The sequence below is a fragment of the Pseudomonas sp. GW821-FHT02A08 genome (genome assembly GCF_059422045.1).
Genome location: NZ_JBWKWD010000005.1, coordinates 1 through 57,671 on the forward strand (window position 1 = coordinate 1; position 57,671 = coordinate 57,671).

The 57,671-nt window shown below is 59.6% G+C and carries 52 protein-coding genes (1 of these 52 running past the window's edge); 27 read left to right on the forward strand and 25 right to left on the reverse strand.

Annotated elements, in window-relative coordinates:
• Positions 1-380: 380 nt before the first annotated feature.
• Positions 381-1,580, reverse strand: coding sequence for a tyrosine--tRNA ligase (gene tyrS, locus AC07W4_RS05245; protein WP_110662979.1), 1,200 nt, complete (start codon positions 1,578-1,580; stop codon positions 381-383).
• A 211-nt stretch (positions 1,581-1,791) separates the two neighbouring features.
• On the opposite strand from tyrS, the gene AC07W4_RS05250 reads away from it, so the two are divergent.
• Together AC07W4_RS05250 and AC07W4_RS05255 are read left to right on the forward strand one after the other, a co-directional pair.
• Positions 1,792-3,216: a peptidoglycan DD-metalloendopeptidase family protein gene (locus AC07W4_RS05250; RefSeq protein ID WP_495031743.1), complete on the forward strand. Its 1,425-nt coding sequence runs from the start codon at positions 1,792-1,794 to the stop codon at positions 3,214-3,216.
• A 3-nt stretch (positions 3,217-3,219) separates the two neighbouring features.
• On the forward strand, positions 3,220-4,311 hold the full coding sequence (locus AC07W4_RS05255; RefSeq protein ID WP_495031744.1) for an anhydro-N-acetylmuramic acid kinase: 1,092 nt from the start codon (positions 3,220-3,222) through the stop codon (positions 4,309-4,311).
• 68 nt (positions 4,312-4,379) lie between these two features.
• On the opposite strand, the gene erpA is transcribed toward AC07W4_RS05255, so the two are convergent.
• Both erpA and argC read right to left on the reverse strand, forming a co-directional pair.
• A complete protein-coding gene (erpA, locus tag AC07W4_RS05260) occupies positions 4,380-4,730 on the reverse strand; it encodes an iron-sulfur cluster insertion protein ErpA (RefSeq protein ID WP_007906865.1) in 351 nt (116 codons plus the stop codon).
• 154 nt (positions 4,731-4,884) lie between these two features.
• Positions 4,885-5,919, reverse strand: coding sequence for an N-acetyl-gamma-glutamyl-phosphate reductase (gene argC, locus AC07W4_RS05265; protein ID WP_008051660.1), 1,035 nt, complete (start codon positions 5,917-5,919; stop codon positions 4,885-4,887).
• Positions 5,920-6,054: 135 nt separating this feature from the next.
• Here argC and hemJ point away from each other — a divergent pair, with 135 nt between their 5' ends.
• The 6 genes from hemJ (at position 6,055) to coq7 (ending at position 10,671) form a co-directional block, all read left to right on the forward strand.
• Positions 6,055-6,486 (forward strand): protoporphyrinogen oxidase HemJ, encoded by a 432-nt coding sequence (gene hemJ, locus AC07W4_RS05270; RefSeq protein WP_007994924.1) that lies wholly within the window; start codon positions 6,055-6,057, stop codon positions 6,484-6,486.
• Positions 6,487-6,519: 33 nt separating this feature from the next.
• On the forward strand, positions 6,520-7,488 hold the full coding sequence (locus AC07W4_RS05275) for an NAD(P)H-dependent flavin oxidoreductase (protein ID WP_495031745.1): 969 nt from the start codon (positions 6,520-6,522) through the stop codon (positions 7,486-7,488).
• 92 nt (positions 7,489-7,580) lie between these two features.
• On the forward strand, positions 7,581-8,546 hold the full coding sequence (locus tag AC07W4_RS05280) for a DUF805 domain-containing protein (protein WP_495031746.1): 966 nt from the start codon (positions 7,581-7,583) through the stop codon (positions 8,544-8,546).
• 61 nt (positions 8,547-8,607) lie between these two features.
• Positions 8,608-9,396: an SDR family NAD(P)-dependent oxidoreductase gene (locus AC07W4_RS05285; RefSeq protein ID WP_495031747.1), complete on the forward strand. Its 789-nt coding sequence runs from the start codon at positions 8,608-8,610 to the stop codon at positions 9,394-9,396.
• Between the two features lie 80 nt (positions 9,397-9,476).
• Entirely contained in the window at positions 9,477-9,815 is a 339-nt protein-coding gene (locus AC07W4_RS05290) for a histidine triad nucleotide-binding protein (protein WP_007986008.1), read from the forward strand.
• A 208-nt stretch (positions 9,816-10,023) separates the two neighbouring features.
• The gene (gene coq7 / locus AC07W4_RS05295) at positions 10,024-10,671 is read left to right on the forward strand and encodes a 2-polyprenyl-3-methyl-6-methoxy-1,4-benzoquinone monooxygenase (RefSeq protein WP_008051652.1); all 648 of its coding nucleotides are present in this window, start codon (positions 10,024-10,026) and stop codon (positions 10,669-10,671) included.
• A gap of 178 nt (positions 10,672-10,849) precedes the next feature.
• Here the strand turns inward: coq7 and speD are convergent, their stop codons facing one another.
• Together speD and AC07W4_RS05305 are read right to left on the reverse strand one after the other, a co-directional pair.
• Positions 10,850-11,641 carry an adenosylmethionine decarboxylase gene (gene speD, locus AC07W4_RS05300; RefSeq protein WP_007986012.1) on the reverse strand — a complete coding sequence of 264 codons (792 nt, stop codon included), beginning with the start codon at positions 11,639-11,641 and terminating at the stop codon, positions 10,850-10,852.
• A 239-nt stretch (positions 11,642-11,880) separates the two neighbouring features.
• Entirely contained in the window at positions 11,881-12,303 is a 423-nt protein-coding gene (locus AC07W4_RS05305) for an OsmC family protein (protein ID WP_007941657.1), read from the reverse strand.
• 228 nt (positions 12,304-12,531) lie between these two features.
• Here AC07W4_RS05305 and crp point away from each other — a divergent pair, with 228 nt between their 5' ends.
• Positions 12,532-13,176 (forward strand): cAMP-activated global transcriptional regulator CRP, encoded by a 645-nt coding sequence (crp, locus tag AC07W4_RS05310; protein WP_008051651.1) that lies wholly within the window; start codon positions 12,532-12,534, stop codon positions 13,174-13,176.
• A 10-nt stretch (positions 13,177-13,186) separates the two neighbouring features.
• Here the strand turns inward: crp and AC07W4_RS05315 are convergent, their stop codons facing one another.
• From AC07W4_RS05315 to AC07W4_RS05330, 4 genes are all read right to left on the reverse strand, one after another.
• Positions 13,187-13,888 carry a lipoate--protein ligase family protein gene (locus AC07W4_RS05315; protein WP_495031748.1) on the reverse strand — a complete coding sequence of 234 codons (702 nt, stop codon included), beginning with the start codon at positions 13,886-13,888 and terminating at the stop codon, positions 13,187-13,189.
• Between the two features lie 99 nt (positions 13,889-13,987).
• Positions 13,988-14,824 (reverse strand): indole-3-glycerol phosphate synthase TrpC, encoded by an 837-nt coding sequence (gene trpC, locus AC07W4_RS05320; RefSeq protein WP_495031749.1) that lies wholly within the window; start codon positions 14,822-14,824, stop codon positions 13,988-13,990.
• Entirely contained in the window at positions 14,821-15,870 is a 1,050-nt protein-coding gene (gene trpD, locus AC07W4_RS05325) for an anthranilate phosphoribosyltransferase (RefSeq protein WP_008051646.1), read from the reverse strand. Before trpD ends, trpC begins: the two co-directional genes overlap by 4 nt.
• 9 nt (positions 15,871-15,879) lie before the next feature.
• On the reverse strand, positions 15,880-16,473 hold the full coding sequence (locus tag AC07W4_RS05330; protein WP_007906885.1) for an aminodeoxychorismate/anthranilate synthase component II: 594 nt from the start codon (positions 16,471-16,473) through the stop codon (positions 15,880-15,882).
• Between the two features lie 408 nt (positions 16,474-16,881).
• Between AC07W4_RS05330 and estP the strand changes: the two genes are divergently transcribed.
• Entirely contained in the window at positions 16,882-18,792 is a 1,911-nt protein-coding gene (gene estP / locus AC07W4_RS05335; protein ID WP_495031750.1) for an esterase EstP, read from the forward strand.
• 169 nt (positions 18,793-18,961) lie between these two features.
• Here estP and trpE read toward each other — a convergent pair whose 3' ends face one another.
• The 10 genes from trpE to AC07W4_RS05385 all read right to left on the reverse strand — a co-directional run bounded on the left by trpE (position 18,962) and on the right by AC07W4_RS05385 (position 31,353).
• Complete coding sequence (gene trpE / locus AC07W4_RS05340; RefSeq protein ID WP_495031751.1) at positions 18,962-20,443, reverse strand: anthranilate synthase component I; 1,482 nt, start codon at positions 20,441-20,443, stop codon at positions 18,962-18,964.
• A 70-nt stretch (positions 20,444-20,513) separates the two neighbouring features.
• Positions 20,514-21,332 (reverse strand): phosphoglycolate phosphatase, encoded by an 819-nt coding sequence (locus tag AC07W4_RS05345; RefSeq protein WP_008051643.1) that lies wholly within the window; start codon positions 21,330-21,332, stop codon positions 20,514-20,516.
• Positions 21,329-22,003, reverse strand: coding sequence for a ribulose-phosphate 3-epimerase (gene rpe, locus AC07W4_RS05350; protein ID WP_495031752.1), 675 nt, complete (start codon positions 22,001-22,003; stop codon positions 21,329-21,331). The genes AC07W4_RS05345 and rpe overlap by 4 nt, the downstream gene beginning before the upstream one ends.
• A gap of 115 nt (positions 22,004-22,118) precedes the next feature.
• Positions 22,119-23,267 carry an iron-containing alcohol dehydrogenase gene (locus AC07W4_RS05355; protein WP_495031753.1) on the reverse strand — a complete coding sequence of 383 codons (1,149 nt, stop codon included), beginning with the start codon at positions 23,265-23,267 and terminating at the stop codon, positions 22,119-22,121.
• 220 nt (positions 23,268-23,487) lie between these two features.
• Complete coding sequence (locus AC07W4_RS05360) at positions 23,488-24,312, reverse strand: ABC transporter permease (protein ID WP_007980200.1); 825 nt, start codon at positions 24,310-24,312, stop codon at positions 23,488-23,490.
• Between the two features lie 12 nt (positions 24,313-24,324).
• The gene (locus tag AC07W4_RS05365; RefSeq protein WP_007980201.1) at positions 24,325-25,572 is read right to left on the reverse strand and encodes an ABC transporter permease; all 1,248 of its coding nucleotides are present in this window, start codon (positions 25,570-25,572) and stop codon (positions 24,325-24,327) included.
• A gap of 180 nt (positions 25,573-25,752) precedes the next feature.
• Entirely contained in the window at positions 25,753-26,796 is a 1,044-nt protein-coding gene (locus AC07W4_RS05370) for an ABC transporter substrate-binding protein (protein ID WP_495031754.1), read from the reverse strand.
• Positions 26,797-26,844: 48 nt separating this feature from the next.
• Positions 26,845-27,969 (reverse strand): ABC transporter ATP-binding protein, encoded by a 1,125-nt coding sequence (locus AC07W4_RS05375; RefSeq protein ID WP_046039490.1) that lies wholly within the window; start codon positions 27,967-27,969, stop codon positions 26,845-26,847.
• Between the two features lie 343 nt (positions 27,970-28,312).
• Positions 28,313-28,942, reverse strand: coding sequence for a response regulator (locus AC07W4_RS05380; RefSeq protein WP_008051638.1), 630 nt, complete (start codon positions 28,940-28,942; stop codon positions 28,313-28,315).
• Between the two features lie 14 nt (positions 28,943-28,956).
• Positions 28,957-31,353 (reverse strand): PAS domain-containing sensor histidine kinase, encoded by a 2,397-nt coding sequence (locus AC07W4_RS05385; protein ID WP_495031755.1) that lies wholly within the window; start codon positions 31,351-31,353, stop codon positions 28,957-28,959.
• 73 nt (positions 31,354-31,426) lie between these two features.
• Between AC07W4_RS05385 and AC07W4_RS05390 the strand changes: the two genes are divergently transcribed.
• Positions 31,427-32,416 (forward strand): alpha/beta hydrolase family protein, encoded by a 990-nt coding sequence (locus tag AC07W4_RS05390; RefSeq protein WP_495031756.1) that lies wholly within the window; start codon positions 31,427-31,429, stop codon positions 32,414-32,416.
• A gap of 136 nt (positions 32,417-32,552) precedes the next feature.
• On the opposite strand, the gene AC07W4_RS05395 is transcribed toward AC07W4_RS05390, so the two are convergent.
• From AC07W4_RS05395 to AC07W4_RS05405, 3 genes are read right to left on the reverse strand one after another with little or no spacing between them, the layout of a single operon-like run.
• Entirely contained in the window at positions 32,553-33,320 is a 768-nt protein-coding gene (locus tag AC07W4_RS05395) for a TerB family tellurite resistance protein (RefSeq protein ID WP_495031757.1), read from the reverse strand.
• 1 nt (position 33,321) lies between these two features.
• Positions 33,322-33,993 (reverse strand): N-acetylmuramate alpha-1-phosphate uridylyltransferase MurU, encoded by a 672-nt coding sequence (gene murU / locus AC07W4_RS05400; protein ID WP_495031758.1) that lies wholly within the window; start codon positions 33,991-33,993, stop codon positions 33,322-33,324.
• Positions 33,990-35,009, reverse strand: a complete 1,020-nt coding sequence (locus AC07W4_RS05405) for an aminoglycoside phosphotransferase family protein (protein ID WP_495031759.1) — start codon at positions 35,007-35,009, stop codon at positions 33,990-33,992. Before AC07W4_RS05405 ends, murU begins: the two co-directional genes overlap by 4 nt.
• A 130-nt stretch (positions 35,010-35,139) precedes the next feature.
• Here AC07W4_RS05405 and AC07W4_RS05410 point away from each other — a divergent pair, with 130 nt between their 5' ends.
• The 11 genes from AC07W4_RS05410 (at position 35,140) to AC07W4_RS05460 (ending at position 49,312) form a co-directional block, all read left to right on the forward strand.
• Complete coding sequence (locus tag AC07W4_RS05410) at positions 35,140-37,935, forward strand: LPS-assembly protein LptD (RefSeq protein WP_495031760.1); 2,796 nt, start codon at positions 35,140-35,142, stop codon at positions 37,933-37,935.
• Positions 37,916-39,232 carry a peptidylprolyl isomerase SurA gene (gene surA / locus AC07W4_RS05415; RefSeq protein ID WP_495031761.1) on the forward strand — a complete coding sequence of 439 codons (1,317 nt, stop codon included), beginning with the start codon at positions 37,916-37,918 and terminating at the stop codon, positions 39,230-39,232. Before AC07W4_RS05410 ends, surA begins: the two co-directional genes overlap by 20 nt.
• On the forward strand, positions 39,229-40,218 hold the full coding sequence (pdxA, locus tag AC07W4_RS05420; RefSeq protein WP_495031762.1) for a 4-hydroxythreonine-4-phosphate dehydrogenase PdxA: 990 nt from the start codon (positions 39,229-39,231) through the stop codon (positions 40,216-40,218). Before surA ends, pdxA begins: the two co-directional genes overlap by 4 nt.
• Positions 40,215-41,024, forward strand: a complete 810-nt coding sequence (gene rsmA, locus AC07W4_RS05425; protein WP_495031763.1) for a 16S rRNA (adenine(1518)-N(6)/adenine(1519)-N(6))-dimethyltransferase RsmA — start codon at positions 40,215-40,217, stop codon at positions 41,022-41,024. The genes pdxA and rsmA overlap by 4 nt, the downstream gene beginning before the upstream one ends.
• Positions 41,025-41,139: 115 nt before the next feature.
• Positions 41,140-41,520, forward strand: coding sequence for a Co2+/Mg2+ efflux facilitator ApaG/CorD (gene apaG / locus AC07W4_RS05430; protein WP_008051619.1), 381 nt, complete (start codon positions 41,140-41,142; stop codon positions 41,518-41,520).
• A complete protein-coding gene (locus AC07W4_RS05435) occupies positions 41,520-42,401 on the forward strand; it encodes a symmetrical bis(5'-nucleosyl)-tetraphosphatase (RefSeq protein WP_008051617.1) in 882 nt (293 codons plus the stop codon). Before apaG ends, AC07W4_RS05435 begins: the two co-directional genes overlap by 1 nt.
• Before the next feature lie 33 nt (positions 42,402-42,434).
• Complete coding sequence (gene glpE, locus AC07W4_RS05440) at positions 42,435-42,764, forward strand: thiosulfate sulfurtransferase GlpE (protein WP_008051614.1); 330 nt, start codon at positions 42,435-42,437, stop codon at positions 42,762-42,764.
• Positions 42,765-43,061: 297 nt separating this feature from the next.
• Positions 43,062-44,984, forward strand: coding sequence for a PrkA family serine protein kinase (locus tag AC07W4_RS05445; RefSeq protein WP_008051612.1), 1,923 nt, complete (start codon positions 43,062-43,064; stop codon positions 44,982-44,984).
• A 204-nt stretch (positions 44,985-45,188) separates the two neighbouring features.
• A complete protein-coding gene (locus tag AC07W4_RS05450; protein WP_008051610.1) occupies positions 45,189-46,460 on the forward strand; it encodes a YeaH/YhbH family protein in 1,272 nt (423 codons plus the stop codon).
• Entirely contained in the window at positions 46,457-48,019 is a 1,563-nt protein-coding gene (locus AC07W4_RS05455; protein ID WP_495031764.1) for a SpoVR family protein, read from the forward strand. The genes AC07W4_RS05450 and AC07W4_RS05455 overlap by 4 nt, the downstream gene beginning before the upstream one ends.
• Before the next feature lie 63 nt (positions 48,020-48,082).
• Entirely contained in the window at positions 48,083-49,312 is a 1,230-nt protein-coding gene (locus tag AC07W4_RS05460; RefSeq protein WP_495031765.1) for a multifunctional CCA addition/repair protein, read from the forward strand.
• Between the two features lie 70 nt (positions 49,313-49,382).
• Here AC07W4_RS05460 and folK read toward each other — a convergent pair whose 3' ends face one another.
• Positions 49,383-49,901 carry a 2-amino-4-hydroxy-6-hydroxymethyldihydropteridine diphosphokinase gene (gene folK, locus AC07W4_RS05465; protein ID WP_008051603.1) on the reverse strand — a complete coding sequence of 173 codons (519 nt, stop codon included), beginning with the start codon at positions 49,899-49,901 and terminating at the stop codon, positions 49,383-49,385.
• Positions 49,892-50,248, reverse strand: coding sequence for a dihydroneopterin aldolase (gene folB / locus AC07W4_RS05470; RefSeq protein ID WP_008051601.1), 357 nt, complete (start codon positions 50,246-50,248; stop codon positions 49,892-49,894). Before folB ends, folK begins: the two co-directional genes overlap by 10 nt.
• Before the next feature lie 74 nt (positions 50,249-50,322).
• Here folB and plsY point away from each other — a divergent pair, with 74 nt between their 5' ends.
• The gene (plsY, locus tag AC07W4_RS05475; RefSeq protein ID WP_008051600.1) at positions 50,323-50,892 is read left to right on the forward strand and encodes a glycerol-3-phosphate 1-O-acyltransferase PlsY; all 570 of its coding nucleotides are present in this window, start codon (positions 50,323-50,325) and stop codon (positions 50,890-50,892) included.
• A 23-nt stretch (positions 50,893-50,915) separates the two neighbouring features.
• Here plsY and tsaD read toward each other — a convergent pair whose 3' ends face one another.
• Complete coding sequence (tsaD, locus tag AC07W4_RS05480; RefSeq protein WP_008051598.1) at positions 50,916-51,941, reverse strand: tRNA (adenosine(37)-N6)-threonylcarbamoyltransferase complex transferase subunit TsaD; 1,026 nt, start codon at positions 51,939-51,941, stop codon at positions 50,916-50,918.
• Between the two features lie 199 nt (positions 51,942-52,140).
• On the opposite strand from tsaD, the gene rpsU reads away from it, so the two are divergent.
• The 4 genes from rpsU to AC07W4_RS05500 all read left to right on the forward strand — a co-directional run.
• Positions 52,141-52,356 (forward strand): 30S ribosomal protein S21, encoded by a 216-nt coding sequence (rpsU, locus tag AC07W4_RS05485; RefSeq protein ID WP_002551877.1) that lies wholly within the window; start codon positions 52,141-52,143, stop codon positions 52,354-52,356.
• A 481-nt stretch (positions 52,357-52,837) separates the two neighbouring features.
• Positions 52,838-54,805 (forward strand): DNA primase, encoded by a 1,968-nt coding sequence (dnaG, locus tag AC07W4_RS05490; RefSeq protein WP_495031766.1) that lies wholly within the window; start codon positions 52,838-52,840, stop codon positions 54,803-54,805.
• Between the two features lie 67 nt (positions 54,806-54,872).
• Positions 54,873-56,720 (forward strand): RNA polymerase sigma factor RpoD, encoded by a 1,848-nt coding sequence (gene rpoD, locus AC07W4_RS05495; RefSeq protein ID WP_008051596.1) that lies wholly within the window; start codon positions 54,873-54,875, stop codon positions 56,718-56,720.
• Between the two features lie 124 nt (positions 56,721-56,844).
• A protein-coding gene (locus AC07W4_RS05500) for a bifunctional diguanylate cyclase/phosphodiesterase (RefSeq protein ID WP_495031767.1) crosses the window boundary here: on the forward strand, positions 56,845-57,671 show its start. The gene runs 2,920 nt beyond the window's last position; the window shows 827 of its 3,747 coding nt (coding positions 1-827); it begins with the start codon at positions 56,845-56,847; its stop codon lies off the right edge, out of view.

Below are 57,671 nucleotides of genomic sequence, written 5' to 3' on the forward strand. Positions count from 1 at the left end.
CTCCACAAGCACCCACACGAATTGCTTGATTCAGTTGTTAAAGAGCGGTTGGTTAAGAGCTTTCGTCTCAACCGAGGCGCGCATTCTACAGCAGCCTCATTTGCTGTCAAGTGATTTTTTCAGAAGTTTTCAAGGATTTCCCTAACAACTTCAACCACTTGCGCCTCAGATCTCTCATCAGCGGGAGGCGAATTCTACAGCGTTACACGCTGCTGTCAACACCTCTTTTTCAACTTCCTTTCGGCTTCGATGAACTGAAGCAACCTGCTGCCGAAAACTGCGTAACTCGTTGTTTACCAAGGAGTTTTCCGTTTCGACTGCGCCGGAAGTGGGGCGAATTATAGGCCTCCAGAATTCGCCGTCAACCCCCTATTTCAGCTTTATTCGGATTTGAGCGTAATACGCGCAAATGCCTTCTTGCCGGCCTGGCAAACATGGGTCGCGCCCAGTGCATATATAAAGGTGCGATCGACAACCTCACCATCTATACGCACACCACCGGAACCCAGGAGATCTCGAGCCACCGCCGAATTCTTGACCAGCCCTGCTTTATTAAGGACGGCAGCGATCGGCATATCCTCGGCAGCAGTCAATTCGATTTCCGGCAGATCGTCCGGTAGCTCGCCATCCTTCATACGGTTACCGGCGGCACGGTGGGCATTGGCCGCAGCCTCCTCACCATGGAAGCGCGCAACGATCTCTTCAGCCAGCTTGATCTTGATGTCGCGCGGATTGGCACCCGCTTCTACATCTGCGCGGAACGCATTGATCTCATCCATGGAGCGGAAGCTGAGCAACTCGAAGTAACGCCACATCAGCGCATCCGGAATGGAGACCAGCTTGCTGTACATCACACCCGGCGCCTCCTGGATACCGACGTAGTTGCCCAAGGACTTGGACATCTTCTTCACACCATCCAGACCTTCAAGCAACGGCATGGTCAAGATGCACTGGGCCTCCTGACCATAACCACGCTGCAACTCACGACCCATCAGCAAGTTGAACTTCTGATCGGTGCCGCCGAGCTCGACGTCTGCACGCAGAGCTACCGAGTCGTAACCCTGAACCAGCGGATAAAGGAACTCATGGATGGCGATTGGCTGATTGGTGGTGTAGCGCTTGTCGAAGTCATCGCGCTCGAGCATGCGAGCCACGGTGTATTGCGAAGTCAGGCGAATGAAGTCGGCCGGCCCCATCTGATCCATCCAGGTGGAGTTGAATGCCACTTCGGTTTTTGCCGGATCGAGAATCTTGAACACCTGAGTCTTGTAGGTCTCGGCATTCTCGAGGACTTGTTCGCGAGTGAGCGGCGGGCGCGTGGCACTCTTGCCACTCGGATCACCGATCATCCCGGTGAAGTCACCGATAAGGAAGATCACCTGATGCCCCAACTCCTGGAACTGGCGCAGCTTATTGATAAGCACGGTGTGACCCAAGTGCAGGTCCGGAGCCGTTGGATCGAAGCCCGCCTTAATACGCAGCGGCTGGCCACGCTTGAGCTTTTCAATCAGCTCGGACTCGACCAACAGTTCTTCCGCACCACGTTTGATCAGCGCTAGCTGCTCTTCAACCGACTTCATAACAGACCCGCAAGGCTCAGATTCAAAGGGAACCAACCATACAAGATCGCGCGTCAAATACAAGGTTTGCCCGGCGCACGGAAGCCAATCCACAGACAGAGCGCCTGCGGACTTGCTTCAGAGATGATTTGGTTATATTTTATACAGTTATTTCATCTTCATCATGTCATTCATCTTTTCCAATTCATCTTTTTCAAAGTCAAAACCACTTATGACCACAGAATCGTCTAAAGCGCCGCCGCTTTACCCGAAGACCCACTTGCTTGCCGCAAGTGGCATCGCCGCCCTTCTCAGTCTGGCGCTCCTGGTATTCCCTTCCAGTGATGTCGAAGCCAAAAAGACAACCCTGAGCCTTGAACTGGAAAGCCCTGCTGAACAACTGACACAAGATCAAGACGCTGCTGACGCCGTTCAAGCCACAAATGAACCAGCAACCTCCCCCTTCGCGCAGATCGACAACAGCGCCGAAGACACTCAGGAAACCGCTCAAGCCGAACCTGCACCGGCGCCGGTCGTCGAAGAAAAGAAGTCGGCAAGCCACAGGGAAGTGATCGTCACCAAGGGTGACACCCTCTCGACACTGTTCGAGAAGGTCGGCCTCCCGTCCACCTCAGTGCATGACGTGCTGGCCAGCGACAAGCAGGCCAAGCAGTTCAGCCAGCTCAAGCACGGGCAAAAACTCGAGTTCGAACTGAGCCCCGACGGCCAGCTGACCAACCTGCACAGCAAGCTCAACGACCTCGAAAGCATCAGCCTGACCAAGAACGACAGGGGCTACACCTTCAACCGCATTACCGCGAAACCGACCGTGCGCTCCGCCTATGTACATGGCGTGATCAACAGCTCGCTGTCGCAGTCCGCAGCACGGGCCGGCCTGTCTCACAGCCTGACCATGGACATGGCCAGTGTGTTTGGCTACGACGTGGACTTCGCCCAGGATATTCGCCAGGGCGACGAATTCGACGTGATCTACGAGCAAAAAGTGGTCAATGGCAAGGCCGTCGGCACTGGCCCGATCCTGTCGGCGCGCTTCACCAACCGCGGCAAGACCTACACCGCCGTGCGCTACACCAACAAACAAGGCAACAGCAGCTACTACACCGCAGACGGCAACAGCATGCGCAAGGCGTTCATCCGCACACCGGTGGACTTCGCCCGCATCAGCTCGAAATTTTCCATGGGCCGCAAACACCCGATCCTGAACAAGATCCGCGCCCACAAAGGCGTCGACTACGCAGCACCACGCGGTACGCCGATCAAGGCTGCCGGTGATGGTAAGGTGCTGCTGGCCGGCCGCCGCGGTGGCTACGGCAATACCGTGGTCCTCCAGCACGGCAACACCTACACAACGCTCTACGGCCACATGCAAGGCTTCGCCAAGGGCGTGAAGACTGGCGGCACAGTGAAACAGGGCCAGGTGATTGGCTATATCGGCACCACCGGCCTCTCCACCGGGCCGCACCTGCACTACGAGTTCCAGGTCAATGGTGTGCACGTCGACCCGCTGGGCCAGAAACTGCCAATGGCCGATCCGATTGCCAAGGCCGAACGCGCACGCTTCCTCGCCCAAAGCCAGCCACTGATGGCGCGCATGGAACAGGAAAAAGCCACTCTGCTGGCTTCGAGCAAGCGCTAAGCCATGGCGCTCTATATAGGTGTGATGTCCGGAACCAGCCTTGATGGCCTGGACATCGCACTGATCGAGCAAGCCCCGGCGATCAGACTGATCGCCTCCCACTACATCCCGATGCCCGATACTCTGCGCGCCGAGCTGCTCGGCTTGTGCGCCAGCGGCCCGGACGAAATCGCCCGTTCCGCCATTGCCCAGCAGAACTGGGTGAAGCTGGCAGCCCAAGGGATTCATGCCCTCCTCGCTCAGCAGCAACTGAAGCCTGGCGACATTCGTGCGATTGGCAGTCATGGCCAGACCATCCGCCACGAACCGGCACGCGGCTTCACTGTGCAAATCGGCAACCCGGCCCTGTTGACCGAGCTGACCGGCATCACTGTGGTCAGCGACTTCCGTAGCCGCGACGTCGCTGCTGGCGGACAAGGAGCACCACTGGTTCCCGCCTTTCACGAAGCCTTGTTTGAAGAGCAGGCCGGCAATCGCGCAGTGCTGAACGTTGGCGGCTTCAGCAACCTCAGCCTTATCGAGCCCGGCAAGCCGGTCGCCGGTTTCGACTGTGGCCCGGGCAATGTGCTGCTGGACGCCTGGATTCACCAGCAACGCGGCGACCATTTTGACCGTGACGGCCAATGGGCTGCCAGCGGCAAGGTAGAACCGGTGCTGTTGAATGCACTGCTCAGTGATCCGTTCTTTGTGACCAAAGGCCCGAAGAGTACCGGGCGGGAAGTGTTCAACCTGCCATGGCTGACTCAGCATCTGGCGCAGTTGCCAGCCTTCTGCGCCGAAGATGTTCAGGCGACCCTGCTTGAACTGACCGCACTGACCATCGTCGAATCACTGCAAAGCGCCCAGGCAGGCACGCAGGAGTTGCTGGTTTGCGGCGGCGGCGCCCACAACACTGTCTTGATGAACCGCTTGGCCAGCCTGCTGCCAAACGCAAGTGTCAGCAGCACCGCTACCTACGGTGTAGACCCCGACTGGGTCGAAGCCATGGCCTTCGCGTGGCTGGCTCATTGTTGCCTCGAAGGTATCGCAGCCAACCGTCCGAGCGTTACCGGTGCCCGTGGTTTGCGCGTACTCGGTGCCATCTACCCCGCATAAATCCTCCACACAGCAAAACGCCGCAAGACCCTGAGGTCGTGCGGCGCTCTGTGAAACAGGTGCGCCGATCAGATCGAGAACGAAGAACCGCAGCCACAGGTGGTGGTCGCATTCGGGTTCTTGATGACGAAACGCGAACCTTCCAGACCTTCCTGGTAGTCCACCTCGGCACCTGCCAGGTACTGGAAACTCATCGGATCGACAACCAGACTCACACCTTCGCGCTCGACGATGGTGTCGTCATCGGCCACTTCTTCATCGAAGGTGAAGCCGTACTGAAAACCTGAACAACCGCCGCCCGTAACGAATACGCGCAGCTTCAAGCGATCATTCCCCTCTTCATCGACCAGGCTCTTCACCTTGTGCGCGGCACCGTGGGTGAATTGCAAAGCCGTGGGGGTGAAGGATTCGACGCTCATGCTGACTATCTCCCGGCGTTACGCCGTCATATTGCGTGATGACGCGCATTATCCGCTTCTCCTAGAAAAGCGGTCAACTATTCTAGGAGCAGCGACAAGCTTCAAGCTGCGAGCTTCAAGCTTGCCGCTTACAACTTGAAGCTTGTAGCTGCTCTCAAGGCAGCATGCCGGCGTGGGACAGGCCCAGACGCTCATCCAGCCCGAACAGAATGTTCATGTTCTGCACGGCCTGACCCGAAGCGCCTTTGACCAGGTTATCGATCACCGACAGCACCACCACCAGATCACCGTCCTGAGGGCGATGCACGGCAATACGGCAGACGTTGGCACCCCGTACGCTACGCGTCTCCGGATGGCTGCCGGCCGGCATCACATCGACGAACGGTTCATTGGCATAACGCTTTTCAAACAACGCCTGCAGGTCTACCGAGCGATCAACAACGGTTGCGTAGAGCGTGGAGTGAATGCCACGAATCATCGGCGTCAGGTGCGGAACGAAGGTCAGGCCGACGTCCTTGCCTGCTGCACGACGCAGACCCTGGCGAATCTCCGGAAGGTGACGGTGACCTTTGACCGCATAGGCCTTCATGCTTTCCGACGTCTCGGAGTACAGCGAACCTACGGAAGCACCACGACCGGCACCGCTGACACCGGATTTGCAGTCAGCAATCAGATGCGCAGTATCGGCCAGGCCGGCTTCGAGCAATGGCAGGAAGCCCAATTGCGTTGCAGTCGGGTAGCAACCCGGCACGGCAATCAGGCGCGCTTTCTTGATCTGCTCGCGATTGACTTCCGGCAAGCCGTAAACCGCCTCGTCCAGCAACTCCGGTGCACCGTGCGGCTGGCCGTACCACTTGGCCCATTCATCCGCGTCTTGCAGACGGAAGTCGGCCGACAGGTCGATGACCTTGGTCCCGGCCGCCAGCAGTTCGCCCGCCAAGGCATGGGCAACACCGTGCGGTGTGGCGAAGAACACCACATCGCAGGCACCCAGGGTCTTGATGTCCGGAACGCTGAACGCCAGGCCGTCGTAATGACCTCGCAGGTTCGGGTACATGTCGGCCACGGCAAGGCCAGCCTCGGATCGGGAAGTGATGACAACCACCTCAGCTTGCGGATGTTGCGCCAACAGACGCAGCAGTTCGACACCGGTGTAACCCGTGCCGCCGACGATACCGACCTTGACCATAAACCTGCCCTCAACGAACCCACTGGAAAGCCGTCGATAATAGGGGCCGCGCGCCCCTGCGACAACCGTCAAGGTGACGTGCGGAGCCTCAAGCCTCTACTATTCTGGCTACCGTGAATTGGGGAATAACCAAAAATGCTTTATCTGTGGCTCAAAGCGCTTCACATCATCAGCGTCGTCTGCTGGTTTGCCGGCCTGTTCTACCTGCCGAGACTGTTCGTCTATCACGCCCAAAGCGAGGACACCGTCAGCAAGGAACGCTTCAGCATCATGGAGCGCAAGCTGTACCGCGGCATCATGGGCCCGGCAATGATCGCGACACTGATCTTCGGCGGCTGGTTGATCAGCCTCAACCCCGGCGCCTACTTCACTCAGGGCGGCTGGATGCATGCCAAGCTGACGCTGGTGGTGCTTCTGATCGGCTACCACCACATGTGCGGCGCGCAGGTAAAACGTTTTGCCCGTGGCGAGAACACCCGCAGCCATGTCTTTTATCGCTGGTTCAATGAAGTGCCGGTTCTGATATTGCTGGCTATCGTAATTCTGGTCGTCGTTCGGCCGTTCTAAATCCAAGAGACACAACTCACCGGGGTACTTCCAATGTCGCTGCCCGCTCTGCTCGAAGAACGTTTGCATCTGCCCGTGGTGGCGGCGCCGATGTTCCTGATTTCCAATCCGCAGTTGGTACTCGCCTGCTGTCGCCAGGGCGTGGTCGGCAGCTTCCCGGCGCTGAACCAGCGCGAAAGCAGCGGTTTCAAGGCCTGGCTGGAAGAAATCGAAGCCGGGCTGGCGACAATGGAAAACCCCGCGCCCTATGCCGTTAACCTGATCGTCCATAACAGCAATCCTCGTTTACAGGCGGATCTTGAGATCTGCGTCGAACACAAAGTGCCGATCGTGATCACCAGCCTCGGCGCCGTGAAAGAACTGGTCGACGCGGTGCACAGCTACGGCGGCCTGGTGTTCCATGATGTGACAACTCGCCGTCATGCCGAGAAAGCTGCCGAAGCCGGCGTGGATGGCTTGATCGCCGTGGCTGCCGGCGCCGGTGGACACGCCGGGACCTGGAGCCCGTTCTCGCTGATTGCCGAAATCCGCCAGTTCTTCGACAAGACCCTGTTGCTGGCCGGCTGCTTGAACCATGGCCACGAAATTCTTGCCGCTCAATTGCTCGGCGCGGATTTGGCCTACTTCGGTACACGATTTATCGGCACGACCGAAAGTCACGCGCCCGACGCCTACAAAGAAATGCTGCTGACATCCAAAGCGGCAGACATCATCCATACTCCAGCGGTGTCAGGTGTCCCGGCGAGTTTCATGCGCCAGAGCCTGGAGGCCGCCGGTTTCGACATGTCCGCCTTGCAAGGCAAGGGCGAGATCAACTTCGGTTCCAAGCTCAAACCCTTGAGCGATGAGGCCAAAGCCTGGAAGACCGTTTGGTCTGCAGGCCAGGGCGTGGGAGAAATCGAAGACTTGCCGAGTGTCGAGCAGTTGATTGCACGTCTCGATGCGGAGTACCGCCAGGCCCTGGAGCATGCCGCCCGGTTGCCAAAACGCTGGCCGCGCTGACAGCAAATCTTGGCCAGTCTTGCCGGCTGGCCTTACACTCACCCGGGCACAACGTTCTTCTTTCAACCTCTCGCGACAAGGATGCTTCGCACATGGGCGAAAATCGTTTCAAGATCGTATTCGAAGGCGCCTTGCTGCCCGGTGTCGACATCACCACGGCAAAGCTCAATCTCGCCGATTTGTTCAAAAGCGATGTCACGGCCATCGAGCGCTTGTTCGCCGGGCGTCCGGTAGCGCTCAAACGCAACCTGTCGCAAGCCGATGCCCAGACCTATCTCCAGGCGCTGAGCAAAACCGGAATCGAGGCCCGCATTGAAGCCGAAACGCCGATCGAATTGAACCTCGCCGACGTGCATGACCATGCTCCGGCCAGCAGCCAGGAGCCATTGGCAGACCCGCAGTCCCCTTATGCGCCACCTCGCGCGCCCGTCGGCGAAGCCGTGGCGGAATTCGCCACGCTCAAGCCCTTCAGTTTCGATGGCCGTATCGGCCGCTTGCGCTACCTCGCCTGGACGCTGGTGCTGTCCACTGTGCTCTTGGCCGTTTGCGGGGTGTTTGCCTTGGTCGCCCTGGCTCTCATCGGCGCGGATTCGACCGCCGGCCTGATATTGGGCAGCATGCTGGCCTTGATCCTCTTCGTCGGATTTATCTTCGTCAGCATCCAGATCACCGTTCAACGTTTGCACGATGTCGGCTGGTCCGGCTGGTTGTGGCTGCTGAACCTGGTGCCGTTCGTTGGCAGTTTCTTTCCGTTCGTGATCATGGTCGTACCGGGCAACGACACCGCCAACCGCTACGGCCCGCCGCCTCCGCCGAACAGTACCGCGGTCAAGGTATTGTCTTCGCTGTGGCTGATCGTTATCGCGCTGGTTCTGTTCGGCTCGCTGGCCGGAGGCCTCACGGCGATACGGGAAGGATACGAAAACGCCGCCCAGAGCAGCTACGAAAGCAGCTCGGTCATCACCGATGAAATCGACGTCGAAGTCGAACCGGTGCCAAATACCGCCGACGATGCAGCCGAAGAGGCCCGGCCCCCTGTAGACTCTGCGAAAGAATGAACAGCGCTCCTGGCCCGTGACACCTGCGTCGCGGCGCGGAGCTGTTGCGATGGAGAACTGCATGACCCGTTACGCTCTGATCACTGGCGCCTCCAGCGGCATCGGCCTGGCAATGGCCGAAGCGCTGGCCCGGCGCGGCCGCAGCCTGATTCTGGTGGCCCGACAACGTGATCAGCTGGAAAGTATTGCGATTGAACTGACCCAGAGGTTTGGCGTTGAGGTGTTGTTCCGTGCCTGTGACCTGGGCGAACCGCTGCGCCTCTCCGGGTTCCTGCTGGAGCTGGAAGAAGGCGACCGGCAGATCGATCTGCTGGTCAACTGCGCCGGTATCGGTACATGCGGCCCGTTTCTGGCCCAGGACTGGATGACCGAGCAAGACCTGATCGAAGTGAACATCCTCGCCCTCACCCGCCTGTGCCATGCCATCGGCAACAGCATGGCCCTGCAAGGCGGCGGGCAGATTCTGAATGTGGCCTCGGTGGCGGCGTTTCAACCGGGGCCGTGGATGAGCACCTATTACGCCAGCAAGGCGTATGTGCTGCACTTTTCCGAAGGATTGCGCGTCGAGCTGAAAAAATGTGCGATCAAGGTTTCGGTGCTCTGCCCCGGGCCGACCCGCACGGCGTTTTTCCGTACCACGCAACTCGACAGCGAAAAACTGACCAACAGCAAACTGCTGATGAGCCCTGAGGAAGTGGCGCTCTACACCGTGCGCGCACTGGAAAAGAATAAAGCGATCATTATTCCCGGGCGCCGCAACCGCTGGTTCGCCTTCCTGCCGAGGCTCGGCTCGCGATGGCTGACTCGCACAATCGCCGGCATGGTCAACAAGGCCTACTGCCCGCGCTGATCCAACCCAAGGTAAAAGACTGGGCGCTGGCATACGCCATGAGTACACTCAGGCCAGCCCAAACAACGGAGAAAACAGCTGTGGATACTCTGTTCACCAAGATCATCAACCGGGAAATCCCGGCGAAGATCATTTACGAGGACGACCAGGTACTGGCCTTCCACGACATTGCCCCACAGGCACCGGTACATTTCCTGGTGGTCCCGAAGAAACCGGTTCGCACCTTGAACGACCTGACCGAGGACGACAAGGCACTGGCCGGACACATACTGTTCACAGCCCAACGCCTGGCACTGGAGTTGGGCTGTGAAAAAGGTTTCCGCGTCGTCATGAACTGCAATGAAGAAGGCGGACAAACCGTCTACCACATTCATATGCACGTGCTGGGTCAGCGCCAGATGCACTGGCCGCCGGGCTGATTACTACCCCCCTTGTGGGAGCGGGCTTGCTCGCGAAGATGGCCTTACTTTCAACATCTTTGTTGACTGATACTCCGACTTCGCGAGCAAGCCCGCTCCCACAAGGGCATCACAACACTGTCACAGCCTCTGCATCACAATGACCCAGCGCAAACCTTCCCCGGCCGATTGGGTTAAACTGGCCACCGAAATTCCCCCGGAGGTCAGCATGACTACCCAACGTCACTACTCGCCGATTGACCGACTTCTGCTGCAAGCCGACGCCGCGATGCGCACCCTGCTGCCCTTCAGCGGCCAGCCGTACCGTCCGTCGCCTGCCATCGTGCAGCCGGATGCGAAAATGAGCGACGAAGACACGCGCCACGTTGCCGGCCTGATGCGCATCAACCATACCGGTGAAGTCTGCGCCCAGGCGCTCTACCAGGGACAGGCGCTGACCGCCAAGCTGCCGCAAGTGCGCGCTGCGATGGAACATGCCGCCGAAGAAGAAATCGATCACCTGGTCTGGTGCGAACAACGCATCCATCAACTGGGCAGCCACACCAGCATCCTCAATCCGCTGTTTTATGGCATGTCGTTCGGGATTGGCGCAGTGGCCGGCCTGATCAGCGACAAAGTCAGCCTGGGGTTCGTGGCGGCAACGGAAGACCAGGTGTGCAAACACCTGAATGAGCATCTGGAGCAATTGCCGGCCGAGGACGAAAAATCCCGGGCGATTCTTGAGCAGATGCGCATCGATGAAGAACAGCATGCCGAAAGTGCGCTGGATGCTGGCGGGTTCCGCTTTCCGGCACCGGTGAAGTTCGGGATGAGCCTGATGGCCAAGGTGATGACCAAGAGTACTTATCGGATCTGATTTCCAGTTCGGCTGACAGGCCCCCTTCGCGGGCAAGCCAGCTCCCATAATGGTTCGGTGTGCGGCAGCCCAATGTGGGAGCGGGCTTGCTCGCGAACAGCATCACTCGACCTCCCTGACTGACAGCAATAAAAAAGGCGACTGCCGTGAGGGAGTCGCCTTTTTTGTGTTCGATGTCTTACGCCATATTGCGCGCGTAGAAGATTTCGAGCATTTCGTGCTTCACCCGCTCGGTCACCTGGGCGCGTTGCTCAGAGGACAGGTTGCTGGTGGCGTCGCCGAACAGGTAGTTATCCAGTTCGAAGTTCTTGAGCAGCATCTTGGTGTGGAACAGGTTTTCCTGGTACACGTTCACGTCGGTCATCTGGTACGCGTCGTAAGTGTCGTCGGACAGGTAGTTCTGGATCGAATTGATCTCGTGGTCGATGAAGTGCTTTTTGCCTTCAACGTCACGGGTGAAGCCGCGCACACGGTAGTCCACGGTCACGATGTCCGAATCGAACTGGTGAATCAGGAAGTTGAGCGCTTTAAGCGGTGAAATGACCCCGCAAGTCGACACGTCGATGTCCACACGGAAGGTTGCAATACCACTGACCGGATGGATTTCCGGGTAGGTGTGCACCGTGATGTGGCTCTTGTCGAGGTGGGCCAGAATGATTTCGGGCAGCGGGCCGGGGGACTCTTCGATCTGACTGTCGGTCGGGGTTACCGGCTCTTCCGAGATCAGGATCGTAACGCTGGCGCCCTGCGGCTCATAGTCCTGACTGGCAATGTTCAGGATGTTGGCACCAATGATATCGACAACTTCCGTGAGGATCTGCGTCAGGCGCTTCGCGTTGTACTCTTTATTGATGTACTCGACGTAAGCCTGCTGGTCTTGCGGGGTTTCCGCGTAGCAGATGTCATAGATGTTGAAGCTCAAGGTCTTTGTCAGGTTATTGAACCCGTGGAGCTTGAGTTTGCTTTTCACCGTTAAAAACTCTCTATGTGTTTGCGGCCCGGCCGCGTGATCAAGCATGCCCGTCAGATGCGAACAACGCACCTGCGTAGGACGGTTAACACCTCTTCGCGATGGCGATTTTGGTTGTCTGTTCGGGTGCGAGGCCTGTCGGCTGACGGGCCACTACCCTGAAAAAAGTGGCGCATTATGCAGACGTCAGCTTGTGTTCGCCAGAGTCTGCACTGCTTTTATGATAGTTGAATGTCGATTCAACCGAGCTCGATGATCTCGTAGTCGTGGGTAATCGCCACGCCAGCCGCGCCGAGCATGATCGAAGCCGAGCAATACTTCTCGGCAGACAGCTCGATGGCGCGTTTAACCTGGGCTTCTTTCAAGCCGCGGCCCTTGACCACAAAGTGCATGTGGATCTTGGTGAACACCTTTGGATCTTCAGTCGCACGCTCGGCTTCGAGGAAGGCTTCACAGCTTTCAACCGCCTGGCGGGACTTCTTGAGGATGCTGACCACATCGAAATTGCTGCAACCGCCGACACCCAGCAGCAGCATTTCCATCGGCCGGACACCCAGGTTACGTCCGCCGGCATCGGGCGGACCGTCCATGACCACGACATGACCGCTACCGGACTCGCCGAGGAACATGGCTTCGCCAGCCCATTGGATGCGTGCCTTCATCGCCAAGACTCCACTGTATAAAAAAGGGTCGCCAGCTTAACACAGGCCCCGTGATTGACAGCGCCCGGCGTCCTGGGACATATCCCACCGCCTTATAGGTAAATGCTCGAATATTGCTGGAAGTGTCTGTTAAGCTGACGCCAATTCTATGGCGCATAGCCAGCTTTACTCCAGCGTTCACTATTTATAAAAACCAAACATACCGTGCAGTTTTTTCGGGATACAACCATGGTTGCTATTGCCCCCAACTCCAAGATCAAGAACCTCGACAAGCTGTTGATGCATTGCCAGCGCCGCCGTTATCAGGCCAAGAGCAACATCATTTGTGCCGGCGACCGCTCTGAAACGCTGTTTTTCATCATCAAAGGCTCAGTCACCATCCTGATTGAAGATGACGACGGCCGGGAAATGATCATTTCCTACCTGAACGCCGGGGACTTTTTCGGTGAGTTAGGCCTGTTTGAGCAAGCCGGCCTGGAGCAGGAGCGCAGCGCCTGGGTGCGGGCCAAGGTTGAATGCGAAGTCGCGGAAATCAGCTACGCGAAATTCCGTGAGTTGTCCCTGCAGGATCCGGACATTCTTTACGTGCTCAGCGGACAAATCGCACAGCGCCTGCGCAACACCACGCGCAAGGTCGGTGACCTGGCATTCTTTGATGTAACCGGTCGAGTCGCGCGCTGCCTGCTGGAGTTGTGCAAACAGCCAGACGCCATGACGCACCCCGATGGCATGCAAATCAAGGTGACCCGTCAGGAAATCGGGCGGATTGTCGGTTGTTCCCGGGAGATGGTCGGTCGCGTGCTCAAGGATCTGGAAGAACGCAACCTGGTGGACGTCAAAGGCAAGACCATGGTGGTCTTCGGTACGCGCTAAGCTCGAAAACCTAGCCGCTGAACATCTGCGCCAGCATCAACCGGTAGAGCTCGTCGAGGCGCGCCAGTGCATCGTGCGCGGCGAACTTCTCATGCAGCGCGATGTGGCTTTCGGCGCGTACTCGTTGTGCCAGACCACAGGCCTCGTTGAAACGATTGACCGCGGCGACCATTGACGCCCGGTCGTCATCCATCAGCATCGCCCCGTGTACCAGGCCCACCGGACGCTGGCCACCCTGGCTCTGGCGCCAGCGCTGGGCGGTGCCAACCATTTTGCGCCCGTCGAGGTTGACGTTGAAGCGGCCATCACAGAATGCACCGTCGATTTCGCCAAGGGACGACGAACCACCCAATTCATCCAGCAACTGGCAGATTGGATCGCATAGACGCCGGTAACCGGTCTCGATGCGATTCAGATCCCCTTCGCTGCGTGGTGGCGCATATACCAAGGCGATATTGATCGTTGTGGCGGATTGTGGAACCGGCTCACCGCCGGTATCGCGCAGCAGCACCGGCCACCCCGCCTCCGCCGACACTTCACAGGCAGCCTCGAAACCCGGCAAACGATTCAAGCGGCGCGGCATGACCAGAGCTTGATCGCTCGGTTGCCAGAACAGCAGGCCGAACTCCGCGTCGCCGGCGCAGACCGAGGCCAGCAGATCCTGTTCGGCTTGCAGGCCGGCTTCGATGGTCAGGGAGGTTGGCAGCGACATGGAAGGCTCCGACAGACCTGAGGTCTCTAGGGGATTTGCGGGCCTCTTCGCGGGCAAGCCCGCTCCCACAGTGGAAGCGGTTTGCCTGTGAAGATGTGATTAGTCGAGGGTCGAGCCGCTGACGGGAACGCCACGCTCGGGGAAGAACAGACGCTGCAACTCGGTACCCGGGCTTTCGGCGCGCATGAACGCTTCGCCGACCAGGAATGCGTAGACGTCGCTGATTTCCATCAGTTCGACATCGGCGCGGTTGAGAATGCCGCTCTCGGTGATGACCAGTCGATCGCGCGGAATACGCGGCAACAGGTCGAGGGTGGTTTCCAGGCTGACATCGAAGGTATGCAGGTTGCGGTTGTTGATGCCGACCAGCGGGGTATCGAGGTTTTTCAACGCCCGCTCCAGTTCGTCGCCGTCGTGGACTTCCACCAGCACATCGAGGTTGACGCTTTTGGCCACGGCTGCCAGTTCGGCCATTTTCACGTCATCCAGCGCGGAAACGATCAGCAGCACGCAGTCGGCGCCCAGAGCCCGGGCTTCGACGATCTGGTATGGATCGATCATGAAGTCCTTGCGGATCACCGGCAGCTGGCAAGCCGCACGGGCCTGCTGCAGGTAGGCGTCAGCGCCCTGGAAATAATCGATATCGGTGAGTACCGACAGGCAGGTCGCGCCGCCCTTCTCGTAGCTTCTGGCGATGTCGGCGGGAACGAAGTTCTCGCGGATCACGCCTTTGCTCGGCGAAGCTTTCTTGATTTCGGCAATGACTGCCGGTTGCTTCAGCTTGGCCTGAGCCAGCAAGGCCTTGGCAAAACCACGGGGTGCATCGGCCGTCTTGGCCAGGTTTTCCAGCTCGGCAAGGCTGACGCGAGCGCTACGCTCGGCGACTTCTTCGACCTTGCGCGCCAGAATCTTTTCCAGAACCGTCGGTACACTCATCCCTCATTCTCCACTTTGAATACCGCGGTAAATGCACCCAGTTCCTCAAGCTTTTCTCGAGCGAGGCCGGTATGCAGCGCATCGTGCGCCAAGGCAACGCCTTCTTTCAGGCTGCTGGCATGGTCGGCCGCGTACAGTGCGGCACCGGCATTGAGCATGATCATCTCGGCCGCTTTCTGACCGTTTTCGGTCTTGCGCTTGCCCAGGGCATCGCGAATCAGTTCCAGGGAAGCCGCCGGGCTATCCACGGCCAGGCCATGCAGGCTCTGGCTCTTCATGCCCAGGTCTTCCGGCTCGACCCAATACTCGGTGACCTGGCCGTCCTTCAGTTCAGCGACAAAGGTCGGCGCGGCCAGGCTGAACTCGTCCAGGCCATCCTTCGAATGCACCACCAGCACATGCTTGCTGCCCAGACGTTGCAACACTTCCGCCAGCGGCCGGCACAAGGCCTGGGTAAATACGCCTACCACCTGATGCTTCACGCCGGCCGGATTCGTAAGCGGGCCGAGCATGTTGAACAAAGTACGCAGACCCAGATCCCGACGCGGGCCGGCTGCGTATTTCATTGCACTGTGGTGAGTCTGGGCAAACATGAAACCAATACCAACGTTGTCAATGCAGCGCGCCACTTGCACCGGCGTCAGGTTCAGGTAGATACCGGCCGCCTCCAGCAGGTCGGCACTGCCGCTCTTGCCCGAGACTGCACGGTTGCCATGCTTGGCCACCGTGCAGCCAGCAGCGGAAACCACGAACGCAGCAGCGGTCGACACGTTGAAGATATTGGCACCGTCGCCGCCGGTGCCCACCACATCGACTACACCGTCGAGGGTCTTGAGCTCGACCTTGTCCGCCAGTTCGCGCATCACCGACACCGCACCGACGATTTCGTCGATGCTTTCGCTCTTCATGCGCATGGCCATCATGAACGCGCCAATCTGCGCATCCGAGCATTGCCCGGTCATGATCTCGCGCATCACATCGCGCATTTCATCGGTGCTGAGGTCGAGGTGATCGACGATACGGCTCAGGGCTGTCTTGATGTTCATGAAAAGTCCTTAGCGCGTGCCGCCGGTTTGTTTGAGGAAGTTGGCGAACAGCTCGTGGCCCTGTTCAGTGAGGATCGACTCAGGGTGGAACTGAACGCCTTCGATGTTCAGAGTCTTGTGACGCAGGCCCATGATCTCGTCGACCGAGCCGTCTTCAAGCTGGGTCCAGGCGGTCAGCTCCAGGCAATCGGGCAAGGTTTCGCGCTTGACGATCAATGAATGATAGCGGGTCACCGTCAGCGGACGATTCAAGCCTTCGAATACACCCTTGTCCTCGTGGAATACCGGGCTAGTCTTACCGTGCATCACTTGACGGGCGCGCACCACATCACCGCCAAAGGCCTGGCCGATGGACTGGTGGCCGAGGCAGACGCCAAGAATCGGCAGTTTGCCGGCGAAATGCTTGATCGCTTCAATCGAAATGCCGGCTTCGGTCGGGGTGCAAGGACCGGGGGACACAACGATGCGCTCAGGGTTGAGGGCTTCGATTTCAGCGATGGTCAATTCATCGTTGCGCACGACCTTGACCTGGGAGCCGAGCTCGCCCAGGTACTGCACAACGTTGTAGGTAAAGGAGTCGTAGTTATCGATCATCAGCAACATGGCGTTAATAACCTCTTGAATTCACTGACTTTAAAGATGGCCTTCGAATGATTTACCCGCAGAGCGCTGCGCTTTGTCAGGTGCCGGTGTAGCGCCAGCAAAGCGGCATTTCAAACAGGTAAAGAAGGCAAAGCGATACAGGTCCGGCGAGGCCGGCAAAAGAATTCAGGCGCGCCAACGCCAGCGGGCGTGTGCCTTGATGACTTGATCCAGGAGTTTACTGATGATCAACACGGGGAAGGTCTCGTTCGTACGTCCCGGCACAGTAACTTAGCTGGGCAGAGCGCGCAATATCGCCGGGGGCACTGCCCGCGAAACTATCAAAGGCTTCGCGACAGATGGCAAAAGGCCGGAAGTTTTTGGTACTGTCGTTTCGTTCACTAAAACAATAAATAAACGGACTTGCTCATGATCAAACAGTCGTTGTTTGTACCGCTCGCAGGATGCTTGCTCGCGATGGCATGCGCCCAGGCGAACGCCGCACCTGATCCTTATACAAGCTTCATTGTCTTCGGGGACAGCCTTAACGATGCAGGGACCTTTGCCGACACGGGCGGGCCTGCCGGGGCGACGCAGCGTTTTACCAACCGGACAGGGCCGGTGTACCTGGATGGCAGCGGCGAAGTCCGCTCGCTCAACTCTACGCAGATCCTTGGTGGAAAACTGGGGTTCTCGGCGGACCAGACGGCATCCTCTGCTTCAGCAGTTCGCGCCAGCGAAGGCTTGCCTGATGGTAACAACTGGGCTGTAGGCGGCTATCGTACCGACCAGATTCTTGATTCGATTACCAGCATCTCCGCCACCGGAGAACGCACCCGCGCCGGCTATCTTCCGTCCAATAACTTCCGTGCCGACCCGAATGCACTGTATTACCTGTCCGGTGGCGGTAACGACTTCCTGCAAGGTCGTGTCACCAGCCTGCCCCAGGCCAGTGCCGCCGCCGATCGCCTGGCCGACAGCGTGCAGACGCTGCAAACCGCCGGCGCCAGATACGTCATGGTCTGGTTGCTGCCCGATATCGGCTTCACCCCGGCGTTCAACGGCACCCCGCTGCAAGCGTTCACGTCCCAACTCAGCGCCCAGTTCAACACTGAACTGGTAAGCCGACTGCAAAACATCAATGCCGAAGTCATCCCGCTGAACATTCCGGTACTGCTCAAAGAGACGTTCGCCAACCCGGCACAGTTTGGCCTGGCCACCGACCAGAACCTCATCACCACCTGCTTCAGCGGCAATGGTTGCACCGAGAACGCCCGCTACGGCATCAACAGCGCGACGCCGGACCCGACCAAGCTGATCTACAACGACTCGGTGCACCCCACCGAAGCCGGGCAGCGCCTGATTGCCGATTACGCCTACTCCCTGCTGGCGGCGCCATGGGAGCTGACCTTGCTGCCGGAAATGGCCCAGGGCACCGTGCGCGCGCATCAGGATGAATTGCGCAACCAGTGGCTGGCCGATTGGGAAAACTGGCAAGGCGTCGGCCAATGGCGAGCCATTGTTTCCGGTGGCGGACAGCATCAGGACTTTGACGGTCAGGACAGCGTGGCAAGCGCCGACGGTAACGGAGCCAACCTGAACATCGGTGGCAGCTATCGTCTCGATGACGCCTGGCGTGTTGGCCTGGTGGCCGGTTTCTACAACCAGAAACTCGAAGCCGGCAACAACGACTCCGACTACAAGCTCAACACTTACCTGGGCACGGCATTCGCCCAGTACCAGCAAAACCGTGTGTGGGCCGACGCGGCGCTGACGGCCGGGCATCTGGATTACGACAGCCTCAAGCGTAAATTCCAGCTGGGCGTCAACGAACGCGGCGAAAAAGGCGATACCAGCGGCTACGTCGAAGCCTTCAGCGCACGCGTGGGTTACGACATTGCGCAACAAGCCAGCAGCCCCTGGCACCTGTCGCCGTTTGTCAGCGCCGACTTCTCCAAGGTGCAAGTCGATGGTTACTCGGAGGACGGCAACAACTCCACGGCGCTGACCTTCGCCGATCAGGAGCGTATTTCCCGGCGCCTGGGCGCAGGCCTGATGGGTAAATACCAGATCACCCCGCAAACCCAGGTTTTCGGCGAAGCGGCAATCGAGCGCGAGTACAACGACGATACCCAGGACGTGGACATCAACCTCAACAGCCTGCCAAACAACCAGTTCACGCTGGAAGGCTACACCCCGCAAAGTCACTTGCAGCGTGTGAACCTGGGGGTGAGCCACAACCTCACCAAGGACCTGGCACTGCGTGCCAGCTACAATATTCGCAAGGACGATGACTTCACCCAACAGGGCATCAACCTGGGTGTTGCGCTGGACTTCTGATGTGCAGCCAATAAAAAACGCGGCGCCCTCACAGGCGCCGCGTTTTTTTAAGGTGGTGTAACCCTTGTGGGAGCGAGCTTGCTCGCGATTGCGGTGGGTCAGACAACATCAAAGTGGCAGTAATGGCCCCATCGCGAGCAAGCTCGCTCCCACAGTTTTTTGCGTGAAATCAGGCGTCCGGAGTTTGTTCGGCCAGGGCAACGGCGCGGAACATCGCGCGGCGCTTGTTCAGGGTTTCTTCCCATTCCAGCGCCGGCACCGAGTCGGCGACGATGCCGCCACCGGCCTGCACATGCAGTTCGCCGTTCTTGATCACCGCCGTGCGGATCGCAATGGCGGTGTCCATGTTGCCGTTCCAGGCGAAGTAACCGACCGCACCGCCGTAGACGCCACGCTTGACCGGTTCCAGTTCGTCGATGATTTCCATCGCGCGAATCTTCGGCGCACCGGACAAGGTGCCCGCCGGCAGAATCGCCCGCAGTGCGTCCATGGCCGTCAGCCCGGCTTTCAGTTGCCCGGTGACGTTGGACACAATGTGCATCACGTTGGAGTAACGCTCGATGACCATCTTCTCGGTGAGCTTCACCGAACCGATTTCCGAAACGCGACCGGTGTCGTTACGACCCAGGTCAATCAGCATCAAGTGTTCGGCGATTTCCTTGTCGTCCGACAGCAGGTCTTTTTCCAGCGCCAGGTCAGCCTCTTCGTTGGCGCCCCGTGGACGGGTACCTGCAATCGGGCGCACAGTGATCAGGTTGTCTTCAACCCGCACCAGTACTTCCGGCGAACTGCCGACGACATGGAAGTCGCCGAAGTTGAAGAAGTACATGTAAGGCGTCGGGTTGAAGCAGCGCAGCGCGCGGTACAGATCGATGGGTGCCGCCTTGAAGTCGATCGACATGCGCTGGGACGGCACGACCTGCATGCAATCACCGGCCAGGATGTATTCCTTGATGGTGTCGACGGCTTTTTCGTAATCGCTCTGGGTGAAGCTGGAGCGGAACACCGGGTCAGCCGATTGTTGCTTGCTGAAGTCCAGGCCACGGCGTGGGGTGATCGGCTGGCGGAGTTTTTCCAGCAGCTCTTCCAGGCGCGCGCGACCTTGTTCGAAGGCGTCTTCCTGCGCCGGGTCGGCCAGGACGATGGCGTGCATCTTGCCAGCCAGGTTATCGAACACCACCACGGCGTCGGACACCATCAGCAGAATGTCCGGTACGCCCAGCGGGTCCGGATTCGGGCATTTGCCCAGGCGCTTCTCGACATAACGCACGCAGTCATAGCCGAAGTAACCCACCAGGCCGCCGTTGAAACGCGGCAGGCCGGCAATGGTCGGCACGTTGTAGCGCGCCTTGAAGGCTTCGACGAAGGCCAGCGGGTCTTCCACGTCGTGGCTCTCGGTCTCTACGCCATCGACGGTCACACTGACGTGATGATCGTGAACCCGCAGCACGGTGCGGCACGGCAGGCCGATGATCGAGTAACGGCCCCACTTCTCGCCGCCCTGTACGGACTCCAGCAAGTAGGAGTTGGGCTCGTCGGCCAGCTTCAGATAGATCGACAGCGGCGTGTCGAAGTCGGCCAGGGTTTCGCAGGCAAGCGGGATGCGGTTGTAGCCGGCAGCGGCCAAACGCAGGAATTCTTCGCGGATCATGAGGTGCCTCGTGGCTTGAGGGTCGAACAGTCAGGTATGCAAACGCGCCGGATAACCGGCCAGAATCAAGTCAGGCGCGCCAACGCCAGCGGGCCAGGGCCTTGATGACTTTCATCCAGAGTTTGCGAGTGACCACCACGATGGCGTTTCCAGAAGGGGGTTTGACAGCGTCGGCCAACGTTATCTCAGCGGCTGGATCCAGGCAACCGGGAATTAGCTTGCGCAGGTCGTCGATCACCATTGCCGGCGATTCTTCCGCGATCGGCCGACCGTGGTTATAGCCGTAGCTCAGGGCCACGCACTTGACCCCCGCCGCTTTCGCCGCCAGCACATCGCTGCGCGAATCGCCGACAAACAACGACTGCGAAGCCGGAATGTTGGCCATTTTCATCACGAAAAACAGCGCGGCCGGGTCGGGTTTTTTCTGTGGCAGGGTGTCGCCGCCGATGATCCAGCGGAAATAACGGCCGATTTTCATCTGGTCCAGCAGCGGCGCGACGAAACGCTCCGGCTTGTTGGTGATCAGCGCCATCTCGACGCCCTGCTTTTTCAGCCATTTGAGGGTGTCGCGCACGCCGGGATAAACCACGGTCAACTCATGGCTCTCGCCATAAGCCTGCATGAAATACTCCAGCGCCTGTTCGGCCTCGTGGTTATCGACCGCCGAATGATCGATAGCGCCAGCCAGCGCACGACGCACCAGCACCGGCGCGCCGTTGCCGACCCATTCGCGTACCGCGTCCAGACCGGCGGGCTTGCGACCGAGTTTGAGCAGCATCTTGTCCACAGCCACTGCCAGGTCCGGGACAGAGTCGATCAAGGTACCGTCCAGATCGAACATCACCAGCCGCGGCAGTTGCCCCGGGAACAACTGCTCAAAGCCGCTCATGGGCGAGCCAGCGCCAGTTCGGAGCGCATCTGCTCGATGACTTCCTGATAGTTCGGCGCATTGAAGATGGCCGAGCCGGCGACGAAGGTGTCAGCGCCTGCCGCCGCGATTTCGCGAATGTTGTTCACGTTCACGCCGCCGTCGATTTCCAGGCGAATGTCACGGCCCGACGCATCGATCAACGCCCGCGCTTCGCGCAGCTTGTCGAGGGTACCAGGGATGAACTTCTGCCCGCCGAAGCCCGGGTTGACGCTCATCAGCAGGATCATGTCGACCTTGTCCATTACGTACTTGAGCACATCCAGCGGAGTCGCCGGGTTGAACACCAGGCCCGACTTGCAGCCGCCTTCGCGGATCAGTTGCAGGGAACGGTCGACGTGCTGGGTGGCTTCCGGGTGGAAGGTGATGTAGGTCGCACCGGCTTCGATGAAGTCGCCAACGATGCGGTCCACCGGGCTGACCATCAGGTGCGCGTCGATCGGCGCTGTCACGCCGTACTTGCGCAGTGCCGAGCAGACCATCGGGCCGATGGTCAGGTTTGGTACGTAGTGGTTGTCCATGACATCGAAGTGCACGAAGTCGGCGCCGGCGGCCAGGACGTTGTCCACTTCTTCACCCAGGCGGGCGAAGTCGGCGGAGAGAATCGACGGAGCAATTACGAAGGGCTGCATGACGCACCTTTTCTGAGCAGAATCACGATGGCGCGCATTGTATACCTCATGCTTTGACGCGCGCACCGTGAGCGCGATGATTGGACCTTGCCATCATCCATCGACGGCAGAGCCTCTAGTACGCCGCGCGATAGATCTTCTCGATATCGACGGCACTCAACTTGCGAGGGTTATTGCGCATCAGGCGCTCAATCCCCGCCGCTTCCACGGCCATGGACGCAATGGCGTCTTCAGGTACACCGAAACTGTGCAGGCCCTGGGGAATTTCCACGGCGGCACACAGCTCGGTCATGGCTTGCACGGCTTTGTCAGCCGCGTCGTTGACACTCAGATGAGCGGTCTTCACGCCCATGGCCTCGGCGATATCCTGCATGCGTTCGATGCAGGCCATCTTGTTCCAGGTCATGACATGGGGCAGTAGCAAAGCATTACTGACGCCATGGGCAATGTTGAAGCGCCCGCCCAGCGGATACGCCAACGCATGCACCGCGCCGACCCCGGCATTGCCGAACGCCATACCGGCCATCAGGCTGGCAGTGGCCATGTCTTCCCGGGCTTGCAGGTTCGACGGGTTGGCGTAGGCCTTGGGCAGAGCCTTGGCGATCAACTTGATGGCGCCGATGGCCAGGGCATCGGTAATCGGCGAGGCGTTGACCGACAGATAGGACTCGATGGCATGCACCAGCGCATCGACGCCGCTGGCCGCCGTGACGCCGCGCGGACAGGTCAGGGTCATTTGCGGACTGACCAGCGCCACATCGGGTAACAGATAGTCGCTGACAATGCCCTTCTTCAGTTGCGCGACCTTGTCGGAAAGGATAGCGACGTTGGTCACTTCCGAACCGGTGCCAGCGGTGGTCGGGATGGCGATCAGCGGCGGGCCTTTGCGCGGGACCTGATCGATACCGAACAGATCCTCCAGCGCACCGTGGTACCCGGCGTAGGCCGCCACGCTCTTGGCAATGTCGATTGCACTGCCGCCGCCGAGGCCAATCAAGCCGTCATGCCCGCCGTCGCGATAGACCTGCATGCAATCTTCGACGATGGCGATTTCAGGGTCCGGCAACACCCTGTCGAAAATCTCGTAACTGCGTTCGCCCAACTGCGCCAGTGCCAGCTCTACCGTGCCGGACTTGACCAGGGCGGCATCGGTGACGATCAGCGGGTTGTCGATGTCCAGACGTGTCAGCTCGGCGGCCAGTTGCTCGATGGCACCTGCGCCGGTGATCAGTTTGTGAGCGATTTTGAAAGAGGAAAGACTCATGTGCGCAGCCTCTTATCGGTAGGGGAGCTGGGCACAATAGTAGCTGGGGATTGGGGTTTGTCTGCCATTCAGGTCGTGAATGACCGGGCACCCCAAAAACGCCACAAACAACTGTGGGAGCGGGCTTGCTCGCGAAGGCGGTGTGTCATTCAACTAATACATCAGCTGACACTCCGCTTTCGCGAGCAAGCCCGCTCCCACATTTTTACCGGGTTCGGCTTCAGACCTGCGCAGTACGCAGTTTCTCGCTACGCCCACGTAGCCATTCCAGGGTCAGCAGCAGGATCACCGAGAAAGCAATCAGCAGCGTCGCGGCGGCGGCGATGGTCGGGCTGAGGTTTTCGCGGATGCCGCTGAACATCTGCCGTGGCAGGGTCGCTTGTTCAGGGCCGGCGAGGAACAGCGTCACCACCACCTCATCGAACGACGTCGCGAAGGCAAACAGCGCCCCGGAGATCACGCCCGGTGCAATCAGCGGCAAGGTCACACGGCGGAACGTGGTCAGTGGCGAAGCACCCAGGCTCGCAGCAGCCCGCACCAGGTTGTGATTGAACCCCTGCAAGGTCGCCGACACGGTAATGATCACGAACGGCACACCCAATACCGCATGTACCACGATCAGCGAGAAGAAGCTGTTACCCAATCCCAGTGGAGCAAAGAACAGGTAACTGGCCACACCAATGATCACCACCGGCACCACCATCGGTGAAATCACCAGCGCCATCACCAGCGCCTTGCCGGGGAAGTCGCCCCGGGTCAGGCCGATCGCCGCCAGCGTACCGAAGACCATCGCCAGCACCGTGGCCGCCGGGGCGACGATGATGCTGTTCTTCAGGGCGCGCATCCACTCCGCCGAGGCGAAGAAGTCGTGATACCACTGCAGCGAGAAGCCTTGCAGCGGGTACACCAGGAAGCTGCCGGAGTTGAACGACAGCGGAATGATCACCAGCACCGGCAGGATCAGGAACAACAGAATCAAGCCGCAGAGAATCCGCAAGCTGTAGAACCACACCCGTTCGATGGGCGACATATAAGGACTCAGCATTTCGTTCTCCCCTTAACTCAGGCGCAGGCGGCTTGCGCCTACCAGCCAGCTGTAAATCAGATAAAGCACAACCGTCGCGAGCAACAGCAGCCCACCGAGTGCGGTCGCCATGCCCCAGTTGATGCTGGTGTTGGTGTAGAAGGCGACAAAGTAGCTGACCATCTGATCGTTCGGGCTGCCCAGCAACGCCGGGGTGATGTAGTAGCCGATGGCGAGGATGAACACCAACAGGCAACCGGCGCCGACGCCGGCATAGGTCTGCGGGAAGTACACCCGCCAGAAGCTGGCGAACGGATGGCAGCCGAGGGAAATCGCGGCGCGCATGTAGGTCGGCGAGATGCCTTTCATAACGCTGTAGATCGGCAGGATCATGAACGGCAGCAGGATGTGCACCATGGAGATGTAGACACCGACGCGGTTGAACACCAGCTCGATCGGCTTATCGATGATCCCCATGGCCATCAGACCGCTGTTGATCAGGCCACCCGATTGCAGCAACACGATCCACGCCGCGACGCGTACCAGGATCGAGGTCCAGAACGGCAACAGCACCAGGATCATCAGCAGGTTGCTCTGACGCGACGGCAGGTTCGCCAGCAGATAAGCCAGGGGATACGCCAGCACCAGGCAGATCACGGTGATGATCAGGCCCATCCAGAAGGTGCGAGCGAAGATGTCGAGGTAGATCGCCTGATCCGGGGTGGCCGGAGCGATTTCGCCGAGGTCGTCGATGCGATGATCGACAGCCGCCAACAGGTAATACGGGGTGATGCTGCTGGTGTTGCGACGCACCGCTTGCCAGTAGGCCGGGTCGCCCCAACGCTCATCGAGGCCTTCCAGCGCTTCTTTATAAGAAGCCGGCTCAGTGGCGAGCGGCAAGGCGCGGGCGGTTTTGGTCAGCAGGCTGCGGTAGCCGGCCAGTTCCATGTTCAGCCGCTTGGACAGATCGCCCAGGGTCTGATTCTTGCGAGCCTCGGCGAGGTCTTCGGCCGCTGCTTTATAAACCGGTTCAGCGGGCAGGCCGCGGCCGTCCCAACTGGCGATGGCGGTCACGGTGCGCGGCATGCCGCCGACCACTTCCGGATTGCCAACGCTTTTGTAGAGCAGCGCCACGATCGGCACCAGGAACACCAACAACAGAAACAGCACCAGCGGCGCGATCAACGCCTGGGCCTTCCAGCGGTTGACCCGCTCGGCGTGCTTGAGCCGCTGCTTCAAGGTGGGGCTGGTGCCCTCGTTCAGGGGAACGGCGATAGCCATGACGTACTCCGGGAATCTTTGATCGTTACAGAGATGGAAATACCACCTCGATCGTTATTGTGGGAGCGGGCTTGCTCGCGAAGGCATCAGCACATTCAGCATCGCTGTTGACTGACACTCCGTTTTCGCGAGCAAGCCCGCTCCCACAGGTGGGGTAAGCCCACCATCACAAGGTTCTGCTTATTTGGCAGCCCAGGCGTTGAAGCGCTGTTCCAGTTGCTCGCCGTTGTCAGCCCAGAAGCTGACGTCGATCTGCACCTGGTTGGCGATGTTTTCCGGGGTGGTCGGCATGTCTTTCAGGACATCCTTGGCCAGCAAGGGTACGGCCTGAGTGTTGGCCGGGCCGTAGGCGATGTTTTCCGAGTAGGTCTTCTGCTGCTGTGGCAACACCGAGAAGGCGATGAATTTCTTCGCAGCTTCGGCGCGTTTGGCATCCAGACCTTTTGGAATGGCCCATGCGTCGAAGTCGTAGATGCCGCCGTTCCACACCACTTTCAGGTTGCTTTCTTTCTGCACGGCAGCGATCCGGCCGTTGTAGGCCGAGCTCATGACCACGTCACCGGAAGCGAGGTATTGCGGCGGTTGTGCGCCGGCTTCCCACCACTGGATGTTCGGCTTGAGCTCATCGAGTTTCTTGAACGCGCGGTCCTGACCGTCCTTGCCGGCCAGCACCTTGTAGACGTCTTTCGGTGCAACGCCGTCGGCCATCAGTGCGAATTCCAGGGTGTACTTGGCGCCCTTGCGCAGGCCACGCTTGCCCGGGAACTGCTTGGTGTCCCAGAAATCCACCCAACTGGTCGGTGCGCTTTTCAGTTTGTCGGCGTTGTAGGCCAGCACGGTCGACCACACGAAGAAACCCACGCCGCATGGCTGAATAGCGCCCTTGACGTAGTCTTCGGTCTTGCCGAACAACTTCGGATCAAGTTGCTCGAACATGTCCTCGTCGCAACCACGGGACAGCTCCGGCGATTCAACCTCTACCAGATCCCAGGACACGCTCTTGGTATCGACCATGGCCTTGACCTTGGCCATTTCGCCGTTGTACTCGCCGGCCACGATCTTGCCATTGCCTGCCGCTTCCCACGGTGCGTAGAAGGCTTTGACCTGAGCCGCCTTGTTCGCGCCGCCAAAGGACACCACGGTCAGGTCCGGGCCGGCCGCCATTGCGTGTGCCGCGCCCATCATGCCCAGTGCCAAAGCGGTGAATTTCAGGGATCTCAACATTTATTGTTCTCTCCACGTGCAGGGTTGGTGTTGGTGTTGCCGGGGCGATCAATGCGCCTCTAGAAGTGGGTCGAGTGCACGAACGTGCTCGACCTGCCAGCCAAGCGGTACCACGTCGCCGACGGCGAGCGAGGGATCAAGCTCGGCAATCGGCTGTTTCACGAAGAAGTCAGTCTTGCCGCAGACTTCCATGCGAACCCGGACGTGGTCGCCCAGATAGATGAATTCCTCGACTCGCCCGGAGAAGCGGTTTACGCATTGGTCGCTGGAGCCATTGAGGCTTACTCGCTCTGGACGAATGGACAGGGTCACCGGCTCACCGGTCTGGCCGACGTTGACCGCCAGGGCTTCCACCTTTTCGCCGCGTCCGAGCTCGACAATGCAACGGTCGCCGGTTTGGCTGTGCAGGCGGCCATTAAGTCGGTTGTTCTCGCCGATGAAGTTGGCGACGAAGGTGTTCTTCGGCTCTTCGTAGAGGGTGCGCGGTGGCGCGATCTGCTGGATTTCGCCCTGGTGGAAAACCGCCACACGGTCGGACATGGTCAAGGCTTCGCCCTGATCGTGGGTCACGTAGACCACGGTGACGCCCAGGCGCTGGTGCAGATGCTTGATCTCCATCTGCATGTGTTCACGCAGTTGTTTGTCGAGTGCGCCAAGAGGTTCGTCCATCAGCACCAGTTGCGGCTCGAACACCAGCGCCCGGGCCAATGCCACACGCTGTTGCTGGCCGCCGGAGAGCTGCGCCGGGTAACGCTGGGCGAAGGCATCGAGCTGGACCATGCTCAGCACGCGCTTGACCCGGGCACTGACGTCGCTCTTGTTCATGCCGCGCACGGTCAGCGGGAATGCCAGGTTCTCGGCCACCGTCATGTGCGGGAACAGTGCGTAGTTCTGGAACACCATGCCGATGTCGCGCTTGTGCGGCGGCACGTTGTTGATGGCGCGCCCGGCCAACAGGATTTCGCCCGCGGTCGGCGTTTCGAAACCGGCGAGCATCATCAGGCTGGTGGTCTTGCCGGAGCCGGACGGCCCGAGCAACGTGAGGAATTCGCCTTTGCGAATGTCCAGGTTGAGGTCCTTGACGATCAGGTTCTCGCCGTCGTAGCTCTTCTGCACTCCACGAAAGCTGACCAGAACATCATTGGCCCCTGCGCTTGAATCGACCTGGCTCATACCCACACCTTTGTTATTGATGACTGCTGTGGGACTAAGCCTAGTGTACGCCGGGGACCGCGCAAATCGGGGCGCAAGAGAGATTGGCCTCAGCCGGATGGAAGGCTGGGGGTAGGGATTGCCCTACAAGGATGGCGCGTTTTGGCAAGCACAGAGGCGAGCGCTCAGTTACAGGCCGCAAGAACAAGCCGATGCGGTTTTGAACAGTGTCGCAAATCGGTATGCCACCACCGGACTTGTGGGAGCGGGCTTGCTCGCGAAAGCGGTGTATCAGGCCCGGATATGTCGACTGGCACACTGCTTTCGCGAGCAAGCCCGCTCCCACATTGGACGGCGGTGTGCTTTAGAGGAGCTTGTGTTCCATCGCGTACTTCACCAGTTCCGCCAGCGAAGTGATGTTGAGCTTTTGCATCAGTCGCGCCTTGTGGGTGCTGATGGTCTTGCTGCTCAGCGCCAGTTGCTGGGCGATGTCATTGACGTTGGCGCCCTGGGCCAGGCGTTCGAACACTGAAAATTCGCGCTCGGAGAGCAGCGAGTGCAATGGCCGCGAGTCGGTAAGACCGACCTCGAAAACCATGCGGTCGGCCAGTTCCGGGTCGATATAACGCCCGCCTGACGCCACTTTGCGAATGGCCGTCAGCAACAGCGCCGGGTCGCTGTCCTTGGTCGCATAACCCGCAGCGCCCACCTTCAACGCCCGGGCGGCCATTTGCGCTTCATCGTGCATCGACAGCACCAGGATCGCCGGTGGATTGTTCAAGGCGCGAATCCGCGGAATCGCTTCCAGGCCGTTGACGCCCGGCATGGAGATGTCCAGCAACACCACTTCGCAGGGCACATGACGCAAGGTGTCGAGCAACTGCTCGCCATTGCTCGCCTCCCCCACCACCAGCAAGTCCTTGGCCAGGCCGATCAACTGCTTGATGCCTTCGCGGACAATGGTGTGGTCCTCGGCTACCAGTACACGGATCACGTTCTTCTCCAGATTCAAGATCTATCGAGCGGTACTCGCACGCTTAGGGAGGTGCCTTCACCCGGCTCACTCTCAAGGGATAACTCACCGCCCATAATCAACACCCGCTCACGCATTCCGACGATCCCAAAGGATGTTGGCCTGCCCGGCGCGGCGACAAATCCTACTCCATCATCGCTGACCGTCAGACACAACTCATCGCCTTCAAGGGTCAGTGTCAGTTCAACAGTATGCGCCTGGGCGTGCCGCATGACATTGGTCAGCGCCTCCTGAAGGATTCGAAACAGGCCGATTGCCTTCGCATCGCTGAGCACTGGCAAATTGTCCGGCACCTGCACCAGACACGGGATCTGCGTACGCGCCTCGAATCGTCGGGCCTGCCATTCGATGGCCGAGGCAATGCCGGCATCGAGAATCGGCGGGCGCAATGCGGTCGCCACGTCGCGAACCAATTGGAACAGTTGAGCAATCAGGCGCTTCATGCTGCCAAGGCGCTCGTTCAGGCCCGGATCAAGTTGCGCGTAGGCCAGTTCGCACATCGACGTTTCCAGCTTCAATACGGTCAGCATCTGACCCAACTCGTCGTGAACTTCCCGGGCAATGCGCGCTTTTTCTTCTTCGCGCACGCTTTCCAGATGCGCGGACAACTCACGCAGCTGCTCCCGAGAGCTGGCCAGTTCAAGTTCGATGCGCTTGCTTTCGCTGATGTCCCAGACGATCCCGTCCCAGACATAGGCGCCGTCTTCCAGCCGACGGGTGATGGCCTTGATTTCCGCCCAGCGCTGCTCACCCTGACGCGTAAGGATTCGCCCCTGCCACGACCAGTCGCTGTCGGTATCCAGCGCATGATCCTGGGTCTGGTGATAGCTGGCCTTGTCATCCGGATGCACGAGACTGCGCAGGCCTTTATCGCGATGCGCCAGCGTGGCCGGCGAGTAACCCACCAGGCTTTCGCTGCCTTCGCTGATGTAGGCAAAGTCGATTTGACCGGTCACTGGCGCCCGCTCCAACCGGAAAACCAGTCCCGGAACGTTGGCGGCGATGCCTTGCAGCCGCGCTTCGCTTTCCTGCAAGGCCGCCAGAGCACGGCGCCGCTCGGTGACATCGTTGAGGTAAACCACCAGGTATTCGCCATCACGAAAGCGCAGGAAACTCAACGAGACATCGGCCGGCAGGATGCTGCCATCGGCCCGCACGCAATTGGATTCGAAGCTTTGCGGGCCGTCTTCACTGGCCCTGGCGCGCTTCCACAGGTTCAGCCAACGGTCCATGTGCAGGCCAGGCTCGAAATCGATCAGGGGCCGATCAATGATCCCGCCAGGCGGATAGCCCAGCATGCTTTCCGCCGCACGGTTGGCGTAGCGCACATGGCTGTCCCAGTTGACCCAGAGGATACCGACGGTGCTCTGGTCGATAGAGAACTGAGTGAGGCGCAAGGCCTCTTCGCTGGCGGCGCGCAAGGCGATGTCCTCCTGCGCGGCCAACAGGCGCTGCTCCAGGTTGTGCTGCTGGCGACGCTGCCAGACCACGATGGCCATGCAGCTCAACGCCAGCACGGCCAGCAGCAGGCAGAGGTTTTGCCAAAACCCCGGAGACTCGGTGAGCCGTGGATATTTGGGTTGCAGCCATTGATTGTGCAGTTGCTCCAGATCCTTGGCCGGGATCGCCCGCAATGCACTTTCGACGATGCCCGCCAGTTCCGGCTTGTCGCGGAGCGTGGCCACCCGCAGCAGTTGCGGCAGGCCGACGTCCCCCACCACCACCAGCCCGGCGAACTCCGACTCGACCGACAAGCGTCCCAGTTGCGCCTCATCGATCACCGCATAAGTCGCCTGCTGGCCGACCAATAATTGCAATGCCTGGCGCTCCATCGGTACGCCTTGCAGATTCAGGTGCGGGTAGTTGCCGCGCAGGTAATCGGCGATGGCACTGGGCATGCGCACGGCGACGCGGGTCTGGCTGTCGAGCTTTTCCAGCTCGACCGCGCCGGCGCTTTTCTGGTCGCTGACCACCAATTGCGGCACCCGCATGTAAGGGTCGGAAAACTGCCAGAGGCGCAGCCCGCCTGGGGTCTGGGTCAACCCCGGAGCGATGTCGATTTCGCCTTCGCGGGCCGCGGCTTCCAATTGTTCAAGGTCGGGGAAATTACGCCAGCTCAGTTCGACATTGAGGTTTTTTGCCAGCCACTTCATCAACTCGACATTCACCCCGGACAGGCGCTGCAAGCGGCGATCGTATTGCGCATAGGGCGCCTGCAACACCAGGCCGACCCGCAACTCGCCCTGCTGCGCCAGCCAGTGCTGCTGTTTCGGGGAAAGCTGGGCAACAGGCGCCGCAGGCGCGGCGGCCGCCCAGCCCATCAAGGGAAACCACAAACAGCCGATAACCCACAGGCAGCGAAAACGCATCATTGAACTCTCACACACTGACAAATACTGACCAACCCATTAGGCTGCCGGAACATCTTCTGGCCTGGAATATCCGATGCCCCCTGTCTACCGCCTGGCACTGCCAGCATTGTGCCTGTCGCTGATCCTGCCTTGCGCTTTTTCCGCCAAGGCGGCCGACCCGGCGCCTGCCGTGGAGGAAAAAACCGCCGAAGAAAAACCACTCGAACGTCAGCCGCTGCCTGAGCGTAGTCAGGAAGAAGCGACTGCACTTGAGCGAAAAATCCCGGCTCAGGAACAGCAACCACTGCAAGCAGGCAGCGACACCTTTCTGGCCTTGTGGAAACCGGCCAATACCGCCGAACCCAAAGGCGCGGTGATTATCATCCCGGGCGCCGGTGAAACCGTTGACTGGCCGCAAGCCGTCGGCCCTTTGCGGCGCAAATTGCCGGATGCCGAGTGGAGCAGCCTGAGTATCACCTTGCCGGACCTGCAAAGCGATGCCATTGCGCCACGAATCGTGGAAGCGGCGCCGGCTCCCAAGGCCGCCGAAAACGCCAGTAAAGACTCAACCACCGCCGCCCCTATCGAACAGGTGGCCGGTGGCGAGGCCGATGTAGCCGACAAGCCCATTGCCGAAACCGCTGAGGAGCAGTCCAAGGCAGATGCCGAGCGCATCTTTGCCCGGATCGACGCGGCGATCGCGTTTGCCGAACAGCAAAGCGCCCGCAGCATCGTGGTGCTGGGGCATGGCACTGGCGCCTATTGGGCAGCGCGCTACCTGAGCGAGAAGCAGCCATCGCAGGTAGAAAAACTGGTGATGGTTGCCGCCCGGACACCTGTGGCGACCACGCCCGGACTGGCCGAGCTGAGCCCTACCCTGAAACTGCCAACTGCTGATATTTTCTACAAGGACAAAGCGCTGGACCGCAACGCCGCACTGGAGCGCCTGCAGGCCAGCAAACGCCAGAAGTCCTCGACATTCAGTCAGGTCGCGCTCAAGGCCTTGCCGGATAGCAAGGCCGAACAGGAGCAATTGTTCCGGCGGGTGCGGGGCTGGTTGAATCCGCAGCCTGCGACAGACTGACAGACCGAGGCGCTTCATTCGCGAGCAAGCCCGCTCCCACAGGCTTTATGCCGATCACAAAATTACGAACGACACAAAACCTGTGGGAGCGAGCTTGCTCGCGATGGCAGCATTACAGACAACACCTCAGCCGGAGCTAGCGAAAATCCCGCCGCTCCCGAATCAGCGTGTAGGCATTATGCAGTTCACGCGTTCGCTCGGTGGCCTCACGCACCTGCATCGCCGTCGCGCCACTGCCGGCAATCTTGTCCGGATGATGGCGACTGAGCAGGCGCCGATACGCACGCTTGATCTGCGCCGGCTCAGTGGTGGCCGACACCCCCAAAAGCCTCAACGCGTCCTGATAACTTGGCGCACTGTTGCCCAGCGGCCGTTTCTGCGGCTCATAGTCGTGGGCCAAAGCCTGCACCTGATGGGGCGTCCAGCCCAGCCACTTGCCCCATTGGCCAATCAATTGACGTTCACCGCTGCCGGCACGACCATCGGCCCAGACCATTCGCCAGCAGGCGCGCAAAACACCTTCCGCCGCATGGGGCTGGGCACTCAGGCGACGCAGATAACCACGCAGCCGGTCACGGCCCGACTTGCCGCGATTGAACGCGGCAATCGCACGACGCCGGGCCGACTCGGACATGTCCAGCGAGCGCATTTCCGCCCGGGCCTGTTCGATGTGCCCGGACATCACCTGGCCATCACACTTGGCCAGTCGCCCCAACAGAACAAACAGCAATTCATCGTTACGCAGCACCGGGCGACCGCCCAGTTTTTCCCGCAAGTGTCCCCAGCTTTGCAGGTGCAAGCGCCGATCCAGCGCCTGCCCCAACAACGCGCCGAGAATGGCCCCCGGAATGCTGGCTATGGCAAAGCCTGCTCCGGCTCCGATCAGAGTCCCTGGCCACAGCATGTCAGCGGCTCGCTTCTATTAATGTTTCAACTTCGGCCAGTCGCTCGTGAGTGCCGACATCGACCCAGTGTCCCCTCAACTGCTCGCCGGTCACCTGCCCGTCAGCCATGGCCCTGCGCAACAGCGGCGCGAGCTTGAAGGCCCCCGCGGTGCAACCGTCGAACAACTGCGGATGCAACACGGCGATGCCACTGTAGGTCAGGGTACCAACCTCTGACTGACCGTCGTGCACCTGCGTTTCGACCAGGCTGAAGTCCCCGGCCGGATGATGGGACGGGTTGCTGACCAGCACCAGATGCGCCAGGCCGTTGATGGGCTGATGTAGCACGCTGAAGTCGTAATCGGTCCAGATGTCGCCGTTGACCACGACAAACGCTTCATCCCCCAGCAACGGCAACGCGCGAAAAATCCCGCCGCCGGTTTCCAGGGGCTCACCTTCGGCCGAGTACTGAATGCTCACGCCATAACGCGATCCATCGCCCAGATAGTCTTCGATCTGCTGACCGAGCCAGGCGTGATTGATCACGATGTCGATGAACCCGGCGGCGGCCAGCGCTCGCAGGTGATACTCGATCAGCGGCACGCCGCCTGCACGAACCAGCGGCTTTGGCGTGGTCAGGGTCAGCGGGCGCATGCGCTCGCCTTTACCCGCGGCCAGAATCATTGCCTTCATGCTTTCACTCCGGCGCGCAGACTGGCCAGCAGCACATCCAGTTCGGCCAGTTCAGGGCGGCGAGCGATCACTGCTTCTATGTACGCAAAGAAACGCGGCACATCACCCAGATAACGCGGTTTGCCGTCGCGATGGCAGATGCGCGCAAAAATGCCGATGACTTTCAGGTGACGTTGCACGCCCATCAAGTCGCTGGCACGCAGGAAGTCCTCGAAGTCGGGCTGGACCGGAATCCCGAGGGACCCCGCTTGTTGCCAGTAGCTTTCGAGCCAGCCGTGCACACGCTCCGCGGGCCAACTGAGGAATGCGTCCTTGAACAGGCAGGTCACGTCGTAGGTCACCGGGCCATACACCGCATCCTGGAAATCCAGCACACCGGGATTGGGCTGGCTGAGCATCAGGTTGCGCGGCATGTAGTCGCGATGTACCAGGACTTTGGGCTGTGCCAGGGCGCTGTCGATCAACAGTTCGCTGACCTGCTGCCAGAGCACTTGTTGCGCCGCGTCGAATTCGATGCCCAGTTCGCGTTTCACGTACCACTCGGGGAACAGTTCCAGCTCACGACGCAACAAGGCCACGTCATAGCTCGGCAGAGGCGCAACCATCGGCAACTGCTGGAAAGCCAGCAACGCTTGCAGTGCATCCTTGAACAAATCGTCGGCGTTTTCGCTGTCGATGACATCCAGATAGGTCTTGTTGCCCAGGTCATTGAGCAAAAGAAAGCCGCGTTCGAGGTCTTCGGCATAAATTTTCGGCACATTTATTCCGGACTTCGCCAGCAAAAAGGCAATATCCACGAAGGGTTTGCAGTTTTCCTGGGGCGGCGGCGCGTCCATCACGATGAAACTTTTGTCACCGCCTTCCCAACGGAAATACCGACGGAAACTCGCGTCGCTGCTGGCCGCAGTCAACGTGGCCGGGGGTACGATGCCCCAGCCCTGTTCAGCAAACAGGGTCGCCAATTGTTCATCGAGCCAAACTTTCAGGTGTTGCAAGCGTACATCTTGATCAGGCATTGCAAGGGTCTCCGACGGCGCTAGCCGTCAAGCGGGTCATGCTTTATTATCCAGCATCTTTTTCAGACCATCGAGAGGCGTGCGGCCCACACCGCGGGCAGATGGCACGCAGGAAGCCCGGACTAATAAGATGGCATTGAAATCCCCCGCGTTTCGTAAAAAATTTCCGTTGTTGGTTACCGGCAGTTTGCTGGCGCTGCAACCCCTTGCCACTTCCTACGTGGTCGCCGCGGAACAGTTTGACTGCTCAGTCTCTGCTTCGGGTTCCTGGGACTGTGCGCCAAAGACGCCGGCGGCTGCATTGCCACCGCGTCCCGTCCATGACGGCAGCGCAGTTTCCGCCACCGGCGAAGCCCCGGCCGAGAACGGTTCCAGTGAAGAGGCCGGCACCAAGCCGGTGCTGGTCACCGAATCCAAAGGCCGTGGCCTGACATCGCGTAGCGCAGACTACAGCCACCTCGACTGGGTTCCCCGCGAGCAGCTCACCGCCGCACAATTGGCCGAAACCGGTCCTTATTGCTCCGGTTCCTATATCGAACCGATTCGTCCTGGCATGGATGACAAAACGAATAAAAGTGACGCTCCAACCTTTATCGGCGCAAAAGCCTCCCGCTATAAGCAGGATGAGCAAATTGCGACCCTGGCCGGTGACGTGGTCATGCGCCAGGGCAGCATGCAGGTCGAAGCCGACGAAGCCAACCTGTACCAGGCCGAAAGTCGTGGCGAGCTGAACGGCAACGTGCGCATTCGCGACAACGGCGCGCTGATCGTGGGCGATCACGCCGACGTGCAGCTCGACACGGGTGAAGCCAAGGTCGACAACGCCGAATACGTGATGCACAAATCCCGCATCCGCGGTAATGCGCTGTACGCCAAACGTGCCGAGAACGCGATCATCCGCCTCAAGGATGGTACGTACACCACGTGCGAACCGAACAGCAACGCCTGGCAGCTCAAGGGCAACAACATCACCCTGAACCCGGCCACCGGTTTCGGTACGGCGACCAACGTGACGCTGCGGGTCAAGGACATTCCGGTCCTGTACACGCCGTACATCTATTTCCCGATCGACGACCGTCGCCAGTCCGGCTTCCTGCCGCCGACCATCGGCACCGGCAGCGATACCGGCTTCATGCTGGTCACCCCGTACTACTTCAACCTGGCGCCGAACTACGATGCCACGTTGTACCCACGCTACATGGAAAAGCACGGCTTGTTGATGGAAGGCGAATTCCGCTACCTGACCAAGTCCAGCGAAGGCCAGTTCGGCGCGGCGTACCTCAACGACGAAAGCAACGAACGCGATAAGCAGACCGACGCCGAAAAAACCCGCTACATGTACAACTGGCAGCACAAGGGCGGTCTCGACTCGCGAACGCTCACGCAAGTCGACTACACCAAGATCAGCGATCCGTATTACTTCCAGGATCTGCAGACCGACCAGATTGGCGTGAAAAGCCAGGACTACGTGAACCAGCAGGGCTCTGTCACCTATCGCGGCGACAGCTATACCGCTCGCGTAAATGCCCAGGCCTATCAACTGGCGACCGTTTCGAACATTACACCGTACGACCGTTTGCCGCAGATCACCTTCAATGGCGCGCTGCCGTATCATCCCGAAGGCTTGAACTTCTCCTACGAAACCGAACTTGTCCGGTTTGATCGAGACCTGGAGACCGGCAACTACTCCGACGAAGACGGTAATGTAACGCCGCGCATTGATAACAACATCCGAGGCTTGGCTCGCGCCAACGGCGACCGCCTGAATCTTGCGCCTGCCATCAGTCTGCCGATGAACACGACGTACGGTTTCCTGAAACCGAAGCTCAAGTACCAGTACACCCAGTATCAACTGGATCTGGACAGCATCGGCAAGGCTCAAATTGCTCAGCAAACTCCACAGCAGGACAAGCTAAGCGGTACCTTCGACACCAACCAGAACCGCAGCGTACCGATCGCCAGCATCGACAGCGGCTTGTACTTCGATCGCAATACCCAGTATTTCGGCAAGAACTACCGCCAGACCCTCGAGCCACGCCTGTTCTACCTGTACGTGCCTGAGGTCGACCAGGAAGACATTCCGGTATTCGATACCAGCGAATACACCTTCAACTATGCGTCTCTGTTTCGTGACAACCGTTTCTCCGGCTCCGACCGTGTCGGCGACGAAAACAAACTGTCCCTGGGCGTGACCAGCCGCTGGATCGAAGACAACGGATTCGAACGTCAACGCATCAGCGTAGGCCAGGCCTTGTACTTCAAGGACCGCGAGGTTCAGTTGCCTGGTATCAATCCAAAAACCCGCGCCGATGCCCAAGCCAGCGTTTCGCCGTACGCACTGGAATACGAATACCGCTGGAACCGCGACTGGCGCACCACGGCCGACTACAACTGGGACCCGGACAACCGCAGCCCTCGCTCGGGCAGCGCGATGTTCCACTACCAGCCTGAAGACAACCCGAACAAGGTTATCAACGCCGGCTATCGCTATCGTAACGACCAGGTGATCTACAACCAGAACACTGGCGAATGGCAGTTTGGCGGTGACTACGGCACCCCTGGCACTCCTGGCTACGTGAAGGATTACTACAAGATCGAACAGCACGACTTCTCGGTGATCTGGCCGGTCGTGCCGCAATGGAACGCCATTACCCGTTGGCAGTATGACTACAACCGCAACCGCACCCTGGAAGCCTTCGGTGGTTTCGAGTACGACAACTGCTGCTGGAAACTGCGCCTGATCAACCGTTACTGGGTTTCCTATGACGAGTTCAGTCAGGAAGCACCGCAAAACGAAAAAGGCGACCATGGCGTCTTCCTCCAAATTGTTCTGAAGGGGCTCGGCGGCCTGACTGGCGCCAAGGTAGAGAGCTTCCTCGACAAAGGCATTCAAGGTTATCGTGAACGTGAAGACCAAGCTTTCTGATTGTCTGCGCCCGCTGATGCTGGGCGCGCTGTTCCTGAGTACGGCGGCGAGCGCCGCCGTACAGTCCATCGATAAAGTGGTGGCCATCGTCGACAACGACGTGGTCATGCAGAGTCAACTGGACCAACGGGTTCATGAAGTTCAGCAAACCATCGCCAAGCGCGGGTCTGCCGTACCGCCGGCAAGCGTGCTGGAGCAGCAGGTACTTGAGCGTCTGATCGTCGAAAACCTGCAATTGCAGATCGGCGAGCGCTCCGGCATCCGCATTACTGACGAAGAGTTGAACCAGGCTGTCGGCACCATTGCCCAGCGCAACAACATGTCTGTCGAGCAGTTCCGCGCCGCCCTGACTCGCGACGGTTTGTCCTACGACGACGCACGTGAGCAGATACGCCGCGAAATGGTCATCAGCCGTGTACGCCAGCGTCGGGTCGCCGAACGCATTCAGGTCTCCGAGCAGGAAGTGAAGAACTTCCTGGCATCCGACCTGGGCAAAATGCAGCTGTCCGAAGAGTTCCATCTGGCCAACATCCTGATTCCCACGCCGGAAAGCGCCAACTCCGACGCGATTCAGAATGCAGCCAAACAGGCCGATGCGATTTACCAGCAGCTCAAGCAAGGCGCTGACTTCGGTCAATTGGCAATCGCCAAGTCCGCCAGCGAAACCGCACTGGAAGGTGGCGACATGGGCTGGCGTAAAGCCGCTCAATTGCCTCCGCCGTTCGATCGCCTGCTGAGCACCATGCCGGTGGGTGATGTCACCCAGCCAATGCGCACCCCGGGCGGCTTCATCATCCTGAAGGTCCTCGACAAGCGTGGTGGCCAGACCCAGATGCGCGACGAAGTGCATGTGCGCCACATCCTGGTCAAGCCGAGCCCGATCCGCGACGAAGCAAAAACCAAGGCCCTGGCAGAGTCGCTCTACAGCCGAATCGAGGCGGGCGAAGACTTTGGCGAGCTGGCGAAAAGCTACTCGGAAGACCCGGGATCCGCCCTCAACGGCGGCGACCTGAACTGGATCGACCCGAACGCACTGGTGCCCGAATTCCGCGAAGTGATGGCCAAGACCCCGCAAGGTCAGCTGTCCAGGCCGTTCCAGACTCAATACGGCTGGCATGTCCTGGAAGTCCTTGGCCGTCGCGCCACTGACAGCACCTCACAGGCTCGCGAGCAGCAAGCGATGACCGTTTTGCGTAACCGCAAATACGACGAAGAGCTGCAGACCTGGCTGCGTCAGATCCGTGACGAAGCGTACGTGGAAATCAAACTCCCTGGCGCCGACCAGGCAGCACAGTGAAACCCCAACGTTTCGCGCTGACACCCGGCGAACCGGCCGGCATAGGTCCCGACCTGTGCCTGCTGCTCGCCTCGCAAGCCCAGCCTCACCCCCTGATTGCCATTACCAGCCGCGACCTGCTCATTGAGCGGGCCGTGCAACTGGGCGTGGCTGTCGATCTGCTGCCGGTCACACCGGACAACTGGCCGGACGCACCCGCGCCAGCCAACAGCCTGTATGTCTGGGATACACCGCTCAATGCCAAGGTCGTCGCCGGGCAACTGGACAAGGCCAACGCCGCCTTTGTACTGGAAACCCTGACCCGCGCCGGCCAGGGTTGCCTGAGCGGAGATTTCGCCGGCATGATTACCGCGCCGGTGCACAAAGGCGTCATCAACGAATCCGGCATCGCCTTCTCCGGGCACACGGAATTCCTCGCCGACCTGACCCACACCGCGCAAGTGGTGATGATGCTGGCCACGCACGGTTTGCGCGTGGCCCTGGTGACCACTCACCTGCCCCTTCGCGAGATTGCCGATGCAATCACGCCGGAGCGTCTGGAACGCGTTACGCGAATCCTGCACGCCGACCTGCAAAACAAGTTCGGCATCGCCCGGCCACGCATCCTGGTCTGCGGGCTCAACCCCCATGCCGGCGAAGGCGGGCACCTGGGCCATGAAGAAATCGATATCATCGAACCCACATTAGAGCGCCTGCGCGGCGAGGGCATGGACCTTCGCGGCCCCCTGCCCGCCGACACTCTGTTTACCCCCAAATATCTGGAGCACTGCGATGCGGTGCTGGCGATGTACCACGACCAGGGCTTGCCGGTGCTGAAGTACAAAGGCTTCGGCGCGGCAGTCAACGTGACCCTCGGCTTGCCGATCATCCGCACCTCGGTCGACCACGGCACCGCCCTGGACCTGGCCGGCAGCGGCAGAATCGATACCGGCAGCCTGCAAGTCGCCCTGGAAACCGCCTACCAGATGGCCGAGACCCGTTTATGACCGAGCATTACCAACACAAGGCGCGCAAACGCTTTGGCCAGAACTTCCTGCACGATGCAGGCGTTATCGACCGAATCCTGCGTTCCATTCATGCCAAGGCAGAAGACCGCCTGCTGGAAATCGGCCCGGGCCAGGGCGCACTGACCCAAGGCCTGCTCAGCAGCGGCGCGCAACTCGATGTGGTGGAACTGGACAAGGACCTGATCCCGATCCTCAACCAGCAGTTTGCCGGCAAGAGCAACTTCAACCTGCATCAGGGCGATGCGCTGAAGTTCGACTTCAACAGCCTCAATGCCGTGCCAGGCAGCCTGCGAGTGGTCGGCAACCTGCCGTACAACATCTCCACGCCGCTGATTTTTCACCTGCTGCACAACTCGCACCTGATCCGCGACATGCACTTCATGCTGCAAAAGGAAGTTGTCGAGCGCCTGGCTGCCGGTCCTGGTGGTGGTGACTGGGGTCGGTTGTCGATCATGGTTCAGTATCACTGCCGGGTCGAACACCTGTTCAACGTCGGCCCGGGCGCGTTCAACCCGCCGCCGAAAGTCGACTCCGCCATCGTGCGCCTGGTGCCCCACGCGGTACTGCCACACCCGGCCAAGGATCACCGCCTGCTGGAACGCGTCGTGCGCGAAGCGTTCAACCAGCGCCGCAAAACCCTGCGCAACACCCTCAAGCTGCTGCTGAGCAATGCCGAAATCGAAGCCGCCGGCGTCGATGGCAGCCTGCGTCCCGAGCAACTCGACCTGGCCGCGTTCGTACGCCTGGCTGACAAGCTCAGCGAACAAAAGCCTGTCGCCGACTGACAGGCGATGAGCGCTATCGGGTAGGACGCCACTCTGGTCTACTACCCGATACTTGGCCTAGACTGAACCCCAACAGCTACGCCCCGCGTCCCGCTTCGTTTTTAAGGCCCCTTGCATGTCCGATCCTCGTTATCAGGTCGACGTCAGCGTCGTCACCCGCTATCTGGCAGAACAATCGCAACCCGAGCACGACCGCTTTGCCTTCGCCTACACCATCACCGTGCAAAACAATGGCGAAATGCCCGCCAAACTGCTTTCACGGCACTGGGTCATCACCGATGGTGACGGGCATGTCGAAGAAGTGCGCGGCCCAGGCGTGGTGGGCCAGCAGCCGTTGATCGAACCCGGCAAGAGCCACACCTACAGCAGCGGCACGGTCATGACCACCAAGGTCGGCACCATGCAAGGCACCTATCAGATGCTGTCCGACGACGGCAAACACTTCGATGCCATCATCGCGCCCTTCCGCCTGGCGGTGCCCGGAGCCCTGCACTGATGGCAACGTACGCTGTCGGTGACTTGCAAGGCTGTCTTCAAGCCCTGCAATGCCTGCTCAAACAAGTGGCGTTCGACCCTCAACGGGATCGCCTGTGGCTGGTGGGCGACCTGGTCAACCGCGGCCCGCAGTCGCTGGAAACCCTGCGCTTCCTCTATAGCATCCGCGAATCGCTGGTGTGCGTGCTCGGCAACCACGACCTGCACCTGCTGGCGGCCGGACGCAACATCGAACGCCTGAAGAAGGCCGATACCCTGCACGAGATCATTGACGCGCCCGATAGCGCCGAACTGCTCGAATGGCTGCGCCAGCAAAAGCTCATGCACTACGACGAACAGCGCAACATGGCACTGGTCCATGCCGGCATTCCACCCCAGTGGTCGCTGCGCAAAGCCTTGAAGTGTGCTGCCGAAGTCGAGACCGCCTTGCGTGACGACAACCTGCTGCCGCCCTACCTCGATGGCATGTACGGCAACGATCCGGCGAAATGGGACAATGACCTCAAGGGCGTGACGCGCCTGCGGGTGATCACCAACTATTTCACCCGCATGCGTTTTTGCACCGCCGAAGGCAAACTCGACCTCAAGAGCAAGGAAGGTCTCGGTACCGCACCAGCAGGCTACAAGCCCTGGTTCCAGCACCAGCACCGCAAGACCAAGGACCTGAAGATCATCTTCGGTCACTGGGCAGCACTGGAGGGCAACGTCGAAGAGCCAGGTATTTCGGCCCTCGATACAGGTTGTGTCTGGGGCGGCGCCCTGACCCTGATGAACGTCGACAGCCTTGAACGCCTGTCCTGCAAATGCGACGAACACGGTCATGCCGTGCCGCCAGTCGCCTCATCCATCCCCCAAACATCGCCAGCCAGCGCCCCGCGCTAGACTGCCCATTCAGCCGAGCCACAGGAGCCCGCCATGAGCGAATTCAAACGTATCCCCCCGGAACAGGCCCAGGCCCTGCGCGAACAAGGCGCAGTGGTGGTCGACGTCCGCGACCCGGCCACTTTTGCCGCCCTGCACATTGCAGGCTCGAAGCATCTGGACAACCATTCCCTGCACGCATTCATCCAGGGTGCAGACCTCGACGCACCGACCGTGGTGGTCTGTTATCACGGCAATTCCAGCCAGGGCGCGGCCGCCTACCTGATCAGCCAGGGCTTCTCAGACGTCTACAGCATGGATGGCGGATTCGAGTTGTGGCGTACGACGTATCCTGCGGAAACGGCGCAAGGCACCACTGAATAATTTTTTTGTAACGTTGCAGGCCCCGGCTCCCGCGGGCTGGCGCGGTGGCAGACGAACGGTCTGCCACAACTAATTACGTATCTCGCCTTTACCTCCCGAATTCCCAACTATCCTTAAGCCCAGGCCATCCAAAACAGGGGAGAGCCGGTACACCGGCGCACGGGTCATCGGGAGTAGCTTTCGGAGTAGTCAGCTCCGGGAGAGTTCTGGGGGGTAAACAGCAATCGCCTGTTCGGTTGCTGCCAGCATCGACTGAGTGATCCGGCGTCGGCTCCACGTATCGAGCGAGGTGACGTCATGAGTATCTTTAGCCACTTCCAACAACGCTTCGAGTCCACACGCCAGGAAGAACTCTCTCTGCAGGAGTATCTTGAACTGTGCAAAAAAGACCGTAGCGCCTACGTTTCCGCCGCCGAGCGTCTGCTGCTGGCCATCGGTGAACCGGAACTGCTCGACACCTCGACCAACTCGAGACTGTCGCGCATCTTCTCCAACAAGGTCATCCGCCGCTATCCGGCCTTTGAAGACTTCCACGGGATGGAAGAATGCATCGACCAGATCGTGTCGTATTTCCGCCATGCCGCGCAGGGCCTGGAAGAGAAGAAACAGATCCTTTACCTGCTCGGCCCAGTCGGTGGCGGTAAATCGTCCCTGGCCGAGAAGCTCAAGCAATTGATGGAAAAAGTGCCCTTCTATGCCATCAAGGGCTCGCCGGTTTTCGAGTCGCCCCTGGGTCTGTTCAACTCCACTGAAGATGGAGCGATCCTGGAGGAAGACTTCGGCATTCCACGGCGCTACCTAAACACCATCATGTCGCCATGGGCCACCAAGCGCCTGGCCGAATTCGGCGGCGACATCAGTCAATTCCGCGTGGTGAAACTCTACCCGTCGATCCTCAACCAGATCGCCGTGGCCAAGACCGAACCTGGCGACGAAAACAACCAGGACATCTCGGCGCTGGTGGGCAAGGTCGATATCCGCAAACTGGAGGAGTTCCCGCAGAACGACGCTGATGCATACAGCTACTCGGGCGCACTGTGCCGGTCCAACCAGGGCCTTATGGAATTCGTCGAAATGTTCAAGGCACCGATCAAGGTGCTACACCCACTGCTGACCGCTACCCAGGAAGGCAACTACAACAGTACCGAAGGCCTCGGCGCGATTCCGTTCACCGGGATCCTGCTGGCGCACTCCAACGAATCGGAGTGGCACACCTTCCGCAACAACAAGAACAACGAAGCCTTCATCGACCGGATCTATATCGTCAAAGTGCCGTACTGCCTGCGGGTCAGTGACGAAGTGAAGATCTACGACAAGCTGCTGTTCAACAGTTCGCTGGCCAAGGCCCATTGCGCGCCGGATACCCTGAAGATGCTGGCCCAGTTCACCGTGCTCTCGCGCCTCAAGGAGCCGGAAAACTCCAATATCTACTCGAAGATGCGCGTGTATGACGGCGAGAACCTCAAGGACACCGATCCGAAAGCCAAGTCGATCCAGGAATACCGGGACAACGCCGGTGTCGACGAAGGCATGAACGGTCTGTCGACCCGTTTTGCGTTCAAGATCCTGTCGAAGGTGTTCAACTTCGATCCGCACGAAATCGCCGCCAACCCGGTACACCTGCTCTACGTGCTGGAACAACAGATCGAGCAGGAACAGTTCCAGGCCGAGACCCGCGAACGCTATCTGCGCTTCCTCAAGGAGTACCTGGCACCGCGCTACATCGAATTCATCGGCAAGGAGATCCAGACCGCCTACCTCGAGTCCTACAGCGAGTACGGCCAGAACATCTTCGATCGTTACGTGCTGTACGCCGACTTCTGGATCCAGGACCAGGAATACCGCGACCCGGAAACCGGCGAGATCCTCAACCGTGTAGCGCTGAACGAAGAACTGGAGAAAATCGAAAAACCGGCCGGCATCAGCAATCCGAAGGATTTCCGCAACGAAATCGTCAACTTCGTACTGCGTGCCCGAGCCAACAACAACGGCAAGAACCCGACCTGGCTCAGCTACGAAAAACTGCGGGTGGTCATCGAGAAGAAAATGTTCTCCAACACCGAGGACCTGCTGCCAGTCATCAGCTTCAATGCCAAGGCCAGCAAAGAGGACCAGCAGAAACACAACGACTTCGTCACACGGATGGTCGAGCGGGGCTACACCGACAAACAGGTACGACTGCTGTCCGAGTGGTACCTGCGGGTCAGAAAATCACAATAACCCGCTGCCGGTCAGACCGGTTGTCGTCAGCCAGAGGCCTGTGTATGCATTTTCTGTTACACAAGCCTCTGGAAGGTGTTCGAAAGTCGGTAGCGAGTTCAAGCAGCATCCACAGCGCTTGGGGGAGCGTCGTACATCCCTTGGCTCTCGGTCCTATGCTGCATCACCGCTCGCCCCTTTCAGGACAGCTTCTAAGGAGCAGTCATGAGCTATGTGATCGACCGACGTCTCAATGGCAAGAACAAGAGCACGGTGAACCGCCAGCGATTTCTGCGGCGCTACCGTGATCACATCAAGAAGGCTGTCGAAGAGGCGGTCAGCCGGCGCTCCATTACCGATATGGAACACGGCGAACAAATCAGCATTCCCGGCCGCGACATCGACGAGCCGGTGCTTCATCACGGTCGCGGTGGCAAGCAGACGGTCGTGCACCCGGGCAACAAGGAGTTCACCAGCGGCGAACATATCGCCCGTCCACCGGGAGGCGGTGGCGGCCGGGGTCCCGGCAAGGCCGGCAATTCCGGCGAAGGGATGGACGAATTCGTCTTCCAGATCACCCAGGAAGAGTTCCTCGAGTTCATGTTCGAAGACCTCGAACTGCCCAATCTGGTCAAGCGTAACCTAACCGGCACCGACACCTTCAAGACCGTGCGCGCCGGGATCAGCAACGAGGGTAACCCGTCGCGGATCAACATCATCCGCACCCTGCGTTCGGCTCACGCCCGGCGTATCGCCCTGTCCGGCAGCAGCCGGGCAAAGCTGCGCGAAGCCAAGGAAGAACTTCTGCGACTCAAGCAGGAAGAACCAGACAACTTCGGCGATATTCAGGAAATCGAAGCGGAAATCGAAAAACTCAGCGCGCGCATCCACCGCGTGCCGTTTCTCGACACGTTCGACCTCAAGTACAACCTGCTCATCAAACAACCCAACCCCAGTTCCAAGGCCGTGATGTTCTGCCTGATGGACGTGTCCGGCTCGATGACCCAGGCGACCAAGGACATCGCCAAGCGCTTCTTTATCCTGCTGTACCTGTTTCTCAAGCGTAACTACGAAAAGATCGACGTCGTGTTCATCCGCCACCACACCAGCGCCCGCGAAGTGGATGAAGAGGAGTTTTTCTACTCCCGGGAAACCGGCGGCACCATCGTTTCCAGCGCCCTGAAACTGATGCAGGAGATCATGGCCGAGCGCTATCCGAGCAACGAGTGGAACATCTACGCCGCCCAGGCCTCCGATGGTGACAACTGGAACGACGACTCCCCTATCTGCCGCGACATCCTGATCAACCAGATCATGCCATTCGTGCAGTACTACACTTACGTTGAGATCACCCCGCGCGAACACCAGGCCCTGTGGTTCGAGTACGAGCGCATCGCCGAAGCCTTTTCCGACACATTTGCCCAGCAACAACTGGTCTCGGCCGGCGATATCTATCCGGTCTTCCGTGAACTCTTCCAGCGCAGGTTAGTGACATGACCGCCAAAGAGCAGAAACGCCAACCCATTTCCACCGGCTCCGAATGGACGTTCGAGCTGATCCAGGCCTACGACCGCGAAATCAGTCGTATTGCGGCCGGTTACGCACTCGATACGTATCCCAACCAGATCGAAGTGATCACCGCCGAACAGATGATGGACGCCTACGCCTCGGTCGGTATGCCGCTGGGTTATCACCACTGGTCCTACGGCAAGCACTTCCTCAGCACCGAAAAGTCCTACACCCGTGGCCAGATGGGGCTGGCCTACGAGATAGTGATCAACTCCGACCCCTGCATCGCCTACCTGATGGAAGAAAACACCATCTGCATGCAGGCGCTGGTGGTGGCCCATGCATGCTACGGGCACAACAGCTTTTTCAAAGGCAACTACCTGTTCCGCACCTGGACTGACGCCAGTTCGATCATCGATTATCTGGTGTTTGCCAAGCAGTACATCATGCAGTGTGAAGAACGCCACGGTATCGACGCGGTCGAGGACCTGCTCGACTCCTGCCATGCGCTGATGAACTATGGGGTCGACCGCTACAAACGCCCTTATCCGATCTCTGCGGAAGAAGAACGTCGCCGGCAAAAGGATCGGGAAGAGCATTTACAGAAACAGATCAACGATCTGTGGCGCACCATTCCCAAGGGCGCGGACAAGTACAGCGACAAGGACAACGCACGCTTCCCCGCCGAACCCCAGGAAAACATCCTGTACTTCATCGAAAAACACGCGCCGCTGCTGGAACCATGGCAGCGGGAAATCGTGCGTATCGTGCGCAAGATCGCCCAGTATTTTTATCCACAGCGTCAGACCCAGGTGATGAACGAGGGTTGGGCCACGTTCTGGCACTACACCCTGATGAACGACCTGTACGACGAGGGCCTGGTCACCGACGGCTTCATGATGGAGTTCCTGACGTCCCACACCAGCGTGGTGTTCCAGCCTGGTTTCGATAGCCCTTACTACAGTGGCATCAACCCCTACGCCTTGGGGTTTGCCATGTACCGCGACATCCGTCGCATGTGCGAAGAGCCTACGGAAGAAGATCGCCGCTGGTTCCCTGACATCGCCGGTACCGACTGGCTGGCAGCCATCAAGTTCGCCATGAGCAGCTTCAAGGATGAGAGCTTCATCCTGCAGTACCTGTCGCCCAAGGTGATCCGCGACCTGAAGCTGTTCAGCATTCTCGACGACGACCAGAAGGACGACCTGCTGGTGCCCGCCATTCACGACGAAGGAGGCTACCGCACCATCCGTGAAACCCTCGCGGCACAGTACAACCTGGGCAATCGCGAGCCCAACGTGCAGATCTACAGCATCGACCGCCGCGGCGACCGCTCCCTGACCCTGCGCCACCAGCAGCACGACCGCAAACCGCTGGGGGACTCGACTGAAGAAGTGCTCAAACACCTGCACCGCCTCTGGGGCTTCGACATTCACCTGGAAACCCTGCAAGGCGATCAGGTCATGAAAACCCACCATGTGCCGCCAAAAAGCGAGCACGGCGAAGGTGATTACGGCCGCCTGGACCTGGCCGTCATCCATCTTTGATCCGGTTTGTGCCTCCGAAAGCTCGATGCAACGGTTATCCTGTCGAGCTAACGGAGGTTTTTTATGCGTATTTATAAAGTCGGCGGCGCGGTACGTGATCGCCTGCTGGGCAAACCGGTTACCGATATCGACTGGGTCGTGGTCGGCGCCACCACCGAAGAAATGCTCGCCAAGGGCTTTCGCCCGGTGGGCGCGGATTTCCCGGTGTTCCTTCATCCAAAAAGCGGCGAGGAATACGCCCTCGCCCGCACCGAGCGCAAGAGCGGACGCGGTTACGGCGGGTTCACTTTTCACGCCAGCCCTGAAGTCACCCTCGAAGAAGACCTGATCCGTCGCGACCTGACCATCAATGCCATGGCCGAAGACGATCAACAGAACCTGACCGACCCGTATCACGGTCAGCGCGATCTCGAAGCCCGCCTGCTTCGCCATGTTTCCCCGGCATTTGCCGAAGATCCGCTCCGGGTCCTGCGTGTTGCCCGCTTCGCGGCGCGCTACGCGACGCTGGGTTTTACCGTCGCCCCGGAAACCCTGGAACTGATGCGTCAACTCAGCGAGTCAGGTGAACTTGAGGCGCTGACTCCCGAGCGCAGCTGGAAGGAAATTTCCCGCGCCCTGATGGAAGATCAGCCACAGGTGTTTGTCGAGGTTCTACGCGCATGCGGCGCACTCAAGGTGCTGATGCCCGAGGTCGACGCGCTGTTTGGCGTACCGCAACCACCCGCCCACCACCCGGAAATCGATACAGGCACACATACCCTGAGCGTGCTGCAGCAAGCGGCGTTGCACAAACAGCCGCTGACCGTGCGCTGGGCGTGCCTGTTGCACGACCTGGGCAAGGGCCTGACGCCAGAGGAAGAATGGCCGCGACACATTGCCCACGAGTTCAAAGGGCTGAAGCTGATCAAAGCGGTCAATGAACGCTTCAAGGTACCGAGGGACTGCCAGGAACTGGCGCTGCTGGTGGGCGAGTATCACACCCACGGGCATCGTGCCCTTGAGCTGAAGCCATCGACATTGCTGGAATTGCTGCAAAGCTTCGACATTTACCGTCGGCCACAGCGGTTCGAGGAGTTCATTGCCGCATGCGAGATGGATGCGCGCGGACGCAAAGGGCTGGAGGAAAGAAGTTATCCACAGGCGGATTATTTGCGCGGCGCGGCAACCGCGGCTCGCAGCGTGGCGGTTCAGCCGTTGCTGGAAAAGGGGTTCAAGGGACCGGAGCTGGGGGAGGCGATCAAGCGCGAGCGGCTAAAGGCACTGAAGGCTTACAAGGAAGCGGTGTCTACCTGAAAAGCTTCGCGAGCAAGCCCGCTCCCACGGTTCCGTGGGAGCGGGCTTGCTCGCGAAGGCGTCAGTCAGATCACAGCAAATCTGAAGGCGTCAATTGCTCGCCACGCCACTCAAACGCCACCGGCGCCAGCACCTGATCGATCTGCGATTCGGCCCACAATGTGGCGAAACTTTTACCTACGCCCGGGTGCACGCGATCAGGCGCTATCAACGACAACGGCCACAGAACAAACGCATTTTTCAGAATTTCTGCCCGTGGCAAGATCAGGCCATCGAAATTGCCCACCAGGTCACCGAACAACAACACGTCGATATCCAGTGGTAAACCTCGGCGATCCGGTGCGTAACGACCGTTATCCGCCTCGATGAACTTCAGACGACGATCAAGCTCAATCAGCGGCAGATCGGTATACGCCGACACCACGAAATTGAAGAACGGCCCGCTCTTGATGCCCACCGGCTGGCTTTCGAACACCGCCGAACAGCGGATATCGACCAGGAACGCCGCCAAAGCATCGAGCCCCGCCCGCAAATGGGTTTCACGCTCGATATTGCTACCGAGCCCGAGGTACACCTGAGTCAGCGACATCCGCGCTCGATCTCCACGCCCACACCGCCGGTGGCAGCCGGGACGGCGCCGGGCTTGGTCAGCTTCAGGCGCATCCAGGTGATCTTGAATTCGCTCATCAGCACTTCAACCAGGCGCTCGGCAAAGGTTTCCACCAGCTGGAATTGCGCCTGCTCGGCAAACGCCTGGATGCGCGAGGAAACACTGGCGTAGTCGAGCGCCAGGGTCAGGTCATCACCGGCCGCGGCCGGGCGATTATCCCAGGCAAAGCTCAGATCAAGACGCAAGCACTGTCGGATGCCCCGTTCCCAGTCGTAGGCACCTATCACCGTGTCGACTTCCAGGCCCTCGATAAACACTCTGTCCAAGCACTTCTCTCCGCTACACGACAAGGGCGCAATGCGCCGTTAGAATCAGGGCTTCCTCGCCCGGAATAGTTAGCATGTTTTGGTTATTGGCGATCCTCGCCTACCTGCTCGGCTCTCTGTCCTTTGCCATTTTGCTCAGCCGCCTGACCGGTAACCCCGATCCGCGAATGAGTGGCTCGGGCAATGCCGGTGCCACCAACATGTTGCGCCTGGCCGGCAAGAAACTCGCCATCCTGACCCTGCTCGGCGACCTTTGCAAAGGCCTGCTGCCGGTACTGATTGCGCGTCTTGCGGGCCTTTCGCAGCAGGAACAGGCCTGGATCGGCGTCTATGCCGTCATCGGCCATCTGTTTCCATTGTACTTTCGCTTTCGCGGCGGCAAGGGTGTCGCCACCGCTGCCGGCATGTTGCTGGGGCTATACCCGCCTGCAGCCCTTCTGGCGGTCTGCGCCTGGCTCTTGACGTTCTACCTGACCCGCACCAGCTCCCTGGCGGCCCTCATCGCCACACCGTTGACCTTGCCGTTGCTGGCCTGGCAAGAACCGGCCGCCCTGCTGCCCATGAGCGCGCTCACAGGGCTGATCGTCTGGCGTCATCGTGGCAATCTACGCGACCTGTTTGCCGGGCGCGAACGGCATTTTTAAAGGCCGGACATGAGCATCGCTCATCACAATGCGGTCAACTGCTCCATCGGCCAACGCGCCTGCACGCTGATTGCCAGGCTTTCCTGCTGACCGGCCTGCAAACGCTGGCAGCCGGCAAAGGCGATCATCGCGCCGTTATCGGTGCAGAACTGCGCACGGGCATAAAATACATCGCCCTTCATGTCACCGAGCATTTTTTCCAGGGAAGTGCGCAACGCCTTGTTGGCACTGACGCCTCCAGCGATCACCAGGCGCTTCATGCCCGCGGCCTTCAGGGCACGCTTGCACTTGATGGTCAAAGTCTCCACCACGGCCTGCTGGAACGCCAGCGAGATGTCGCAACGGGCTTGCTCGCCGTCGTCCCCGGTGCTGACGCACTGTTGCCAGGTGTTCAACGCAAAGGTTTTCAGGCCACTGAAGCTGAAGTCCAGGCCCGGGCGGTCGCACATCGGACGCGGGAAGACGAAACGTCCTGCAACGCCCTGTTCTGCAAGGCGAGCAATCTCAGGCCCACCCGGATAATTGAGGCCCATCATCTTGGCCGTCTTGTCGAAGGCTTCGCCGGCAGCGTCATCCAGGGTCTCGCCCAGGAGCGTGTACTGACCGATTCCGTCGACCTGAACCAGTTGCGTATGACCACCCGACACCAACAAAGCGACGAACGGAAATTCCGGCGGTTGCGACTCCAGCATCGGCGCCAGCAAATGGCCTTCCATGTGATGCACGCCGAGGGCCGGAATGCCCCAGGCAAAGGCCAGCGCCTGAGCACAGGAAGCCCCTACCAACAACGCACCGACCAGGCCAGGACCCGCGGTGTAGGCGATCGCATCGATCTCGGTCGGCACGCAGTCGGCCTCGGCCAACACCTGACGAATCAAGGGCAGCATGCGTTTGACGTGATCGCGCGAAGCCAGCTCCGGCACCACGCCACCATAGGCTCGGTGCAGGTCGATCTGACTGAACAGCGCGTCGGCCAGCAGGCCGCGTTCACTGTCATACAATGCGACACCGGTTTCGTCGCAGGAGGTTTCTAATCCCAGTACTAGCATGGGTTTGCGCCTTGTGTAGGCTGAATTCGAAGGCGCGCATAATAGTCGTCGCGTGATGCCCCGACCAGCGGTTTTCGATCAGAGGCTTTGCATTCCGAGCGATGAGGGGTTAACATCCGCAACCCTTAAAAACCGACGTCTTCAAGTGCTCTTTTGCCGCGAGGATGTTGACCCCGGTAATGAATGAAGGTAGCTCTGGATGCCAGCCGTCAAAGTAAAAGAGAACGAACCCTTCGACGTAGCTCTGCGTCGTTTCAAGCGCTCCTGCGAAAAAGCCGGTGTACTGGCTGAAGTTCGTAGCCGCGAATTTTACGAGAAGCCAACTTCTGAGCGTAAGCGCAAAGCAGCAGCCGCTGTTAAGCGTCACGCCAAGAAAGTTCAGCGCGAACAGCGCCGCGCCGTTCGTCTGTACTAATACACAGACGATCGTAGCAAGCTTCTGCCAAGCCCGGCCCTCAGCCGGGCTTATGGCATTTGCGTAAAACGCTTGATGCTTCACTGTCAAAGCCGCAGACGCGACCGAGACAAATCTGCTTCACCGCGTCAGACCTGGCTCTTTTGCCAGCGGTGCACGTCTTTTCTGACGAGCCTTTCAAGGCTACTGACGAGCACACCCACTGATTCCTCTCACGACGATCAGCCCAAGGCACCTGCTTGCGTGCCAAATGATGAGCTATCCGGGGCCTGTGATTGGCCGCAGCGGATTCAGCGCAACACATTCAAACAGTCGAATACTGATTGGCATTAACGTCAGCGGATTTTCGGCAGATACACTTCCCGAGAACGATTACGCAGACGACACTGGTCGAGCCGCACACTTTGCGCGCCTCAAACAATGACCGCCGTTCGGTCGCCGTACGTTACGGACCCCTTTCAGCGCAGATGACGAGAACGCCATGGCCGGGCTAATTCCCCAGAGCTTCATTGACGACCTTCTGAACCGCACCGACATCGTCGACGTGGTCAGCTCGCGCCTGCAATTGAAAAAGGCCGGCAAGAACCACACCGCCTGCTGCCCGTTCCACAAGGAAAAGACTCCGTCGTTCAGCGTCAGCCCCGACAAGCAGTTCTATTACTGCTTCGGCTGCGGCGCTGGCGGCAACGCCCTCGGCTTCATCATGGACCACGACAACCTGGATTTCGTCCAGGCTGTCGAAGAACTGGCCAAAGCCGCCGGCATGGAAATCCCCCGGGAAGAAAGCGGCCGGCCGCATAAACCGCGACAGCCGACCGATTCGCCGCTATATCCGCTACTAAGCGCCGCTGCCGACTTCTATCGCCAGGCCCTCAAAAGCCATCCATCGCGCAAGGCCGCCGTGGAATACCTCAAAGGTCGCGGGCTGACCGGCGAAATCGCCCGGGACTTCGGCCTGGGCTTTGCCCCGCCCGGCTGGGACAACCTGTTCAAGCACTTGAGCAGCGATACCCTGCAACAAAAAGCCATGATCGATGCCGGCCTGCTGATCGAAAACGCCGAAAGCGGTAAACGCTACGACCGCTTCCGCGACCGCGTGATGTTTCCGATCCGCGACAGTCGCGGTCGCGTCATCGCCTTCGGCGGCCGGGTATTGGGCGACGACAAACCGAAATACCTGAACTCCCCGGAAACCCCGGTTTTCCATAAAGGCCAGGAACTCTACGGCCTGTACGAAGCGCGCAAGACCAACCGCAACCTCGACGAGATCATCGTCGTCGAGGGTTACATGGACGTCATTGCCCTGGCCCAGCAAGGCCTGCGCAATGCCGTCGCGACCCTGGGCACCGCCACCAGCGAAGAACACCTCAAGCGGCTGTTTCGCGTCGTGCCCAGCGTGCTGTTCTGCTTCGACGGCGACCAGGCCGGCCGCAATGCGGCATGGCGAGCACTGGAGGCGACACTTTCGAGCCTGCAGGACGGTCGTCGCGCACGCTTTCTGTTCCTGCCCGAAGGCGAGGACCCGGACACCCTGGTCCGCTCCGAGGGCACCGATGCCTTCCGCGCAAGGATCAACCAGCACGCGCAGCCACTGGCCGATTACTTCTTCCAGCAACTGACGGAAGAAGCCGACCCGCGGTCGCTTGAAGGCAAGGCCCACATGGCCACCCTCGCCGCGCCGCTGATCGACAAAGTCCCGGGCGCCAACCTGCGCACCCTGATGCGTCAACGCCTGAGCGAAATCACCGGCCTGAGCGGCGAAGCGATGAGCCAGCTGGCACAAAGCGCCCCGCAAGAAGCGCCACCGGCCTACGACCCGGGCATCGATTACGACGCGATGCCCGATTACAGCGACTATCATCAGCCGCAGGCACAGGAAATGTATGTGCCGCAACAGGAATGGACGCCGAAGAAACCCGGTGCAGGAGGCAAGAAATGGGACAAGAAACCGTGGGACAAGAATGGCAAACGAGGCGGTGATCGCGATCAACCCCGCGCACCACGGGTCCCCGCCGCCGTAGAACCACCGACCCTCGCCGCCTTGCGCACGTTGCTGCACCACCCGCAACTGGCCGAAAAAGTCGAGGATGCCGGCCACTTCGCCGCCGAGGATCACACCAACACGCAATTGCTGGTGGCGCTGCTCGAAGCTGTGCAGAAGAATCCCAAGCTAAACTCAATTCAACTGATTGCGCGTTGGCACGGCACAGAACAAGGCCGCTTGCTCAAGGCCCTGGCGGAAAAGGAATGGCTGATTGATGGAGATAACCTTGAACAACAGTTTTTCGACACCATTACTAGCTTGTCAGCCCGCCAACGCGAGCGAAATCTGGAACAACTTCTGCGAAAAGCGCGTCAAAGCGAATTGTCCAGCGAAGAGAAAAATCAACTGCGCGACCTCTTGAGTCGCAATGTTTCCGCATCAAACCCGACCTCAACTGGCGCGTGAGGTCATAGCTCAGGTATAATCCTCGGCTTGTTTTTTGCCCGCCAAGACCTTCAGTGGATAGGGTGTTATGTCCGGAAAAGCGCAACAGCAGTCTCGTATCAAAGAGTTGATCACACTTGGTCGTGAGCAGGGCTACCTGACTTACGCGGAGGTCAACGACCACCTGCCGGAGGATATTTCAGATCCGGAACAGGTGGAAGACATCATCCGCATGATCAATGACATGGGGATCAACGTATTCGAGGTTGCGCCAGATAAGGATTCCCTTATGCTGGCCGACGCCGATACCGACGAAGCCGCAGCCGAAGAGGCCGCTGCAGCGTTGGCTGCGGTCGAGACCGACATTGGTCGCACCACCGACCCGGTGCGCATGTACATGCGCGAAATGGGTACGGTAGAGCTCCTCACACGTGAAGGCGAAATCGAAATCGCCAAGCGTATTGAAGAGGGCATCCGTGAAGTGATGAGCGCAATCGCGCACTTCCCTGGCACGGTTGACCATATCCTCTCCGAGTACACCCGCGTCACCTCCGAAGGTGGTCGCCTGTCCGACGTCCTGAGCGGTTACATCGACCCGGACGACGGCATTGCGCCGCCTGCCGCCGAAGTGCCACCGCCGATCGATCCGAAAGCCGTGAAAGCGGATGACGATACCGACGACGATGACGCCGAAGCTTCGGATGACGAAGAAGAAGCCGAAAGCGGTCCGGATCCGATCATCGCCGCACAGCGCTTTGGCGCTGTGGCCGATCAGATGGAAATCACCCGCAAGGCCCTGAAAAAGCACGGTCGCAACAACAAGGCAGCGATTGCCGAGCTGTTGGCCCTGGCCGAGCTGTTCATGCCGATCAAACTGGTGCCGAAGCAATTCGAAGGCCTGGTCGAGCGTGTTCGCAGTGCCCTGGATCGCCTGCGTCAGCAAGAGCGCGCAATCATGCAGCTCTGCGTTCGTGATGCACGCATGCCGCGTGCCGACTTCCTGCGCCAGTTCCCGGGCAACGAAGTCGACGAAAGCTGGAGTGACGCCCTGGCCAAAGGCAAAGGCAAATATGCTGAAGCCATTGGTCGCCTGCAGCCGGACATCATCCGTTGCCAGCAGAAGCTGACCGCGCTGGAAACCGAAACCGGTTTGACCATCGCTGAAATCAAGGACATCAACCGTCGCATGTCGATCGGTGAGGCCAAGGCCCGCCGCGCGAAGAAAGAGATGGTTGAAGCCAACTTGCGTCTGGTGATCTCGATCGCCAAGAAGTACACCAACCGTGGCCTGCAATTCCTCGATCTGATCCAGGAAGGCAACATCGGCTTGATGAAAGCGGTAGACAAGTTCGAATACCGTCGCGGCTACAAGTTCTCGACTTATGCCACCTGGTGGATCCGTCAGGCGATCACTCGCTCGATCGCCGACCAGGCCCGCACCATCCGTATTCCGGTGCACATGATCGAGACGATCAACAAGCTCAACCGCATTTCCCGCCAGATGCTGCAGGAAATGGGTCGCGAACCGACCCCGGAAGAGCTGGGCGAACGCATGGAAATGCCTGAGGACAAGATCCGCAAGGTATTGAAGATCGCTAAAGAGCCGATCTCCATGGAAACCCCGATCGGTGATGACGAAGACTCCCATCTGGGTGACTTCATCGAAGACTCGACCATGCAGTCGCCAATCGATGTTGCAACCGTTGAGAGCCTTAAAGAAGCGACTCGCGAAGTGCTGTCCGGCCTAACTGCCCGTGAAGCCAAGGTACTGCGCATGCGCTTCGGTATCGACATGAATACCGACCACACCCTCGAAGAGGTTGGTAAGCAGTTCGACGTGACCCGTGAGCGGATTCGTCAGATCGAAGCCAAGGCGCTGCGCAAGCTGCGCCACCCGACGAGAAGCGAGCATCTGCGCTCCTTCCTCGACGAGTGATACCAAAACCCCCGGCCCAGGCCGGGGGTTTTGTTTTATGGCAGATTAATATCTACGCACCTCCCCCTCCGCCCCGTAGCCCGTCTACACTCGAAACAATCCCCAGAGCCATAACGAGACCGTTATGCCCAGACTGCCGACCGTGCTTTTTTTGCTGTCGCTGATGACCTGGACCGCAACGGCTGGCGCGCTGACTCTAACCGACGAAGAACGTAGCTGGCTGGCGGCTCACCCGGAATTGCGCCTGGGTGTCGATGCGTCGTGGCCACCCTTCGAGTTTCGTGACGATGAGGGCCGCTACCAGGGCCTTGCCGCGGATTACATCGAGGTCATCCGCAAAAGGCTGGCAACCCGACTCACGCCCATCGAGCCGGTGAGCTGGACCGCCGTCCTGGAGCAGGCCAAAAAGGGCAAGCTGGACCTGCTGCCGGGCATCATGTCGACCCCGGAACGCCAGAAATACCTGTCATTCACCCGTCCCTATCTGGATTTTCCGATTGTCATCCTGGCCCATGTCGGGGGCCCCCAGCCACATAACCTGAAAGAACTGTACGGCCTGAAAATCGCCGTGGTGGAAAACTACGCCCCCCACGAACTGCTGCGCAGCCACCATCCCGACTTGAATCTGGTGGCGATGCCCAACATCAGTTCGGCGCTGCAGGCGCTGGCCACAGACGAAGTGGACGCCGTGGTAGGCGATTTGGCTTCAAGCGTCTGGAGCCTGCGCCAACTCAAGCTCGATGGGTTGTATGTCAGCGGTGAAACGCCCTATCGCTATCAACTGGCCATGGGTGTGCCCCGCAACAACAAAATGCTGGTCGGCATTCTCGACAAAGTCCTGGCGGACATGAGCCCCGCTGAAATCAGTGCCATCCAGGGGCATTGGGTCGGCAACGTCCTCGATCATCGAACTTTCTGGAGTGACCTGCTGGTGTATGGCCTGCCCGGATT

Excerpts from the sequence above, each read along its gene's own strand:
- tyrS (WP_110662979.1), bottom strand. The coding sequence starts at position 1,580 with ATGAAGTCGGTTGAAGAGCAGCTAGCGCTGATCAAACGTGGTGCGGAA.
- AC07W4_RS05250 (WP_495031743.1), top strand. The coding sequence starts at position 1,792 with ATGACCACAGAATCGTCTAAAGCGCCGCCGCTTTACCCGAAGACCCAC.
- AC07W4_RS05255 (WP_495031744.1), top strand. The coding sequence starts at position 3,220 with ATGGCGCTCTATATAGGTGTGATGTCCGGAACCAGCCTTGATGGCCTG.
- erpA (WP_007906865.1), bottom strand. The coding sequence starts at position 4,730 with ATGAGCGTCGAATCCTTCACCCCCACGGCTTTGCAATTCACCCACGGT.
- argC (WP_008051660.1), bottom strand. The coding sequence starts at position 5,919 with ATGGTCAAGGTCGGTATCGTCGGCGGCACGGGTTACACCGGTGTCGAA.
- hemJ (WP_007994924.1), top strand. The coding sequence starts at position 6,055 with ATGCTTTATCTGTGGCTCAAAGCGCTTCACATCATCAGCGTCGTCTGC.
- AC07W4_RS05275 (WP_495031745.1), top strand. The coding sequence starts at position 6,520 with ATGTCGCTGCCCGCTCTGCTCGAAGAACGTTTGCATCTGCCCGTGGTG.
- AC07W4_RS05280 (WP_495031746.1), top strand. The coding sequence starts at position 7,581 with ATGGGCGAAAATCGTTTCAAGATCGTATTCGAAGGCGCCTTGCTGCCC.
- AC07W4_RS05285 (WP_495031747.1), top strand. The coding sequence starts at position 8,608 with ATGACCCGTTACGCTCTGATCACTGGCGCCTCCAGCGGCATCGGCCTG.
- coq7 (WP_008051652.1), top strand. The coding sequence starts at position 10,024 with ATGACTACCCAACGTCACTACTCGCCGATTGACCGACTTCTGCTGCAA.
- AC07W4_RS05305 (WP_007941657.1), bottom strand. The coding sequence starts at position 12,303 with ATGAAGGCACGCATCCAATGGGCTGGCGAAGCCATGTTCCTCGGCGAG.
- crp (WP_008051651.1), top strand. The coding sequence starts at position 12,532 with ATGGTTGCTATTGCCCCCAACTCCAAGATCAAGAACCTCGACAAGCTG.
- AC07W4_RS05315 (WP_495031748.1), bottom strand. The coding sequence starts at position 13,888 with ATGTCGCTGCCAACCTCCCTGACCATCGAAGCCGGCCTGCAAGCCGAA.
- trpC (WP_495031749.1), bottom strand. The coding sequence starts at position 14,824 with ATGAGTGTACCGACGGTTCTGGAAAAGATTCTGGCGCGCAAGGTCGAA.
- trpD (WP_008051646.1), bottom strand. The coding sequence starts at position 15,870 with ATGAACATCAAGACAGCCCTGAGCCGTATCGTCGATCACCTCGACCTC.
- AC07W4_RS05330 (WP_007906885.1), bottom strand. The coding sequence starts at position 16,473 with ATGTTGCTGATGATCGATAACTACGACTCCTTTACCTACAACGTTGTG.
- estP (WP_495031750.1), top strand. The coding sequence starts at position 16,882 with ATGATCAAACAGTCGTTGTTTGTACCGCTCGCAGGATGCTTGCTCGCG.
- trpE (WP_495031751.1), bottom strand. The coding sequence starts at position 20,443 with ATGATCCGCGAAGAATTCCTGCGTTTGGCCGCTGCCGGCTACAACCGC.
- AC07W4_RS05345 (WP_008051643.1), bottom strand. The coding sequence starts at position 21,332 with ATGAGCGGCTTTGAGCAGTTGTTCCCGGGGCAACTGCCGCGGCTGGTG.
- rpe (WP_495031752.1), bottom strand. The coding sequence starts at position 22,003 with ATGCAGCCCTTCGTAATTGCTCCGTCGATTCTCTCCGCCGACTTCGCC.
- AC07W4_RS05355 (WP_495031753.1), bottom strand. The coding sequence starts at position 23,267 with ATGAGTCTTTCCTCTTTCAAAATCGCTCACAAACTGATCACCGGCGCA.
- AC07W4_RS05360 (WP_007980200.1), bottom strand. The coding sequence starts at position 24,312 with ATGCTGAGTCCTTATATGTCGCCCATCGAACGGGTGTGGTTCTACAGC.
- AC07W4_RS05365 (WP_007980201.1), bottom strand. The coding sequence starts at position 25,572 with ATGGCTATCGCCGTTCCCCTGAACGAGGGCACCAGCCCCACCTTGAAG.
- AC07W4_RS05370 (WP_495031754.1), bottom strand. The coding sequence starts at position 26,796 with ATGTTGAGATCCCTGAAATTCACCGCTTTGGCACTGGGCATGATGGGC.
- AC07W4_RS05375 (WP_046039490.1), bottom strand. The coding sequence starts at position 27,969 with ATGAGCCAGGTCGATTCAAGCGCAGGGGCCAATGATGTTCTGGTCAGC.
- AC07W4_RS05385 (WP_495031755.1), bottom strand. The coding sequence starts at position 31,353 with ATGATGCGTTTTCGCTGCCTGTGGGTTATCGGCTGTTTGTGGTTTCCC.
- AC07W4_RS05390 (WP_495031756.1), top strand. The coding sequence starts at position 31,427 with ATGCCCCCTGTCTACCGCCTGGCACTGCCAGCATTGTGCCTGTCGCTG.
- AC07W4_RS05395 (WP_495031757.1), bottom strand. The coding sequence starts at position 33,320 with ATGCTGTGGCCAGGGACTCTGATCGGAGCCGGAGCAGGCTTTGCCATA.
- murU (WP_495031758.1), bottom strand. The coding sequence starts at position 33,993 with ATGAAGGCAATGATTCTGGCCGCGGGTAAAGGCGAGCGCATGCGCCCG.
- AC07W4_RS05405 (WP_495031759.1), bottom strand. The coding sequence starts at position 35,009 with ATGCCTGATCAAGATGTACGCTTGCAACACCTGAAAGTTTGGCTCGAT.
- AC07W4_RS05410 (WP_495031760.1), top strand. The coding sequence starts at position 35,140 with ATGGCATTGAAATCCCCCGCGTTTCGTAAAAAATTTCCGTTGTTGGTT.
- rsmA (WP_495031763.1), top strand. The coding sequence starts at position 40,215 with ATGACCGAGCATTACCAACACAAGGCGCGCAAACGCTTTGGCCAGAAC.
- apaG (WP_008051619.1), top strand. The coding sequence starts at position 41,140 with ATGTCCGATCCTCGTTATCAGGTCGACGTCAGCGTCGTCACCCGCTAT.
- AC07W4_RS05435 (WP_008051617.1), top strand. The coding sequence starts at position 41,520 with ATGGCAACGTACGCTGTCGGTGACTTGCAAGGCTGTCTTCAAGCCCTG.
- glpE (WP_008051614.1), top strand. The coding sequence starts at position 42,435 with ATGAGCGAATTCAAACGTATCCCCCCGGAACAGGCCCAGGCCCTGCGC.
- AC07W4_RS05445 (WP_008051612.1), top strand. The coding sequence starts at position 43,062 with ATGAGTATCTTTAGCCACTTCCAACAACGCTTCGAGTCCACACGCCAG.
- AC07W4_RS05450 (WP_008051610.1), top strand. The coding sequence starts at position 45,189 with ATGAGCTATGTGATCGACCGACGTCTCAATGGCAAGAACAAGAGCACG.
- AC07W4_RS05455 (WP_495031764.1), top strand. The coding sequence starts at position 46,457 with ATGACCGCCAAAGAGCAGAAACGCCAACCCATTTCCACCGGCTCCGAA.
- AC07W4_RS05460 (WP_495031765.1), top strand. The coding sequence starts at position 48,083 with ATGCGTATTTATAAAGTCGGCGGCGCGGTACGTGATCGCCTGCTGGGC.
- folK (WP_008051603.1), bottom strand. The coding sequence starts at position 49,901 with ATGTCGCTGACTCAGGTGTACCTCGGGCTCGGTAGCAATATCGAGCGT.
- plsY (WP_008051600.1), top strand. The coding sequence starts at position 50,323 with ATGTTTTGGTTATTGGCGATCCTCGCCTACCTGCTCGGCTCTCTGTCC.
- tsaD (WP_008051598.1), bottom strand. The coding sequence starts at position 51,941 with ATGCTAGTACTGGGATTAGAAACCTCCTGCGACGAAACCGGTGTCGCA.
- rpsU (WP_002551877.1), top strand. The coding sequence starts at position 52,141 with ATGCCAGCCGTCAAAGTAAAAGAGAACGAACCCTTCGACGTAGCTCTG.
- dnaG (WP_495031766.1), top strand. The coding sequence starts at position 52,838 with ATGGCCGGGCTAATTCCCCAGAGCTTCATTGACGACCTTCTGAACCGC.
- rpoD (WP_008051596.1), top strand. The coding sequence starts at position 54,873 with ATGTCCGGAAAAGCGCAACAGCAGTCTCGTATCAAAGAGTTGATCACA.